This window comes from Pseudomonadota bacterium, assembly GCA_040752895.1.
In the GTDB taxonomy this organism is placed as follows: domain Bacteria; phylum Pseudomonadota; class Alphaproteobacteria.
This window is the reverse complement of record JBFMHN010000003.1, coordinates 1-57,284: the sequence shown is the minus strand read 5'-3', so window position 1 is coordinate 57,284 and position 57,284 is coordinate 1. Positions and strand designations below refer to the sequence as shown.

Here is a 57,284-nt window from a genome sequence, read left to right as displayed (position 1 = left end):
CTTCGAGAAGACGCATGTAACGAGGGGGGTTGAAAAAATGGGTGATCAGAAAATCGCGGCGGAAGCTTTCCGGCATGTCGCGGGTGAGAACGGAAAGCGGAATGGTCGAAGTGTTCGAAGAAACGATCGCGCCGAGTTTTCGAACCTTCTCGATCCGGCGGTAGAGGTCCTGCTTGATGTCCAGCTTCTCGATGACGGCCTCGATGATCCAATCGCATTCGGCCAAGCGGTCGAGATGGTCCTCCGTGTTGCCGGGCGTGATCCGCTTCGCGTTTTGTTTGTGCATGAAGGGCGCGGGGTCGGTCTTGAGCATCCGGGCGATCGCCCCCTCGGCGATGGCGTTCCGGTTGTCGGCCCCCTTCGGCACAATGTCGAGCAGCAAGACTTCTTTCCCGGCGTTCGCCACCTGGGCGGCGATGCCGGAACCCATGACGCCGGCACCGATGACGGCGACCCTTTCGATCGCCGTCATGGCATGGCCTCCAGAATGGTGGCGATGCCCTGGCCGCCGCCGATGCATTGGGTGGCAAGGGCGTAGCGGCCCCCTTCCCGCTTCAGAAGCTGGGCCGCCTTGCCGGTGATGCGCGCACCGGTGGCGCCCAGGGGATGACCGAGTGCGATGGCGCCGCCGTCGAGGTTGATCCGGGCCTCATCGAGGCCAAGATCCCGGATGCTGGCAAGCGCCTGGGAGGCGAAGGCTTCGTTCAGCTCGATGACGTCGAGGTCGCCGGCGGAAAGACCCGCGCGCTGGAGCGCCTTCTTCGTCGCGCCGACCGGGCCGATGCCCATGATCTCCGGCTTGCAGCCGGACGTGGCGATGCTCTTGATCCTGGCGGTCGGCGCGAGGCCCGCCTTGTTGGCATAGGCCTCGCTGCAGACGAGAACGGCAGAAGCCCCATCCGTTAGCGGGGACGCGGTGCCGGCGGTCACCGTGCCGGCCTGGTCGAAGGCGGGTTTCAGACCGGCGAGCGCTTCCAGTGTCGTCTCGGCCCGGATGCAGCCGTCCTTCACGACCGTGCCTTCCTTGCCTTGGATCGGCACGATCTCGTCGATAAACTTGCCGGCGGCCTGTGCGGCCGCGGCCTTCTTCTGGCTCGCAACCGAAAAGGCGTCCTGCTCCTGGCGGGAAAGCCGATAGAGGGCAGCGACCTTTTCGGCCGTTTCCCCCATCGAGATGTAGGCCTGGGGATAGGATTCGTAGAGGCCTGGATTAAGAAGCGGGTTGAAGCCCCCCATGGGAACACGGGTCATCGATTCGACCCCGGCGCAGATGAAGGCCTCGCCCGCGTTCATCTGGATAGCACCCGCCGCCATGTGAATGGCCTGCATCGAGGAGCCGCAGAAACGGTTCACCGTCACGCCGGAAACCGTGATCGGAAGACCCGCCAGGAAAACGGCGAGACGAGCGATGTTCAGCCCCTGCTCACCTTCCGGGAAGGCGCACCCAACGATCAGATCCTCAATGTCTTCCGGGCGAATTTTTGTCTTTTCGACCAGCCCCTTGATGACCTGGGCGAGAAGATCGTCCGGTCGGACTTTCCCGAGCGCGCCCTTGTTTGCAAGAGCGAAGGGAGACCGCACATACCCCGCGATGACAACGTTGATCATGACGTTTCCCTATCTGTTTTCCGGCCGGTTTCCCGATTTTCCGCCTTGGCGGCGTACTTCGCCATTTCGTCGGCCGCCAACTCCTTCTTGGAAAGCTTGCCGACCATAGTTTTCGGCAATTCATCCCGGAATTCGACGAACTTCGGCATTTCGATCGGCGAAAGCTTATCGGCAAGGAAATCGAGCAGTTCTTGCTCGGTCAGCCTTGCTCCTTCCCGCAACTTGACGAACGCCTTCGGGTTTTGCCCGCGGTAATCGTCCGGAACGCCGACCACCGTTACTTCGTCGATGGCAGGATGGAGGTGGATGGCCTCTTCGATCACCCGCGGGTAGACGTTGTAGCCGCTGCAAAGGATGACATCCTTCAGCCGGTCAATCAGGAAGATGTAGCCGTCCTCGTCGAAATAGCCAACGTCGCCGGTGTGTAGGACACCGCCACGGAAGACATCGGCCGTTTCCTCCGGGCGCCGCCAATAGCCGAGCATGACCTGGGGACCGCGCACGCAAATCTCGCCGGACTCACCCACCGGGACTTCCTTCTCCGGTGATTCCAACGAGCGGATTTCAACCGCCGTGTCGACCAGAGGAAGGCCGATGGAGCCTGCCTTGATGAGGCCGTCAATCGGGTTGCAGGTCACCACCGGGGAAGCTTCGGTCAGGCCATACCCTTCAACCAGGTTGCAGCCCGTGAGCGTCTCGAAATCCTTCTTGATCTGAACGGGCAAGGGCGCGCCGCCGGAGATGCAGACCTTGAGACTCGAAAGGTCGTATTTCGACGTCTTCGCATGGTGGTTGATCGCCGTATAGACGGTGGGAACGCCCGGGAAGGCGGTTGGCCGTTTGGCGGCGATCGTTTTCAAGACCTGCTTTATGTCAAAGCGCGGCAGAAGGACAATTTCGGAGCCGGAGGCGATGCCGTGGTTCATGACGACCGTCATGGCGAAAACATGGAAAAACGGCAGCAGTGCCAGAATTTTTTCCGGCCCGTCATGGATTCCCTCGACCACCTTCCCAACCTGCCGGGTGTTCGCCATGAGGTTGCGATGAGTCAGCATGGCGCCCTTGGGCAACCCTGTGGTGCCGCCGGTGTATTGAAGGACGGCGACGTCTTTATCGGGCTCGATCGCAACCGGCTTGAAATTGCCGTCGTTCCGGATCAGCGCATCGAAGGAAATGTGCCTCAAGTCCGATGGAATCTTCGCAATAGCGCTTCGCTTGAAGAGTGAAAACAAAAAACCCTTCAAGGGAGGAAGTATGTCCTGCATGCGACAAAAAACGATCTTTGCAAGGCAGGAATCTTCCAGCGCTTTAGCCGCCTTGGCGTAGAGCAGGTGAAGATCGGGAACCACCAGGATCTCCGTCTGCGAATCCTCGATCTGCTGGATGATCTCCCGCTCGACGTAGAGCGGGTTGAAATTGACCACCGTCCCGCCCGCTTTCAGGATTGCGAAGTAGCAGATGACGAAATAGGGCGTGTTCGGCAAGAAGAGGCCGACCTTGACGCCGCGTTTCACACCGAGACGCTGGAATCCTTTCGCGGCGCGGTCAACAAGCGCGCCAACCTCACGGTAGGAATAGGACTTGCCGAGAAAGTCGAGACAAGGGCAATCGGGAAACCCGGCAACGGCCTCGTCCATCAGGGAAAAAAGCGGAGCACTGTCGGCCTCCCTGCCGGCAACTTTGCCGCGCCGATTGTCTCGAGTATGTGTTTCCGATCCCATGGGCTGTTATTCCATCCGGACAGTTTGAGTCTATTTTAAGATGGCCGGCGTTAATGAAAGGATTATCACGTTCGTATGCGGCTTTGGTCGACCCTGCCAAGCGGGCCGGATGGAAAATGGAAAGCCATTGATTGCATTGGAAAATCTACTTCACCCGGCCGCCTGCCGAGCCCTGAGATCGGCCAGGATGCCGAGAACGATCTCCTGGGTGTTTGCGATGTTCTCATTGAGAATTCCGTGCCGGGTGGAAGGCACTCTCCGCGCCGTTTTTTCTTTCGTCGCCAACTTCTTATACATCAATTCGAGGCTTTTCGGGTTGACGATGCGATCCTCGTCCCCCTGGATGAGAGTAACGGGGCAGGCGATCTTAGGTAGCCGGCGTTCCATTTCGTCAACCATGCGGCGCAATTCGAATAACCCGCGAATTGCCATGTGCCGATAATTGATATGCGGGTGTTCGGAATCGTTTTCCCGGAAAGGCATGATGCCTTCCATCGTCGACATCCACCGAGTAACCCGGTTGGCGCCATGAACAAACGGCACGAAAATCATGTTCCTGTTCATGAACTTCAGAGGCGCCGAGACGGCAACGACGCCGGCCAGCTTGGCTGGCGCCTCGGAGGCTAGAATAAGCGACAAAACGCCACCGCTGGAAAACCCCACCAGACAAACCCGGTCGGCGAAAGCGGAGAGGATTCGATAGCCCTTACGAACCGGCTCCATCCAATTTTGCCAGGCCCGCCCCCGAAGGTCCCAGGGAGAAGTCCCATGCCCGTTCAGGCGCACGCCGATCACCGGATGCCCGGCCTGGAAAAGGCGCTGGCCGAACGCCCGCAGTTCGGCCGGCGACGCCAGAAACCCATGAACCAGTACGATGCCTAGGCCGTTGCTGTTTTCAGGCAAGAGGAGATAGGGCTCGGCGTTTTCTGTCGCGGTTTCCTGCTTGTTGATCTGGTCGTAGCGCGGGTCCGTAAACTGCTTTTTCCCCCAGGCAAAGCTCAAGAGCATGTCATCAAAGCTTGCCTCGGCCCATTCGCGCTCGGACAAGCGATCCGCCCTTTCCATCGCCCCCTCAAGGGCCTGCTTCACCTGGGGGATAGGCGCCACCTCGTTCGCATAAACGGCGATCGGGTTCTCGATGCGAATCTTATCGAAATCGTGCTCCTCACGGAGTTTCGGAAGAAAAGAATACTGTTCGCCGTCCACCGCCAGCAGGCCGGCCATGGTTGCCGAAGATATGAATTGCTCCAATCCTTCGCACCAGTCCTCCAGGATGCCTTCATAGGCATCCGGATTCCTCAAGCTGTCGTGGAGATGGACGTTGGCGTGTTTTTGCATCGCTTTAACGGCGAGGTAGAGAATCCGGTCAAACCGCTTGCGCTCGATTTCCGTTTTCCCGGCACCAATCAGGGACAGGATGAGCTGCGAAGCAAGATGGGATAAATTAACGGTGACGTTCGTATACATCTCGCGCATATAGGCGTCGCGAACGGAGAAAACGTGCCGCCCGACGCAAATATGCAGGAGACGGTCCTCCAGCGTGCTAGCAACGATCTCTTTCCGAAAAAACTCCTCTAGCGATTCCGTTTTCCGCAACAAGTGGCTAAGTATTTTTCTTTCCCACCAGCTCCAGGATTGGTGCGCCCGAGCGGGTATTCCGAGTCGAATATCCATGTCGGTATTCTTGAGCAAGATATTGCCTTCGATCAGGAATTCCTCGGAAAGGTTCCTCAGTTTTCCCTTCCCCTTGCTGAAAAATTCGGCAAGTTTCCCGAACAAGTTGTCGCTGACCCGGATGGGATAGAAGGTGATGTTCGAGGGTATGACGAGGGTGGGCCGACGCGCTTCCGCCAAAAGCGCGTCGACACCGTCGAGTCCGAAATTGGCCGCCCATCGCGACAAATGGTCTACCGCGTTTGCCTTTTCAAGTTCCAACAGGCCAGTCTTGAAAGCGTCCAGGGTCAAGGCCAGAACGGCCGCACCGGTATGATGCTTCCGCCGTTCCTTCGCCGCCCTTGAATAAATATTGAATTCCCCCTTGTCGTCGATTGCCCTTCTATCCTTCACCATTCCACCTTCCGGGAAGACGATGACTTTCCGTCCCCGGAAGATTTCGGCCCCTAGAAACGGGAGAAGATTTGGATAATTGTTGGGGACCGCACCGAGGCCAAGCAGGTAATTGGAGAAGACGTTGCCTTCCGAAAAAAATTCGCGGGCCGCGACCGAACGGCAATAGGCGCCCGTTCTTTGATGAATCAGATATTGGGGAATAAAGGTTTCAAAACGGGCAAAATGGTTGAATAGAAATATTTGACCGCTTTCCAGCCGCTGTTCGAGATCGTGCAGGCGAATGTTCACGCGCACGCGCGCCTGCAGCGCGGTCATGGCACGCATGGTCCACGCGCAGGCCGATTTATTGATGGCAAAGCTTTTTTCGATATCTGGCTTTACGCTGGCGTCCATCGGCGTTGGCGAACTCGCTCTCATGCCTGGTTCCAAGGGCTTAAAGCTAGGGCCCTTGAATTAAAAGCCAATTAAAGAGCAAGCGCGTAAAGAACGGATGCGTCAAGGCCCACGACCGCGTGGCTGTCGCGGTATTATAGTAAGCTGCCACGCCTTCCAATTAATCGAACGTGTAAAAATTCCGCCGGCCTGTGGAGCGGTGACGATAGAGGTAGGGGTAGATACCGATTGCGGTTTGCCGTTGGGCTCGGTTGCAGACTTCGCGGCCGTTACGGTTAGCGTCCGTGAGCCTCGGACAAACGCGGTGGCTTTTTGTTCTTGGCGGACGCTTTCTCGGCGGCTTCTTTATCGGTCGCCTCTTTAGCCAGGCGAAGGGCGCGCTGTTTCGCCACGCGTTCCGTTAGTTCCTGCTGCGCTTTTTCCTTCTCCTTCAGGGCCAGCTTGTCCTTCTTCTGAGTTGCGGCGAACTGTTCCTCCGCCTTCGATTTTACTGACTTCAACATTTCGGTAATCCTTTGCTTCCGTTTCGGGTGTCACGGTCGGAAATTTTCGCCACGAAACACGAGCGACTCCACCCGCAGCCCGGTGCGTAAGATCGGCGGCGCCATGGCGCATCGCGCCGTTTAATTTATCGGTCGTATTTATTGTTGTCGAAGAGGTGGCCGCGGAGCGGTCCGCCCACCTCCTTCAGTCCGCCAGGCGACCGTAAGGTTGTCGCCGACGGCAAGCGGCGACCGCCCCCAACGGAAGTTGGAGGCGGTGCCTTGCGTAGTTAGTCGATGATAGACAGGTTCTCGGCGGAAGACTTGCCGTTCTGCCCAGGCTGAAGCTCATAGGAGACCTTCTGCCCTTCGCTGAGCGAACTCAATCCCGCGCGCTCGACGGCCGAAATGTGGACGAACGCGTCTTTGGAGCCGTCTTCCGGCGCGATGAACCCGAAACCCTTGGCCGGGTTGAACCATTTTACAGTACCAGTAGCCATAGTTATTTCCTCTAACAGGAGTCTTGATTCCGCGTCTCACACCATATGAGCGCGCGGCCGGTTTAACGTTCACATTGTCAGGGGATAACTAAGCTAATCGGCGTACCGGTTATTTAGATAACACGCAACAAATGCAATACGTATATGGAAATATGTGGGGAATATCCCGAAAAAGTCAATCCCCCGTGAGACCAAGCGGGGATACCGGAAACCCGCCTACCCACGCTATTCGGCCAAATTCTGGGCTTCCGGGCTTCATCCCGAGGTCCGTTTTGACCCCTTTCAAGGCCTTACCCGCACGCCCCGCGTCCGATCGGGCGGAACGATCAGCCGATGAAGTCGCGGACGATGTCGTTGAACTTCTGGCACCCCTCGATGAACATAAAATGGCTGCCGCCATCGGCCTCCTCGAAGACCTCGAGGCGCGAGCCGGCGATCTGCTGGTTGATCCAGACTTGCGATTGCCATGGCACGAAGCTGACCCGGCCGCCGACCACCAGAGACGGCGTATCCAGACGCGGGATCGTGTCACGCCAATCGGCCGTGCCGTGGTCGTAGAGCAAGGTCGCCGCATGCCGGCGTGGCATCCTGAGGTTGCGGTCAATGATCCAGCTCTTGACATCGTCCGAGGCGGTCTTGGTGATCATGCCGCCGATCAAACCGCGGGTTACCGCGACACCGTTTGGCCCGGCCAGGTCGTTGACCGTGGCGTAGAGCGTCTCCGGCGTGAAGACACTGCCGGCGTCGATGATCTCTTGCTCCGACCACGCCGGATTGCTGGTGACCATCGGCATCTGGTCGATCAGAAGCATCTTGGACAGACGATCCGCCCCCCACAGATCCCAATAGTTCCAGATCACTGAACAACCCATCGAATGGCCGAGAATGTTGACGCCCTTCAAATCAAGCGCATGGATGACGTCGCGAACGTCCTTGGCGAGACGGTCAATTTTATAGCCATGGTTTGGCTTGTCGGATTCGCCATGACCGCGCATGTCGAGCGCGATCACCCGGTACCGGTCGCTCAGCCCCTCGATTTGATGCTTGAACTGCTCGGCCGTTTGCGACCAGCCGGGAATCATCAGCAGCGGCTGGCCCGAGCCGGCTTCCAGATAATGAAGGTTCACGCCATCGCTGACCGTTACGCGACCGACATTACCCGGAACCACCGCACGCACCGTCGCATCTCTGCGGTTGATGCTCAGCGGAGCGTTTGCTCGTTCGCGTGTTGACGAATGGCCTTTCATCGAGTTTGTCACTTGGCTTCCTCCCGGTGTGGCAACCATGGGTTTTTCCGGTGGGTCGCTGCGCAAAAAAAGATGCCGAGACGGGAGCACGTTATCAAACGACATACCCAGGCCGGCGGCAAAGTAAATAAAGATAAAGCGCAGAATCTAGGCGCGATCTCGCGGCTTGCCCCAAAGCACCGATATGGAAAGCAATCAAGGGCCAGGGGCGCGAGTCTTGGGCGTCGCTTCGCGGGCGGCGCAGGCCGATGCCGTTCAAGACGGCGATTTTCGGCTATTCTGCGAAAGGTTGGTTGCGTGCCGGGAAAACAACCACAAAAAACTACTAATTATTTCAGCTAATTAAATGGTGGGCGCACCAGGATTCGAACCTGGGACCCGCTGATTAAGAGTCAGCTGCTCTACCAACTGAGCTATGCGCCCGGGAAGGGTGGCCCCTATAGCAAAGGCATCCCGGTCTGTCGAGTGTCTTGAAAGGTCGCGCCCGTCCATCTTCAGAGGTTTTCGATGCTTCCGCGGCGGCTCATTCGCAGGTCGCGGTGGATATGGACGCTCATGATGAGGCCGAAAGCAAAAAGCAAGGTAAGCATCGCCGTACCGCCATAAGAAATGAACGGCAGCGGCACACCGACGACGGGAATTAGCCCGGTCACCATTGCGATATTGATAAAGAAATAGAGCGCAAAAGTCACGGTGATCCCCATGCCGAGCAGGCGGCCAAACTGGTTGCGGCTGCGCAGGCTGATCGTAACGCCACAGAAGGCGAGAAGCAGGTAAAGCGTGAGGAGTATAAGGCTGCCTGCAAGGCCGAATTCCTCCGCCAGCATCGTGAAAATAAAATCGGTTTGTTTCTCCGGCAAAAAATTGAGATGCGCCTGGGTTCCCTGAAGGAACCCTTTGCCAAAGAGCCCGCCAGAACCAAGCGCGATCTGGGATTGCAGGATGTGATACCCGGCCCCCAAGGGGTCGCTCTCGGGGTCGAGGAAAATAAGGACGCGGCGGCGTTGATACCCATGCAGCCCCATCCAGAGAAGCGGCATCGCAACAAGCCCAATACCGATCAGAGACACAAATTTCCAAACCCGCACCCCAGCCAGAAAAAAGATCGAAAGCCCTCCGGTGGCCAACGTGACCGCCGTTCCCAAATCCGGCTGGCGCAAGACAAGGAGACCAGGCAGCGCCAACAGGAGAAAGGGGGCAGCCAAAAAAGCCGGGCGGGAAACATCTTCAAGACTGGCCCCATGAAAATAGCGGGCCAGCGCGAGGATAATGGCGATTTTCATGACCTCGGACGGCTGGAATTGAACATAGCCGAGATCTAGCCACCGCTGCGCCCCCATGCCGATGGCGCCGGCAAACTCGACGGCGATGAGAAAGACAAGAGACGCCCCATAAAGCGTATAGGCGTGACGGAGCCAGAAGCGGATATCCGTAAGCCCAACCACAAAGAGAACCATCATTCCAACAGCAAAACGCACCGCTTGCCGGCCAGCCCAAGGCGTAAAGCTGGCGCCACCGGCAGAATAGAGCATGGCAATCGCGATACTGGCGATAAGGCAGAGGAGCAAGATCATGCCCCAGTGCACCTGCCGAATCTTGTCCGACAGACTAAGTTCCTGCCCAGAAAAATCGCCCATTTCGATCATGATTCGACAGGCTGTCCGTCTTGCGGCGCTGAATTTCGTTGCTGGATTGCGAGCAGAATGTCCCGCGCGATCGGAGCCGCGACGGCCGAACCGCTGCCGCCGTGCTCAACCAGGACAGCGACGGCGTATCTTGGAGCAGCAATCGGTGCAAAGCCGACGAAAAGCGCATGGTCGCGTTCATGCCAGGGCCGATCTGCGTTCTTTGGGATGCCTTCGTCGCGTTCTCTTTTCGTGATCCGCATCACCTGGGAAGTGCCCGTTTTGCCACCCATCGCCATCGCTTTGTTGGAAATCCGGGAGCCATAGGCCGTCCCCCCCGGTTCGTTCGTCACGGCAACCATGCCCTCCCGAACGAGGGAAAGGGTGTTTTGCCCGATGCCCAAGGAAGAGAGGGCGGTTGCGAGCCGGGCAGCCGAGCCCCTCGCAGACGCAATGGCCTTCGTGACATGCGGAAAGACTTCATACCCACCGTTCACGAGGCGGGCCATCATGACGGCAAGTTGCAAGGGTGTGGCCAACACATAGCCTTGGCCGATCCCGGTGATGAGGGTCTCACCGCCCTGCCACGGCGTACCGAAAGCCGCCCGCTTCCATTCGGGATCCGGAACAAGACCTGCCCGTTCCCCGGGCAGATCTTTGATCAAGACTTTGCCAAAGCCGAACCGGCGGGCCATCTCGGAAATCCGGTCAATCCCGCAGCGGCGGGCAAGTTCGTAAAAGTAGACGTCACAAGACTGCTGGATTGCCTCGACCAGACCCACATGGCCATGCCCCTTGGGCTTCCAGCAATGAAACCGGTATCGGCCAAGATCGATATGGCCCTGACAGAAAACCCGTTGTTCCGGCATGACAAGGCCGGCTTCAAGCGCGGCGATCGCCACTATCATCTTATAGGTCGAGCCGGGCGCGTACTGGCCTGCAATGCATTTGTTCGTCAAGGGCGCTTGCCGATCGCCAAGCAGGCGATTCCAACTTTCCTCGCTAAGGCCTACGACGAACTCGTTCGGATCGAACCCCGGCGTAGAAGACATCAGCAGAACTTCTCCGCTATGGATGTCCATGGCGACGGCGGCGCCACTTTGGTGGTCGAATTGTTTATTGGTGAAATCCTGCAAGTAAGAATCCAACGTCAACGTCACCTGGTGACCGGACTTTCCCTCCTCCAGCGAAAGCTCGCGAACGACGCGGCCAAACGCGTTGACCTCGACCCGGCTGTTGCCGGCCTTTCCACGCAGATCCAGATCGTAAATTTTTTCGATCCCGCTTTTGCCGATACGGAAGTCGGGGAGTTGAAGCAAGGGATCTTCCGTGCGCTCGCCTTCCGCCACGGCGGCGACATACCCGATCACGTGGGCCGCCGAAGCCCCCAAGGGATAATAACGGCTTTGGCCGACGGTGATCAGCACGCCCGGCAAGTCCGGCATATTCACCTCGACGCGTGAGACTTCGTCCCAGTTGAGATTCTCCCGGACAACGACCGGAATGAAGCCGCGTTGGCGCCTCATCTCGTGGAACACCCGTCGGCGTTCGGCCGTCCCGATCGGCAGGATGCGATCGAGCCGGCCAAGGGTCGCCTCGATGTCCACCGTTTGCTCTGGGATCACCACAACGCGGTAATTCTTCCGGTTTTCCGCCAGCGGATTTCCGAAGCGGTCAACGATCGAGCCCCGCGGCGGTTGAATCAGACGAAGGCTGATCCGGTTTTCATCGGCCAGCGTTTTATACCGGCTCGATTCCAAAACCTGCAGGTAATACATCCGCCCAACGAGAATCGTAGCGAGGACCAATTTGCCTCCCGCCAGAAGCACCGTCCGGCGGCTGAACACCCGGTAGCGGTCCCCTTCCCGATACATCAGGCCTGACGCAGAACGATTTGCTGGGTTTGGGCATAAACCCAGGCAAGGCAAGGATAAAGCACGAGGGTGAGGAGGTATTGGAAAACGCCCGGGCTGGGGTCGTGAACCGTCCAGTCCAGAAGCGAAAACGCGGCCCATTGAAGGATGGAGGCCGCGGCCGCCACCATCATAAAACTAACCCATGTGATGGAAAAGGATTCGTGGAGAAAATAGCGCCGCTGGGTAACAACAATCCCATAAACAAGGAGAAAGATGCCAGTGTTGAGCCCGATCGGCACGCCGGAAAGCAGGTCCTGAAGTAGGCCGATGAAGAACACAGCCGTCGCCGGCATCAGGTCGGGCCGATAGAGTCCCCAGTAATAAATGGCCGTCAGGGTAAGCATGGGGGCAATGACGGCATAGCCCGGCAAGCGAAACGGAACAAGGCTTAGGAACAGGAGGAGGAGCGCGGTGACAAACGGCGCCAAGTTTCGCATATGGTGCTCCAGGTTCTGCCACAGGGAAGGCGTCACTTGGGAAGCTCTCCTTGAACGGTTGACGGGTGAAGCGGCGACGGCGGCAACGCCCCTTCCAAGCTGTAATCAACGATGCGGACAAGCTCGAGACGGCTCCACGTGACGAAGGGTTGTATGCGCGCCCCCTCTTCGCTGATGGAACCCACCGTGCCAATGGGCAGGCCTGGGGGAAAGACACCGCCATCGCCCGAGGTAACGATCCGGTCGCCGAGAGCTATCACCGCTTCCTTCGACAGATAAAGCAGGCGCGGATTGCTCGAATTGTCTCCGGCCATAATCGCCTTTTCTCGAGACGATTCGACAACAACGGGAATTCGCGAATTCCAATCCGTAATCAGAAGCACGCGGGAAACATGTTCACCGACGAGCACGACGCGACCCACCACGCCTTCCCCATTTATGACCGGATCTCCTTTCTTTAGTCCGTCCCCCGCTCCAGCATTGACGAGAACGCTTCGGACGAAGGCGCTGCCGGAATCCGCGAGCGTGCGCGCCGTCACAAAGTGAACCGCCGCGTCGGGAACCGAATTCAAGAGCGCCTTCAAACGCGCGTTCTCCATCGCCAATTGCTCCATCGCCAGTTTCGAATGGCGAAGCACGGCAAGTTCGGCGCGGAGCGCATTATTCTCTTCACGGAAGGTGGTGAGAGTCGATATTTCACCAAGCAGTTTTCTCGCGGCCGTTATCGGTTGCGAGATAAGGCCGACGATCGGTGTGGCAATATCTGCGATATTTGCACGCAACCGTTCCGTAAAGGCGCTCTCCATCCGGCCAACAACGATGAGCGTGAACGCAACAACGATGAGAAAAAGGAACGGAAAGCGATGGGCAAGGGACCGCACCGGCGTCGTAAAACGCAAGAACGAACTGGCGCGGAGTCTTGCCATACCCCTTCTCCTTGACCCCCCGGCTATGCCCCGGAAATTTGCATCGTGAGCCTGATCAATAACTGCTCAGCAAGACGTTCTTGAGAGTTTTCATCTCCTCCAAAGCACGGCCCGTGCCAAGGACGACGCAAGACAGGGGGTCGTCGGCGATGGAAACCGGAAGCCCGGTCGCCTCGCGGAAAACCCGGTCAAGATTGCCAAGCAAAGCGCCGCCACCGGTAAGGACAATCCCCTTGTCCACAATGTCGGCGGCCAGTTCCGGCGCCGTATGCTCAAGCGCCACCTTTACGGCTTCCACAATGGCGCCGACCGGTTCGGAAAGGCTTTCGGCGATTTGCCGCTCGGAAATCACCAATTCCTTCGGCACGCCGTTCATCAGGTCGCGCCCCTTGATCTGCATCACCCGGCCGTCGCCATCGTCCGGCGGACAGGCGGAACCGATCTCTTTCTTGATGCGCTCGGCGCTGCTCTCGCCAACCAAAAGATTATGGTGACGCCGGATATAGGCGATAATCGCCTCGTCCATCTTGTCGCCACCGACACGGACGGACCGCGAATAAACGATGCCGCCCAAAGAAAGCACTGCCACCTCCGTCGTGCCGCCGCCGATATCTACGACCATGGAACCGGTGGGTTCGGTGACGGGAAGCCCGGCCCCTATGGCCGCCGCCATTGGTTCTTCGATCAAAAAGACGCGGCGGGCACCGGCGCTTTCAGCGGCTTCCTGGATGGCTCGGCGCTCGACCGCCGTCGAGCCGGAAGGCACACAAACGATGATTTGCGGCGAGGCAAAGGTGCGGCGGTTATGCACTTTTCGGATGAAGTGCTTGATCATCTCTTCGGCGACTTCGAAATCGGCGATGACACCGTCGCGCAAGGGCCGGGTCGCCTCGATATTGCCGGGGGTACGTCCCAGCATCATCTTCGCCTCATCACCAACCGCCAGAACATGCCTGCGCCCCTTCACGTTGGCAATCGCCACAACAGAAGGTTCGTTCAAAACGATGCCTCGGCCTCGCACATAAACCAGCGTATTCGCTGTCCCGAGATCGATCCCCATGTCGGCAGATAAAAAACCAAGAATTTTGGATAACATATTGCCCCACCATGATCTTCGTTATGCGGCGAGCGACGGTTCACCCGCCGCTCGCCGCCGCGGTTTCTTGCTTACGCAGAGAGCGCCGCCGGAGCGGTTTTCTCCCGTTTGACGAGGAGCTTGTTCAGCGCGTTGAGATAGGCACGCGCGGAAGCCACCAACGTATCGGTGTTCGCCCCCTGGCCATTCACGGTCTTGCCATTTTCTTCAAGCCGTACCGTCACCTCGGCCTGGGCATCCGTTCCTTCCGTTACCGCGTGCACCTGGTAAAGCTGCAAGCGGGCATCGTGGGGAAACAGTTCACGGATAGCGTTAAACGTTGCGTCGACCGGCCCATCGCCGGACGCCTTGGTTTTGCGCACCTCGCCATCAATCTTGAGTGCGAGCTCCGCCGTCTGCGGACCGGTGGATCCGCACACCACAAGCAGCGAGACGAACTGTATGCGGCTGTCCACCTGCATAAGCGCATCGTCCACGAGAGCGACAATATCTTCGTCATAGATATCCTTCTTCTTGTCGGCCAAGTCCTTGAATCGGCGGAAGGCGTCTTCGACGGCGTTGTCGCCCAGCTCGTACCCAAGATCTTTCAATTTCACCCGGAACGCATGCCGGCCGGAATGTTTGCCCATCACGAGCTTCGACTGGGCGAGGCCGACGGATTCCGGCGTCATGATCTCGTAAGTGCCGGCGTGCTTCAGCATGCCGTCCTGATGGATGCCGGATTCATGGGCAAACGCGTTCGCACCGACGATGGCTTTGTTCGGCTGGATTGTGAAGCCGGTGATCGTGGAGACAAGCCGCGAGACCTTCGTGATGTTTTCCGTCACGATGCCCGTCGTATAGCCAAGCACGTCCGGCCGCGTCCGAAGCGCCATGACGATTTCCTCCATCGCGGCATTTCCGGCCCGCTCCCCAAGCCCGTTCACCGTACATTCGACCTGGCGGGCACCTTGTCGGATCGCCGCCAGCGAATTCGCAACGGCAAGGCCCAGGTCGTTATGGCAATGCACCGAAAGAACCGCGCTGTCGATGTTGGGCACCCGGTTCATGATCGAAGCGATCAGGTCCGCGAATTCATCGGGTACGCTGTAGCCGACCGTGTCCGGCACATTAATCGTCGTGGCGCCGGCCTTAATGGCGCTTTCGATGCAGCGATAGAGGAAATCGCGCTCGCTGCGCGACCCGTCCTCGCAGGACCACTCAACATCGTCCGTCAGATTCCGGGCATAGGTTACGCTTTCGATCACCGCCTGATGAACCGCGGCGGGCTCCATCTGGAGCTTGTGCTTCATATGGAGCGGGCTGGTCGAAATGAACGTATGGATGCGCTTTCGTTTGGCCGGTTTCAACGCTTCCGCCGCCCGGTCAATATCGTCGCGAGCCGAACGCGCCAGCGCACAAATTACCGGCCCGGTAACTTTTTTTGCGATTTCCTGTACGGCTTCGAAATCGCCTTTCGAGGCGATCGGGAAGCCCGCTTCAATGACATCAACGCCAAGTTCGGCGAGAGCATTGGCGATGCGAAGCTTCTCTTCCAGATTCATCGACGCGCCCGGCGATTGTTCGCCGTCGCGCAAGGTTGTATCGAAAATAAAGATTCGATTCTTGTCTGCGTCTGCGTCTGCGCTTTTACTCATCGGGATACCCCTTCCGATTCTTCGTCGTCACTTAGGTTCTCTAAACGGAGATTCCCTGAACACCCGCCTTGACATGGCAGCGGTGCCCAGGGTGCCTAAGTCGAAGAATCGCCGCACAACCTTCCGCGGCGGTGGAAGTCGGCGAAAAGGTCAAGGGAATGGTAAACGCAACGATCCCTTGCGGATGTTTCGCCCCGCAGGTTATCGTCAGATACGTTGTCGCCGATTGCCCGTGCATGGTTACCATTTCCCGGGCGGCAAGCTATTGAATCGGGCCGCCCAAATCGCCTTCCATCCCTTACGGTTAAGGCCTTTCACCGAAGGGGATTCTGAACAAAAGTGGTTAACGCTTTCTTTGTTTACCCTGGAAATGTGCGCCTCTTAAGCCATTTTTGCAATCTTCCTAGGATAATTTTCAAATTTTCCGGACCGAACAGTTGTTGCGCGAGATTATTTTGTACCGAAAAGTATGAAACCAAGGATCATCAGCGCCTTATATTTTGATAACATGAATATTTCAATATTAACAAATGGTTGTTTTGTACTAATTGGTTCAAAATATATTTACCCACCGTCAAGGGCGGTCAGCGCGACACGTACGAAATCGTTCAAAACGCCGCGATCCGGATTAGCCTTACCCATGACGCGAAGGCCGGTAAGAATGCCGACGAGATAGCGAGCCAACACCCGGGCACTTCGGTCGGCCCGGATATCGCCGGCCGACTGGCCGCGGGCGACCCCCTGCTGAATGGTATCCTCCAGCCGGACAAAAATCGCCTGCACCCGGGCGGCAATTTCGAGATCGTTTGCCGCCAATTCGGCCGCCGTGTTTACCGCGAGACACCCGAATCGGCCGCCCTGCGTGAAGAGACCATCAATGGCGTCGCCAAAAATATCCTCGATCGCCTGACGCGGCGAGACCTTGGCTTCGAGAGCGGTGGCGGTTGCCCGCACCAACCTCTCGCCATAAAGGCCGAGGGTGATGAGGAAGAGTTCGCGCTTGCCGTGAAAGGTGTCGTAGAAACTGCTTTTGCTGATGCCCATCGCCGCGACGAGATCCTGAAGCGACGTCGCGGCATAACCCTTCGACCAGAAGACGTGCATCGCCCGTTCGAGCACGTCTTCCTCACTGAATTCCCGCGGCCGCGCCATTAGCTATTCCTTATTTTTAAAGCCGGGCGAGCCTAAGGTTTTTGGACTTATTGGTCCATTAAAATTGCAGCCCCAAGGCCGCCCCAAGCGACGCGGGCGCACAGTAGATTAGTTCTTCGATTTGTCGACCAGGCGACGTTCGGCGATCCACGGCATCATGGCCCGAAGCTGTTCGCCGACGGCCTCGATCGGATGCTCGGCGGCGCGGCGGCGCATGGCTTTGAAATTGGCTTGGCCCGCGGCGTTTTCCAGCACCCAATCCCTGGCGAAGCGGCCGGATTGGATATCGTCGAGCACGCGCTTCATCTCGGCCTTCACCGCGTCATTGATGAGGCGGGGCCCGCTTTGATAGTCGCCATATTCGGCCGTGTTCGAAATCGAATACCGCATGTTTGCGATACCACCTTCGTACATGAGGTCAACGATCAGCTTCACCTCGTGTAAGCATTCGAAATAAGCCATCTCGGGCGCATAGCCGGCCTCGATCAGGGTCTCATAGCCAGCCCGAATGAGAGAGGTAAGGCCGCCGCAAAGCACGGCCTGCTCGCCGAAAAGATCCGTTTCGCATTCCTCGCGAAAAGTCGTCTCGATGATGCCGGCGCGGCCGCCCCCGATCGCCGAACCGTAGGAAAGGGCCACGTCGAAGGCGTTGCCGGAAGCGTCCTGAGCGACCGCAACCAAGCAAGGAACGCCGCCGCCGCGCACGTATTCCGAGCGCACGGTGTGGCCGGGCCCTTTCGGCGCGATCATGAAAACATCGAGATCCAGTCGCGGCACGATCAACTGGAAGTGAATGTTGAAGCCATGGGCAAAGGCAAGAGAAGCGCCTTTTTTCAGATTGCCGACGATTTCGTCCTGATAAAGTTTTGCCTGAACTTCATCCGGCGTCAGGATCATGAACACATCGGCCCATTTCGCCGCCTCGGCCGGGGTGGAAACCTCAAAGCCGGCGTCCCTCGCCTTCTTAACGCCCGCCGAATCCGGCCGGAGCGCAATACGGACTTCCTTGACGCCGCTATCCCTCAGGTTCTGGGCGTGGGCATGGCCTTGGCTGCCGTACCCCGCGATGGCCACCTTCTTCGGCTTGACCAAATTCACGTCCGCATCACGATCGTAATAGACACGCATAACTTATTCCTTCTGCTGTCAAATGCAGGTTAATCCGAGAAGCTAGAACGGCTTCGATCCTCTGGAAATCGCGACGACGCCGGTACGCGAAACGTCAACCAGCCCCAACGGAGCCATCAGATTGATAAAGGCATTCAGCTTGTCCGTCGAGCCAGTCATCTCGAAGACGAAGGAGTGGCTTGTGCTGTCGACGACGCGCGCCCGAAAAATGTCCGCAATCCGCAAAGATTCGACTCGTTTCTCGCCGGTACCTTCCACCTTGATAAGGGCAAGCTCGCGCTCGACCGACGGCCCGTTCGTCGTCAGATCGCTGACCTTGTGCACGGGCACGAGCCGGCTGAGCTGCGCCTTGATCTGCTCGATCACCATTGGCGTACCCGATGTCACGGCCGTAACCCGGGAAAGCCCTTTTTCGGCGTCCACCTCGGCAACCGTCAGACTTTCGATGTTATAACCGCGGCCGGAAAAAAGTCCGATGACGCGCGCCAGCACGCCCGCCTCGTTATCCACGAGCACCGCGATCGTATGCTTTGCGATCGTATCCGCGCTTTTCATCCTACTACCGGCAACCGCCGGCCTCTCAAATGAGGCCCATGCTTTCTTCTGACATTTCGCCCAAATTATCTTCCGGGCCGAACAGCATCTCGTTGTGCGCCTTGCCGGAAGGAATCATCGGGAAGCAATTCTCCGCCGGATCCACGCGAACGTCCACGATGACCGGCCCGTCCACGGCCAACATTTCCTGAATGACCCGGTCAACCTCTTCCGGCTTCGTCACGCGCAAGCCTGTCGCGCCAAAGGATTCCGCCAGTTTCACAAAATCCGGCAGTGCGGCCGAATAGCTTTCGGAATAACGCCCGCCGTGCAGCAATTCCTGCCATTGACGAACCATTCCCATATATTCGTTGTTGATGATGAAGACCTTCACCGGCAACCGATGCTGAGCGACCGTCGACATCTCCTGAATATTCATCAGGATGGACGCCTCGCCGGCAATATCGATGACGAGCGCATCCGGATGGGCCACCTGGACCCCGACGGCGGCCGGCAAGCCATAGCCCATCGTTCCGAGCCCGCCGGACGTCATCCAGTGGTACGGTTTTTCAAACTTGTAGAACTGGGCCGCCCACATCTGGTGCTGGCCGACTTCCGTCGTGATATAGGCGCCTCGGTCCTTCGTCAGCTCGTATAGCCGCTGAATGGCGTATTGCGGCTTGATCAGCGGGCCGGACTGCTGATAACGAAAGGAATCCCTCGCCCGCCACGCGTCAATCTGCGCCCACCATTTCTTCAGGGCTTTCTTGTCCGGCCTGTCTTGCGCCGCCTTCCAGAGCTTGATCATGTCCTCCAAAACATGCGCAACGTCCCCAACGATGGCGATATCGACCGGAACGTTCTTGTTGATGGAAGACGGATCGATGTCGACATGGATCTTCTTCGAGCCCGGCGAAAACGCATCCAGGCGGCCCGTTACACGGTCGTCGAAGCGGGCCCCGATATTGACCATGACGTCGCAGCCATGCATCGCCCAGTTCGATTCGCAGGTGCCATGCATGCCGACCATGCCAAGAAACTGCGGGTGCGAAGCCGCGAGGCCACCGAGCCCCATGAGCGTGCTCGTGCATGGAAAACCCGTCATCTCGACGAACTGCGTCAAAAGCTGACACGCCGCCAGGCCGGAATTGACGACACCGCCACCGTAATAGATGAGGGGGCATTTCGCCGAACCCATCAGCTCCACCGCTGCGCGGATCGCAGCCGTGTCGCCCTTTATCCGCGGCTTGTACGTTTTGTGTTCGACGTTCCGCGCGCCGTAATAGGTGCCATGCGCCATCAGAATATCTTTGGGCAAGTCGACCACAACCGGCCCTGGACGCCCGCTTCTTGCGATGTAAAAGGCTTCATGGATGGTACGCGCAAGCCGATCCACATCGCGCACGAGGTAATTGTGTTTCGTGCACTGCCGGGTGATGCCCGTCGTATCCGCTTCCTGAAAGGCGTCGCTGCCGATGAGATGGGTCGGCACCTGGCCGGTCAAGCAAACGACGGGCACGCTGTCCATCAGGGCGTCCGTCAGCCCGGTGACCGCGTTCGTGGCGCCGGGGCCGGACGTCACCAGGACGACACCGACCTTGCCGGTCGAACGCGCATAGCCCTCCGCCGCGTGCACCGCGGCCTGTTCATGGCGGACAAGGATGTGCTTGAGCTCCTTCTGTTGAAAGAGCGCGTCATAAATCGGCAGCACGGCCCCGCCCGGGTAGCCGAATATGACCTCAACCCCCTGATTTACCAGGGCTTTAAGGACAATCTCCGATCCCAGCATCCGATCTTGATTCATCCCGCGTCCTCTCGGGCGCAAACGAAGCGTGGTTTGCGGTTTGGAAGGGGCCGGAATCCCCCGAATTCTCCGAATAAGGGGCACAACCTAGTCGGTCAGCCTACCGTGGTCAATCGAAAGTGACGAATAAACGAAAAGATTTCGTTATCTAAACTTTCCGAATATTGCTCATGAAGCCAGTGCCCTTCCGCCATCCGATGGCGGAACCAAGTAAGTTGGCGCTTCGCATAGCGCCGGGTGGCCTGCTGGGCTTGAGCGGTGACCTCCTCGAGGGTCGCCTCCCCCCGGAGGTGGCGGAGCAGTTCCCGAACACCGACCGCCTTCATCAGGGGAAGTCCCGGATCGAACCCGGCGAGCGCTGCGGCCTCGGCCAGCGCGCCGGCCTTGAGCATGTCAAGAAAGCGCCCGTCACAGGCCGCATAGAGGGCTGCCCTGGGCGGGGCCAGGAGAATGGGGAGAAGCTTGACCGTCGCCCCCCCGCCCCCTTCGGCTTGCCAGTCAGCTAGCGAACGGCCGGTCGCCTCAAGCACTTCCCAAGCCCGAAGAAGCCGCTGGCGATCGCCAGGCTTGAGACGCGCCGCCATGACCGGATCGCGCGTCTGAAGCTCCCCATGAAGCCCGGCGTTTCCAAGCCGACGCAGGCGGTCGGCAGCTTCCATCCGCACTTCCGGCGGGATCGCCGGGATCGGCGCCAGGCCGGAAGCAAGCGCCTGCAAGTAAAGGCCGGTACCGCCAACCAAGATGGGAAGCTTGCCCGCCTTTCTTGCCTCTCCCAATTCCTCGAGCGCCATTTTTCGCCACAAGGCGGCGGAGGCCGGTGTGGCGGCCGGCAGAACGCCATAAAGACGATGGGGGGCGCGAGTAAGCACCGCCGCATCGGGCCTGGCCGTCAAAATGCGAAGCTCGCGGTATAGCTGCATGCTGTCCGCGTTGATGACGACGCCATCAAAGACTTCGGCAAGCTTCAGGGCGAGCGCCGATTTGCCGCTTGCGGTCGGCCCGCAGATGGCTAGAACACGTTCCGTCATACCGTTCGACCCGTCGTTTGGGCGAAGGACACGTTCCGGAATCACGATAGCATATGCGAGACCAGACCGTCGGCGAGCTTCGGTTCGAACCACGTGGATTTTGGAGGCATGACCTGCCCGGCGTCGGCCACGGCCATCATGTCGTCGAGGCGAGTTGGGCAGAGCGAAAAGGCAACCTTCATCGAACCCGAATCGACACGCTCGGCAAGCGCCTGCAGCCCCCGAATGCCGCCTACGAAATCGATCCGCTTGTCCCGACGGGGATCCTGAACGCCGAGTATCGGCGCGATCAAGTGGTCGGCCAACAGGCTGACGTCGAGCCTGGCGACGGGGTCGGTCTCCGGCACGAGGGCTGGACGAATGGCAAGCCGGTACCATTTTCCTTCGAGGTACATGCCGAACGCGTGGGGGTGGGCGGGCCTCACGGGGCCGTTGTTTTCCGAAACGGTGAACGCCTTGCCCACGCGCGCGAGAAAGGTTTCCGCCGTCAGTCCGTTCAAATCCTGCACGACCCGGTTGTAATCGAGCACCTGCATCGCGTCAGACGGGAAGGCGACCGCCAGGAAATACTCATACGGTTCCTCGCTGGTCGGACTTGGATTCGCAACGCGCCGTGTCGCCGCTACCCGCGAAGCGGCGGCCGACCGGTGATGGCCATCGGCGATGTAAAGCGCCGGCATCGCCTCAAAGGCTTCCGAGATGCCCGCGATATACGCCGGATCGCGCACTACCCAAAAGGCGTGGCCGATTCCATCATCGGCCACCAGATCATATTCCGGTGCCGTTTGCGTCACGCCGGAAACCATGGCCGTCAACGCCGGTGACGGCCGGTGGGTCAGCAAAACCGGTCCGGTCTGGGCGTCCAACGCCTCGATCTGCCGAACGCGGTCATCCTCTTTCTCGGGGCGCGTGAATTCATGACGACGGATACGCCCTGCGTCATAGGCCGCAACGGAAGCGGCAAGCGCAATGCCCGTCTGCACGTGGGTGCCCATGCGCAGGCGGTACACGTAGTAATAGGGCGCCGGGTCGCCGCGCAGAATACCGCCCCCCACCATCGCTTTCAGATTTGCCTTTGCCTTCGCATACACCTCGGGGGCATAGGCGTTCGTTTCCGGCGGCAAGTCGATTTCCGCTTTCGAGACGTGAAGGAAGCTCCACGGGCGATTTTTCGCTCGGCGCCTTGCCTCTTCGCTTGAAAGCACGTCGTAAGGGGGCGCCAGCACATCGGCGGCGTGCGCAGGCAAGGGCCGAAGACCGGCAAAAGGCGTTACCAGCGACATGCCAAACCGTCCCCCCCATCCCTTTCCAAGCAAGAAATTCCCGGCCGCGAGCAAGAAACGCGGCCGGGGAAAAAACAAAACGGGAATTATTCTTCCTCTATCCGAAGCGTAATAAACAGCGGTTGATCGCCGCCCCGCACGATCTGCAAAAGAAGGAACTTCTGGCCAGCCTTCCGGGCCTTCTTCACCTTTTCCAGCACGTCCTTCGGGGAGCCGACTGCTTCATGGTCCTGTCCGACAAGAACGATGACATCACCAGGTCGCACCCCTTTTTCCGCCGCGGCGCTGGCCTCATTCACGTCCACGATGACGACGCCTTTCGCGTTAGCCGGAAGGTTGAACCGGCGACGGGTTTCGGCGTTGACGGAGGCAAGCGAAAGCCCGAGCACTTTCTCGCTGGCTATTACCTCGCCAGGCTCTTCCAAAGAAGGTTCGCCCGACATCTCGACGACATCGGTCTCTTCCATAAGACCGATCTCGACTTTCTCCGTCTGTTTCTTGCCTTTCCGCCAAATCTCGACGTTGATCTTCTCGCCGACGGGCGTTTCCGCAACGACACGAGAAAGCCGTTGAACCTTGTCGATTTCCGCCTCACCGAAACGAAGGATGACATCGCCCGGCTGTAGTTTTGCCTTTTCGGCCGGGCTGCCTTCGACAACGCTGGCAACCATCGCACCGCGCGGGCGGCCCATGCCGAGGCTTTCCGCAATTTCCGGCGTAACCTCCTGAATACGGACGCCGAGCCACCCGCGACGCGTGTGGCCGAATTTCCCCAGCTGATCAAGGACGGGTTTGGCCAAAGCCGCGGGGATGGCGAAACCGATGCCGATGTTGCCGCCGGTTGGAGAAAAAATCGCCGCATTAATGCCAATGACCTGTCCCAACATGTTGAACATCGGGCCACCGGAATTGCCGCGATTGATAGGCGCATCGGTTTGAATGAAATCGTCATAGGGACCAGCCTGGATCACCCGCGCGCGGGCCGAGATGATGCCCGCCGTCACCGAACTGCCCAAACCGAAAGGGTTGCCGATGGCGATGATCCAGTCGCCGACCTTGGCCGTGTCCGAATCGCCCCAACGCGTAGCCGGGAGCGGCTTCTTCGTATCGACCTTGAGAAGCGCTAAATCCGTTTTTGGATCGCGACCAACAATTTTTGCTTTCAGGTTCGTATCGTCGTGCAGGATGACGGTGATCTCGTCCGCATCGGCAATAACGTGGTTGTTCGTCACAATGTAGCCATCCGGGCTTATGATAAAGCCCGAGCCCAAGGAAGTTGCCTTACGGGGCGCGCGGTTTTGTGGCGTGAATTCGCGAAAAAATTCCTCAAACGGCGAACCTGGAGGAAACTGCGGCATTTCCTCTGCTTGGCGTTTGATGATCTGAGTCGTCGAGATATTGACAACCGTCGGCACCAGATCCTTCGCCAACTCGGAAAACCCATCCGGCCCTTGCTTGGCCTGGGCCGAGGCAACGCTCAAAAAGCCTGCCACAACTAAAAACAATAAAAGGAATGGCCGCCGACAGCTCATAAAAAACGCATTTTCGAAACTTGGGTTACGCGGCTTAATCGCCGGGGATTTGCGAAGCCTCATTAGGGTCTCCTCTTACCTTTCCTTTAGCCTTTGATTCGTGCTGCAAGGGTAAGCCCCTGAAGCAGCCCTCCGGAAATGTCGGATTCGCCGACACGCACATCGGCGCCCTAAGAGCCTTGTGTTTAAGACCGTTCCGCATGCCTTCGGATGGAACCCTCGATAGATTTAGCGCCCGCCGCAGAAAGTCAAGCACCCGTCCGCCAGCGTCCGATCACAAGATCGGGAGCGGGGCAAGGCAACCGGTCGCCGCTTCTACTTTACCTCGATTTTTTTCCACTCAACTCTTTGAAAAAACGGAAAAAAGAACTGTCCGGCGAAAGCACCAGCGTCGTGTTGTCGCCCTGCAAAGCCAGACGATAAGCTTGCAAGGATCGATAGAAAATAAAGAAATCCGGGGCCTTGCCGAAGGCGTCGGCGTAAAGCTGAACGGATTGAGCATCGCCTGCCCCGCGCAGGATTTGCGCCTGTTTCCGCGATTCGGCCAAGAGCACGATGCGATCGCGGTCGGCACGGGAGCGGATTCGCTGGCCGATTTCCGCACCTTGGGCACGGAATTCCTTCGCTTCGCGTTCGCGTTCGCTTTTCATCCGGGCGTAGATGGCTTGGTTGTTCTCGGCGGGCAGATCGGCGCGGCGAATGCGCACGTCCATCACACGGATGCCGAAACGCTGCGCTTCGGCGTCCACCTGATCGCGGATTTCCTGCCGGATGGTCATGCGCTGTTCGGTGAGGACGGCGCTCAACGGCACACTGCCAATCACCCGCCTTAGGCTTGCGCTCATCTGCGAATTCAGCCGGGCGCGGGCACCTATTTCGTTTGCCACCGTCTGGTAGAACTGCAACGGGTCCACGATTCGCCAGCGCGCGAAGCTATCCACCACCATGCGCTTCTGATCGGCGGCAATAACCTCTTCCGCGGCGTGCGGAAAATCCAGCAACCGATTGTCGTAGTAGGTGACGTCCTGAATGAAGGGGATTTTGAACTTCAAGCCCGGGCTTGTAATCACCCGCTTCGGCTCGCCGAACTGAAGCACGATCGCCTGCTGGGTCTGGTGCACCGTGAAGAACGCGTTCAACGCCACGACGGCGGCGGCGAGAATGCCACCGGCAATCCAAAGGGGGGCATTCCGCCTCATGGCTTTTTCTCCTCCTCGGCTTGTTTTTTGGCCTGTTTCTTCACTTCCGGCAACGGCAGGTAGGGAACAACCCCCGAACCGCCCCCGATGTTCGAATCCACGATAATCTTTTCGACGTTTTGGAGAATTCCTTCCATCGTTTCCAAATACAGCCGTTGCTCCGTGACCTGTTCCGCCTTTCGGTACTCGTTATAGACGGCGAGAAACCGGCTCGCATCCCCTTCGGCGCGGGCGACGACTTCTTGCTTATAGGCTTCAGCCTCTTGAATGTTCCGTTCCGCTTCGCCACGCGCTCTCGGAAGAATGTCGTTCCGGTATGCCTCGGCTTCGTTTCGTTGCCGTTCGAGATCGGCGCGGGCACGCTGAACGTCCCGGAAGCCATCAATGACTTCCGCGGGGGGATCCACTTTTTGGAGCTGAACCTGCGTAATCTCGATGCCGGAATCGTAGGAATCCAGAATCGTCTGCAGAAGCGCGTGCGTTTCCCGTTCGATCTTTTGACGCCCTTCCGCGAAAGCCTGGGCGATGGGGGTCTGTCCGATGATTTCGCGCATGGCGCTCTCGGAAGCGGCTTTTATCGTCTCGGCTGGGCTTCGAACGTTGAAAAGAAACTTTCCAGCATCGTTGATAAGCCAAAAAGTTGTGAAGTTGACGCTGACGATGTTCTCGTCGCCTGTCAGCATCAGGCTTTCTTCCGGTACGTCTCGCAAGGCGCCGCCGCTGCCGAGATCGGAAACCGAGTGGAAACCAATCTCGACCCGGTTCACCCGCGTTATCTTCGGCGTCTCAACCCGCTCGATCGGATAGGGAAGATGGTAGTGCAGCCCAGGCGGGCGCGTCGGCTGGACCCATGCGCCGAACCGGAGAACGATACCCTGCTCGTCCGGCAGCACCCTGTAAAACCCGCTGGCCAGCCAAATCGCGAACAAAACGAGGAGGGCAAGCAGAAATCCCCGCGCGCCGCCTCCCGGAAAGAGGCTTCGGAAACGGTCTTTTCCCTGACGCAGCAGATCCTCGATATTCGGCGGCTGCGGGCCATCCGGCCCGCGGCCCCAAGGACCGCCGCGACCTCCATTCTTCCCCTGACTGGTCCAAGGCATATGACGTTTCTCCGCGGTCTTTGGCAGGTTCCGCCTTTCCAAGGCGTTCTCTTGGTCTTATATGACGGCCTGGGCTGCCGCGCAACATGGGCCCCTAAATAACCTTACAGCGGATAATGCCGTTTCTTGTGAGAAACTCCTCCGCAAGCGAAACGGAAAGCCAGACGACATGGCAGCGACGAATCAGCAGGCAATCCTAGATACCCTTCGGACAATCGCCGATCCGGCCAGCGGGAAGGATATTGTGACGAGCGGGCTTGTGACGAACGTCGTCAACAAGGATGGCAACGTCGCCATCGTCATCGAAATTCCCGCGAATCGCGCTAAGGAAATGGAGGCGACCCGAAAAGCCGCCGAGGAAGCCGTGCAAAGCATGGCTGGCGTCGTCTCGACGACCGTCGTCCTGACCGCCGAGGCGGCCGGCCAAGAAAGCGCGCACCCGCCGGCAACCCCGAAACCAAGCGGCCCGCAGCCGGTGCCAGGCGTGCGAACCTTGCTTGCGGTTGCCTCCGGCAAGGGCGGCGTCGGCAAATCGACGACCGCCGTCAATCTGGCGCTGGCGTTCGCGGCGAACGGTCTTCGCGTCGGCATCCTGGACACGGACGTGTTCGGGCCTTCGGTCCCGCGCATGATGGGGATCACCGGCAAGCCGGATTCCGCGGATGGCACCTCGATCACGCCGCTAAAGAATCACGGGGTTGTGTGCATGTCCGTCGGTTTCCTGGTTGACCCGGATTCGCCCGTTATCTGGCGCGGACCGATCGTCATGCGGGCGGTCGAGCAGATGCTGCGCCAGGTGCGGTGGGGAGAGCTCGATGTGCTTGTGCTGGATTTGCCGCCGGGGACGGGGGATGTCCAGCTTACCCTTTCGCAAAGCGCACCGCTTACCGGCGCCATCATCGTCTCGACACCGCAGGATCTTGCCTTGCTGGACACCCGGCGGGGCCTCAACATGTTCCGCGAGGTGCACGTGCCGGTCCTCGGCATCCTGGAGAACATGAGTTACTTCATTTGCCCCCACTGCGGCGACCGCGCTTCAATTTTCGGCCATGGCGGCGCACGCGAGGAAGCGAAGCGGCTGGGAGTCGATTTCCTGGGTGAAATTCCCCTTGCGGTTGCGATCCGCACGCGGGCGGACGAAGGCCTTCCCATCACGGTGGCGGAGCCCGACGGCGAACACGCCAAGGCCTATCGGACGATTGCGGAACGGTTGTGGAAAAAACTTGCGGCGCAAGCGGCCGACCGGCCGGCGCTTCGCTTGAACTAGGCTAACCCCTCTGCGTTCCAGCGTTGTCTTCCAGGAGCGCCATCAGTTCGCGCCATTCGCGAGCGCTCAGGCTGGTTTCTTCCTGGAAGAGCTTTTCCCCCGCCACCATGCGGCGAACGACGCGAAGCGCCTCGGCCGATAACTGAGCGCCACCCATCCGGTATTCCAGAAAGGCCGCGTGCGCCATCGGGACCCAACGCTTAAGCGTGTCGAGCAGAGCGTCGGCATAGGCCCGGATTTCGTACTGGGCATGCGGATCCGCGCGCAGGGATACGAAGTGCATCAAATTATGCAGGTCGATCTTCCAGTACCACTGCGTGTAGAGGTTCAGGGGAAGGTTCATGCGGGCCAGCTCGCGGGCAAGCCCGGCACGATTCGGGTCAAGAGCGTTTCCCTCTTCATCCGCGTTTAGCATCTCCCGGTAGTGCGTATATGCTTGCTCCGAATCCTCGCGCAGCAGCCTGAGAACGTGGGCCGCCTCCTCGCCTTTCAGGACGTCTCCCCGCCCCTGGCGATTGCCCGAGGACTGCGCACCGAGCTGCTCCGGCGCCGGTATGTAGAATTCCCGATCCAGAATGGAGTACCGGGCGGAGTATTCGTTCACGTTTGCCGTCCGGTGCCGGATCCATTGTCGGGCAACAAAAATTGGCAATTTCACATGGTATTTGATTTCGCACATCTCAAACGGCGTCGTGTGCCGGTGACGCATCAGGTAGCTGATCAACCCATGGTCTTCCCGAAGCTTCCGGGTGCCTTTGCCGTATGACACGCGGGCCGCCTGAACGATGGCGCCGTCGTCCCCCATGTAGTCGACGACGCGAACGAAGCCGTGATCCAGGACGGGGATCGGCTGATAAAGGATTTCTTCGAGGGCGGGTACAGTTGCTCGGCAAGTGGTCCGCTGATCCGCACGAAGGTCTTCGATTTCCTGAAGCTGTTCAGGAGTAAGGCGCATTCGATGCTCCATGCGATCGATCGGGCGGGCACTTTAGCGCGCGCCCCCGCCCAGCGCCAGCCTGCTCCTAAATGCGGAATCCGCTTCTCGGCCGGCCTTTTCATATCCCTCCGAAGCACCTATATTAGCAGTGTCGGATTTCCGACTATGGCGATAAACGTTAAGTGGAATAAACGTAGCGGACCCGGGGGCAGTGCCCGGCGCCTCCACCAAGTTACCCGATGCCTTTTGTGGGGGGCGAACCAGGATCGACGCGCGTGGTAAAGGCTTAACTTTTGCCCGGTATGATACCGCCGTTATCGGGTCGATTTACAAGTGCCAATGACAACAATCGTTATGCACTCGCTGCTTAAGACCTAAGCAAGCGCGGTCCGGGGGGCACCGGGCAACAGAAGCCCCCCACATTTTTAGGGTGCCAGGATCCAAGGTCACGCCATGATGAGCCCGCTGGATTACGATCAATTGTTCGAGGAAGCGCTTTATGGCGTAATCCGAACGGTCTTGCAGCGTATTGCCGAAGAGGGCCTGCCTGGAGAACACCATTTTTACATCTCGTTCCGAACCGGCGCGTCCGGCGTTGTTGTCCCGGACCACCTGCGCACCCGATACCCCGACGAGATGACGATCGTCCTCCAGCATCAGTTCTGGGGGCTAAAAGTCGGGGAAGATTCTTTCGAGGTCACCTTGAGTTTCAACGACGCCCAGGAGCAAGTGCGTGTGCCCTTTGCGGCCATCACGAGCTTTGTGGACCCATCCCTACGCTTCGGTCTGCAATTTCGAGGCGGAAAGGATCGGTCCGCGCCGATGGCGCCCGCGCGGCAGAAAAAGAAATCCAACTCGTCTTCGCAACCTGCCGTCGCCCCTGACAAAAATCGCGGCGCGGAAACCGCCCCGCAAGCGGAGGGAGATAGAACGGCGGACGTGATCCCGCTGGATACTTTCCGCAGAAAATAGGAATGCAAAGTGACGGGCCACTTCGTCGAGCACGTCCTTGACTTGCTAAATCCTCTGGGGCCGCTTGGTCGGCGGCGAATGTTTGGAGGCCATTGTCTTTACCTGGATGGAATCCCCTTTGCGATTGTTTTTGACGACACGCTTTACCTCAAGGTCGACGATTCAAATCTGACGGATTTTCAGGCCCATGGAGTTCACGATTCGATCCGCGCCTTCGAGAAGAACCGAAGCCTGACTATTTCTTACTATGAAGTTCCCCCTGATATCCTGGAGGATCGGGAAGAACTCCACAGTTGGGCGCGCAAGGCCTTCGAGGTCGCGTTGCGCGCGCAGACAAAAAAGAGGACAAGAATAGGGACGCCTACGAAACGATGAAACCAACGGAGGTTCCTATGCCGGATCGGATTCGCAAGCGATCCGTGATCGTATCGGGCCATCGCACCAGCGTTTCGCTTGAGGGAATATTCTGGGGGGCCATGGCCGAGATCGCCACAGAGCGCGGCCTCTCAATCAACCAGCTTGTCACCGAAATCGACCGCGAGAATCCGAACAACTTGTCGAGCGCGATCCGCGTTTACGTCCTGCAAACGTTTCGGGAGCGCCTATCCCGCTCGGTCTTGCGGGAACCTTCCTAAAGCCCAAGGCCTTTGAAAATATCCTGAATGACCTTTTCCGGTTTCGGCGGAGGCGGAGATTCTTTACCACCTTCCGTTCCGGCCGGCGGTTGGTCAGCTGGTGCTTCCTGTCGCTTCAACGGCAACACCTTCTTCAACAGACTGCCAATTCCCTTTTGAACGAGGTAGCTCTGGAACTGTTTCGTGTCGAAACGGCGACGGGGGTTGTCCGGCGGGCCATCGAGCAGCATGGCAAAAACCGGCGCATCCGGGTGAGCGGCGAGACGGAAATCGGCTTTCATATCCATGTTCCAGGCCGGCAAATCGACCTTTCCGGTGAGGAGCGCGGCGCCGGATTGCGCCTGCATCCGGACGTCCTCCATCTTCGCTATCCCGTTCGCAATACGGACCTTGCCGCGCAAGTCCTGAAAACGCGTTTCGCCCCCTGAAAGGGCCGTATCGAGAAGGCCCAGAAAGGCATCCACATTATTCAAATTGTTGAGCCGCGCGCTGACGGCATCGAGATCAAAGCCTCTTACAACACCGTTTTGAACGACGACGTTCGCCACGCCGTTCAGGCCGGAAACGAACTCATACGTGCTTTTCCCGGCCGTCTTGAGATCAAGGTCAAAATTGAGATTGCCTTCGCCCAGGTCAAGGCCGGAAGAAGCAAAGAGGGCTTTCCGTATATTCGCGTTTCGCACCGCGAGGGTGCCCCCGGCCGACGCCGGGTTTCCATCCGCAACCCGCGCCACCAGATTGAACGCGCCGTCGAACAAGTTGCCCGACAGTTTGTGAAGTTCGAGAACGCCGTCTTTCAGAACGATCCGCAACTCGGGCCGGTCGATACGAAGATTGTCGTAAAGAAGTGCTGTCGCCGTGAGCCCGATTTCGGCATCCGCAAGCCGCAGGGCGGAAAGGTCAAGCGGTTCCTTTGACCAACGCTCGCCCCCGGCCGGGGAGGCCGCCTTGCCTTGCCCCTTGCCCGGCCCTTTGGCGGCGGCAGGCTGGGAGGCAGCTTCGGCCGGCAAGAAGCGGTGCACCGGGATTTCGCTGGCTTCGAATTTCGCTGTGATGGCGGGACGTGACCCATCAAGTTTCGCGCCCGCATTGCCGTTCAATGTCACCGGCCCGACCCGGCCGGCAAGATTCACAAGGTCAAACGCAGCGGACGTCCCCTTTAGTTGGGTCTGCAGGCTTAGTTCACCCAATTTCGACTTCGGCTTGTAACCGCCAAGTGTTTCCAGAAGCGCGGCGAGGTCAGGATGCTCGGCGACGATTCGCAGGTTGAAAGCCGGCGAATCAGGCAGGCCACCGATCTCGCCCTTCGCCCGAACGGACCCCTTGGCGGCGTCCAGCTTGGCGTCCAGGTCAAAACGATCGAGGCCGCCATGCAGTTGCGCCTTTACGGTTGTCTCTCCCAGCTTGCCCAGTTGGGCCAGCGGCTCATCGCCAGTAAGAAGAAAGAGCCGCCCGATGTCGTTTGAACGCAGGTCGAATTGCGCGTCAAATTTTGGGGTCTTCGTCAATGCGCTTGCCGTGCCGGAAGCTTGCAGGCGAGTGCCGACGAGATCCTGAACGCTGGCCTCCCGCACCGTAAGGGCACCGCTCGCAAGTGTGCCAACCAGCCGGACACCGGAGATGGGTTGTTTCCGAAAAACGAGGCGGTCGAGCGTCAAGCTTAGGTCAACGTCGAAACTATCCAAGGCATCCAGAGCCGCAGCATCGTTTTTTACTGCCTTGCCGGCGGGGGCGGATGGTTTCGAGGCCGCAGGCTTGGAAGAAGGCGGGGCTGGCGGCAAAAGATAGGAATCAAGATTGAGCCCGGTCACGGCCACTTCCGCCCGCAGGGACGGGCGCGCGGCAAAGTCCGCCGCAACCGTCCCGGTCAAGCGGGATTCATCGAGCTTGAAATCCACCGACTTTGCCGTTGCCTTTTCCGGCGAGGCAACAAGCTTTGCCGCCAGCGACGTTTTCCGCGCGCGATTCGTCGGCACGTTTGCGATATCAACCCGAAGCCAGCTCAGCAGGCTTCGCAGGTTATCTGAACGGAAATCGAGATCGCCTTCGAAACGCGGCTTTCCTTCCACAGCGGATAGAAACCCGAAAAGGGAAAAGTTCGTCTCGCCCGGCAGCTGGGCCGTGGCCTGGTTGAGCATAAGCTCGCCGTCTGCAAGCGAGGCGTTAACACGGCTTTGCCGTATTTCCCCTCCCTGAAAGACGATCGAATCGGCGGCAAGGTTAAGGGTGACGTTGAGGTCTTGCGGCAGCGCGAAATTCGCTTGCACCTCGGCCGGCCCGCCGCTTGCCGCGGCCGGGCCTTTCGTTCCGCCTTTTTCTTTTTCTTGTTTCGTATTTTCCGACAGCATCGCCAACCAATCGTCGAAATCGATCTTCGGAATCTGAAGATTCGCCTCGACGTCGGCGATCTCGCCAAGATTCACCTTCGCGCTGCCGGTGGCGGTGGTTTTACCGAAGCCAAGCGCGATTTCCCGAAGCTCAACTCCCGTGGATGAACCGATGATCGACGATTCATAGGACAGTTCCTGGGTCAGAAACCGGGGCGGTGGCGCTTTTTCTTCGCCGTCGCCAAACCCCCCGATCAGGGTGGCGACGTTCTTGCTTTTTATCGCCAATGTCCCGGTCAGAACCCCGGTCGGATTGGGGGCGGAGAGGGTTCCGGAAAATTTAAGGGCGGACGCCGCCTCCGTGAGGGTAACCTCCAGATTGATAGGCGTGCCGGGCCCCTCGACGAAGCGACCCGTGCCGAAAGTAAAAGCAACCGGCATGCCCCGCGCAAGGAGATTCCCCTTCACCCGGAACGGACCGACCAAGGATTCGGCGCGGATATCGGCATTGATTCGCTCGAGGCGCTCGCGCGTTCCCGCCTTTGCATCCCGATAGACAAGCGTTCCGTTCTCAATGGCAAAGCGATCAATCTGAACGGCCGGTCCGGCGCCGCCCGGTTTTGCGTTCGTTTTTTCTTCCGATGCGGCGGCTTCCTTCTCCACCGCGGGGGTGAATTCCCAGTTTCCCTTGCCATCTGGAAGCCGCTCAAGCTCGATGACCGGGTCCACCAGCGAGAGGCTGTCAACCTCGACGCGGCCCATGAAAAGAGGAAGAAGCGCAACCCGCACGCGAAGCGCGGAAAGCTGCACCATGTCGGGAGAGGATGCCCCCTCGGCGTTGGCAAATTTTATTTTGGAAACGGATAAAGCCGGCGCCGGAAGGATCGTAAGACGGATGTCGCCCTCGATCGTAAGGGCGCGGCCCGTTGCCGAACGCGCCTGCTCTTCGATCACGCCTTTGTATTTGTTCGCATCAACGAAGCTTGGAACAATCAGGGCAAAAAGAATGAGGAGAGCCAGAAATCCGGCAACGACATAACCCACCGTTTTATGGTTTTTCTTTCTCATTCCGCGCGAAATCTCACTTGCATGGAAAGACGACCCGATTTTTGGCCCAACCCTCGAACCCGGAGAACCGACGGAAGGCGTTTGCCCCCCACTCCGCCGATCACCGGTCCGGCCGGCTGGGGGCGGCTAGCGTTTCTTCAACGATACGGCAGATTTCCTGAAGCGTAAAAGGCTTTGAAACGACCTGGTGAATGAGGGCATCGAGGTTATGGGCGCGCTGCCTCTCCGCCGCGTAGCCGGTCATCAGCACGACCTTCACTTCGGGATTCTCCTTTGCGACCTTAAGGGCAAGGGCAATACCGTCCATCCCCGGCATCAGAATATCCGTAAGCAGCAAATCAAAAGGTTCCGCCATCAAGCGATCAAGGGCAAGCAGGCCATTCTCGACGGCGGTGACTTCGTGACCGCCATGCGTCAAGGCGCGAGCAACGAACTGCCGAACGGATTCTTCATCTTCGGCTATGAGAACGCGAGCCATTTTTCCAATTACCGCGATAAGCTCAGGAAAGAGAAGAACGAAACCACGAAGGATTTTCTCAATCGTGTTCCGCGAAACGAATAGCCACGGTCTCTGCCGACGCGGGGGGGCTTTCAACGCGCGTTTCAAAGAGCATGGCTTCGCCCGGAAGGAGACGCGCTTCCGTTGCGGTAAACTCCCATTCGTAAACGGCCTCTTCGCCGGAACCGTGAAGCGCACCGGAAAGAACCGGCACCGACAGCACGTCTTTGGATACGTTCATTACTTCGCCTTTTATGACGAGCCGCCGGCTGTTCCCCTCGAACACGTGTTCCGAGGTTACGTTGCGAATCTCCAGCCCGGCACCGACGGCCTCCGGCGCGAGGCCGACAAGCATGTAAAGCCGTTCGATCGGCGGCCAAGCCGCGATGACTTGCTGACGGGCGAGAAGGCCAATGGCGACGGTGCCCAGAACGAAGAGCGCCAGCGTCGCCCAGCCCAGGAAATTCCGCCCGCCGGCCTGGACTTTTCGAACGCTTGGCAGATTCGAGCCCTTGGGAATCGGCCACGGTTCGGCGAGAATCGGGTCCACCCGCTGCGGCGCCATTGCGGGCGGCTCCTGGTACCAGCTATGGCCGCACTTGGCACAACGCACGCGCCGGCCATCCAGGCCAAGCTGTGTGTGGTCAATCAAATAACGCGTGGAACAGGCGCTGCAGCTGAGAATCATCCACCGATCGCCCAAGGAGGAACCGACTGATTTTATAGGCAGAGGCGCCTTTGAAAGGCAAGGCGGGAGCGCAAGGCTGGACGCGGTTAAGCGCTCTATGCGATCCTTCCTCACTGGAATTCCCTCGCCTTTTTGGAGAGCGAACGAGCGTGGACATCACCCACACAGCGCGATTTCAGAATGTCGGCATGCGCTATGGCACGGGAGAGGAGATCCTGCGTGACATCTCGTTCGAACTGGCCGCCGGCTCCTTTCACTTCCTGACCGGCCCCAGCGGCGCCGGAAAATCGACTCTTTTGAAGCTGATGTATCTGGCGGAACGGCCTACGCGCGGTTGGATACGCTTGTTCGGCCAGGACGTTACGACGCTCCCTCGCCGGGCGCTGCCGGCCCTTAGGCGGCGGGTCGGGATCGTTTTTCAGGACTTTCGCCTGCTCGACCACCTTTCCACGCTCGAAAACGTGGCCTTACCTTTGCGCCTTGCTGGCGCAAAGAAGAAACAAATCGCGGCGCACGTTACGGAATTGCTCGAATGGGTCGGGCTTGCCGACCACATCGATGCCTGCCCTCCCACCCTCTCGGGAGGGCAGAAGCAGCGCGTGGCCATTGCCCGCGCCGTCATTTCACGGCCGAGTCTCTTGCTGGCGGACGAACCCACCGGCAACGTTGACGAGCAAAGCGCCATGCGAATTCTGCATCTGTTCGAGGAGTTGAACAAGATAGGCACGACAGTCGTTATCGCCACCCACAACGAGGGGCTGGTGGGACGCTTCCAGTATCCACAACTGCGCCTTTCGAACGGCGAGCTTTTTCATCGCCCCCGGAACGCGGCACCGCAAGCAGCCGGCACGGTAAGGGAAATCGCTTGAATGTTTTCTAGGCCCGTTGAGCTTCAGCTTCGCCGCGATCCATCGGCGCGGACACTCCCCTGGATCATCGCTTTAATGGTTTTCCTGGCGGGGCTTGCCCTTGGCGGCATGTTCTCGCTCGGCTCGGCGCTCGAACGGTGGAGCCAAGGACTTTCCGGAACCCTTACCGTCCAGTTGTTGCCCCCCGATTCAGGCGAGACGATGCCCGGTACGTTCGGCGATCGCCTCGCCCGGACCCTTGAAATCCTGCGCAACACGCCCGGCGTGCAGCGCGCCGTGGCCCTGACGGATGCGGAGGTTGCCGCCCTTCTCGCACCCTGGCTTGGCGAAGGCGAGATTTTCCCGGAACTGCCTTTGCCAAAGCTGGTCGACGTCACCCTGGACACGAAGAAGCGGGTAAACATGGCGGAATTGGAGGCGCGACTCGCCGCAGAAGTGCCGAACGCGTTGCTGGACGACCATCGGCAATGGATTGACCGGCTGGTTTTTCTCACGCGGGCCGGCGAAATCGCCGCCGCCGGAATTGTTCTTTTAATCGGACTTGCCGCCATCGCTATGATTGCCTTCACGACCCGTACTGGACTTGCCATTCACTTCAATACAATTGAGCTGCTGCATATTTTCGGTGCCCGCGATGGCTACATCGCCAACCAGTTTCAAACCAACGCCATGGGCCTCGGGTTTCGCGGCGGGCTTGCGGGCACTGCGCTTGCCGCCCTCTTGCTTGCGGCGGCCGGCCTGCTGGTCGAACGGCTCGATCTTGCCGTCTTAAGCGGATTTTTCTTAACGCCCCGACACTGGATAGCGATCTCTTTGCTGCCCTTCGCGACGGCCATCATTGCAATGGGAACCGCTCGGGTTACGGTGCTCCGAAAACTTGCCCGGATGGTCTGAGCCATGCGGCTCGTTCTTCTCGATCGTGACGGCGTCCTGGTCGAGGACCGGCCGGACTATGTCAAGCATCCGGGTGAACTGGTCCTGTTGCCGGGGGTGGGAGAAGCTTTGGCTCGCCTCAATCGGGCGGGGGTTCCGGTTGCGCTTGTGACAAATCAGTCCGTGGTCGGCCGTGGCATCATCAATGAATCGATGCTGCACCGCATCCATGACCATTTGCGAAGCCAACTTCACCGGGAGGGCGCTTTCCTCGACGCCATCTACTACGCAACGGATTCGCCCGACGCGGCGGGACCGCGGCGGAAACCGAACCCCGGCATGCTCAAAGAAGCGCTCGCGCGGTTCGCGGCCGAGCCGCGGACGACGCCAATGGTCGGAGACACGCTCGGGGACCTGGAGGCGGCGGCGGCGGCGGGTTGCCAGCGCATCCTCGTCCGCACCGGCAAGGGTGCGACGACCCAGGCGGCGGGCCTCCCGGAACGCGTGCTTCCCGTTGCGATCTATGAGAACCTTGCGGAAGCCGTGGATGCCTTGCTCAAGGAACGGGGATGAGACGGGCGCCTATTTTCCGCACACGCCGCACGCGAAACCACCGGTTCGTCGTCTGGCCCCTGCTCGCCTTGGGCTCGCTTGCATGGGGCTATGGGCTCGCACAATTCAGTGGCCAAATCCCGGGGGAGATTACGGATACGGAGACGCCCACGGACGCCATCGTCGTACTGACCGGCGGCAGCGAACGCCTGGAGGCTGGCATCACCCTCTACCGTTCTGCGATGGGTACAAAACTTTTTATTTCAGGAGTGAACGAACGGGTCCAGGTGCAGGACATCCTGCCAGCGGAGGCGACCGGCACCGATAACGCCGGCGGCGGCATTGAGCTTGGCTACCACGCGAATGATACGATCGGAAACGCCCGCGAAACGGCACAATGGATGGCGGAGAAGGGTTTTCGGTCCCTGCGGCTCGTGACGGCGAGTTACCACATGCCGCGAAGCCTGCTCGAGTTCCATTACGCGATCCCGGAGGTGAAGATTATTCCCCACTCCGTTTTTCCGAAAACTTTCCATCGCAACCACTGGTGGCGCTGGCCCGGGTCGGCGAGACTTGTACTGGTCGAGTACCACAAGTTTCTGCTGGTGCACCTGCGTATCTTCGTGATGACAGCCGCCGGCCGTTTCGCAGCATGACGCTCTTTCTGCGTTCCGCTCTTTTCAACCTCCTGTTTTTCGGTTGGACGGCGATCCTTGCGATCGTTTGCCTGCCGATTCTCCTGCTCCCACGGAAATACCTGGGCTTCCTGCAACGGTTCTGGTCGCGCAGCATGCTCTGGCTGCTGAAGCATGTCGTCGGAATCACAACCGAAATTCACGGCCGCGAGCATCTGCCGGACGGCGCCTGCCTGATCGCCTCGAAACATCAGTCCGCATGGGAAACGGTGGCCTACGTCACCATCCTTCGCGAACCAAGTTTTGTCCTGAAACGTGAAATTCTCTTCATCCCAATTTTTGGTCTTTACGTGTGGAAGGCCCGCCTCGTGCCGATTAACCGCCAGGCCGGCGCGAAGGCCCTTCGGCGGATGTTGCGAAGCGCAAGCGAGGCGGCCAGGGAGGCACGGCCGATCGTGATTTTCCCGGAAGGAACGCGCGTGGCACCGGGGTGCCGCCGCTCCTATCAGGCCGGCATTGCAGCGCTTTATCAGCACTTGAATTTGCCGGTCGTGCCGGTGGCATTAAATTCCGGTCTTTTCTGGAGCCGCCGCAGTTTCGTCAAGCGGCCGGGCCGGATCGCGCTTGAATTCCTGCCGCCGATCTCGCCGGGGCTGAACAAAAGAAACTTCCTTGCCGCCCTCGAGAAACAGATCGAGACGGCAAGCGCCCGCCTTCTTGCGGCGAAGGAAAACCCGACAACGGGCGGCGTGGATGAAACTGTGGATAAGAAGGAAATCTTACCGTGAAAGATCGGGATAATTAAAAAAAATGGCTTTGAAACATACGGTTGATGGATACCTCTCGTGTGGAAACAGAACAAGAACATTCCCTTGACGCGCTGCTGCCGGCGACCTAGGATAACGCTTCAAAATTTAAAAATAATATTATATTAGAATAAGTTACAGGCTATTCTCGGCCGCCCGGCGGAGTCTTCACCCATAGAGAAAAAACGTCACCATGGTGCCCATTTCGCCTATCTCCCAGCAGATCTGGGACATGAAATACCGCCTAAAAACCGCCACCGGCGAGCCTGTGGACAAGACGATCGAGGACAGCTGGCGGCGGGTCGCCGACGCCCTGGCACAGCCAGAAAAAGACCCCGCCCATTGGGCAGACCGTTTCTACGAGATCCTGGCGGATTTCCGCTTCCTGCCGGCCGGCCGCGTCCTGGCGGGCGCCGGCACCAAGCGGGACGTAACGCTTTTCAATTGCTTCGTCATGGGGACCATCCCCGACGCCATGGGCGGCATCTTCGAACATTTGAAGGAAGCCGCTCTCACGATGCAGCAGGGCGGCGGTATCGGGTACGATTTTTCCACGCTGCGCCCGAAAGGGGCGCCGGTTCACGGGGTGGGCGCCGACGCCTCCGGGCCGCTTTCCTTCATGGACGTGTGGGATGCGATGTGCCGGACGATCATGAGCGCCGGCTCCCGACGCGGCGCCATGATGGCGACGATGCGTTGCGACCACCCCGACATCGAGGCTTTCGTCGAAGCGAAACGAGAAGCCGGACGGCTGCGCATGTTCAACCTCTCCGTCCTGGCAACGGACGCCTTCATGCAGGCAGTGAAAGAGGACGGCGCCTGGGAACTTGTCTTCAACGGCGTTTGCTACAAGAGCCTGCCGGCGCGCGAGCTGTGGAACAAAATCATGCAGGCGACTTACGCCTATGCAGAGCCGGGCGTCATCTTCATAGACCGCATCAACCAGCGGAATAACCTCCATTACTGCGAGGAAATCTACGCAACGAACCCTTGCGGCGAACAGCCGCTGCCGCCTTATGGCGCCTGCCTGCTAGGGTCCATCAATCTGGCGCGCTTGGTGCAGGATTCCTTTTCCGATCAGGCGCGGATCAATGTGGAGGAACTTTCCCGCATCGTCGCCGTGGCTGTTCGCCTGCTCGATAATGTGATCGACGTTTCGAAGTTCCCGCTGCCCCAACAAAGACAGGAGGCGCAGGCGAAACGCCGAATCGGCCTTGGCGTCACCGGACTTGCGGACGCGCTTATCCTCTGCAAGGCCCGCTACGGCGGCAAACGGGCGATTGCGCTTACCCGGGAATGGATGCACGCCATCCAACGGAGCGCCTATCTCGCCTCGACGGAACTGGCGGAAGAAAAGGGCTGTTTCCCGCTCTACGATTCGGAAGCCTACCTCGCCGGACAAACCGTCCTGGAATTCGATGCCGACGTAAGGGAAGCGATCCGCAAGAAGGGGATTCGGAACGCCCTCCTCACTTCGGTCGCGCCGACAGGAACGATCTCGCTCTTCGCCGACAACGTCTCCTCCGGGCTCGAGCCGGTCTTCAGCTACACCTATAAGCGGCGCATCCTGATGGCGGACGGCAGACGGCGGGAGGAAGAGGTCAGCGATTACGCCTACCGTCTCTATCGCAAGATGAAGGGAGAGAAGGCGCCCCTGCCGGATTACTTCGTCGATACCCAACACCTTCTTCCCCACGAACATCTCGAGATGCAGGCCACCGTCCAGGCCTACGTGGACAGCTCGATCTCAAAGACAATCAACTGCCCGGAAAACCTGCCCTTCGAGGACTTCAAGAACATCTACCTCGATGCCCACGCGATGGGGTGCAAAGGCTGCACGACCTACCGCCCGAACGCGATCACCGGCGCGGTTCTGGTCGCCGAAAAAAGCGAAGCGGCGGAAACGACCCAGGCCGAACTGCCGCTCGATCCGCACCGAGCCGGGCCGCGGCCGGAGGACGCGCTTGAGGCGGGCGGGGTGGTCTACATGACACGCCCCCTCGACCGCCCCGGCGAGCTTCCCGGACAGACCTACAAGTTGAAGTGGCCGGACAGCGACCACGCCCTTTACATCACGCTCAACGATGTTATCCAGGACGGCAGGCGCCGGCCTTTCGAAATTTTCGTCAACTCGAAAAACATGGAGCATTACGCCTGGACGGTCGCGTTGACACGAATGATCAGCGCCGTTTTCCGCCGCGGCGGAGATGTTTCCTTCGTCGTCGAAGAGCTGAAGGCCGTCTTCGACCCGCGCGGCGGCCAATGGATGGGCGGACGTTACATTCCTTCGCTTCTGGCGGCCATCGGCGAAGTCATCGAACGGCATATGATCGCGATCGGCTTCCTCGCGAAGCCGGCAACCGAAGAAAGGCCGAAGGCGAAGGCGGAAAAACAGGTCGTCGGACTGCCCAGGTCGCGCCTGTCCCAGTGCCCGAAATGCGGCCAGGCAAGCGTCATCCACCAGGAAGGCTGCGACCGTTGCACGGCGTGCGATTATTCGCGCTGTGCCTGAGACGCGTGGGTTTCGAGGCGGGCCCGTATCCGGCGAAGACCATCGTCGGAAATGCCGAGTGTCTCTAGATGGGCAAGGGTGGCCTCAAAATATTCGCGATTCGTTCCGGCCGACCCTGCGCATTCGGCAATAAGACGGGCCGCCGCTTCCGGCGTCACCCTGCCCGCGTACTGGTCGTGGGTTGGGTCCGCCACATAGGCGTGGGCCGGGGCACGCCCTTCCGGCACGCGGACCATAAGCCGTCTTCGCCGGTAGACGCCCGTCACCCTTTCGCGGCCATCGAGATAGGCGAGGACTTCCGCCTCGCGGGCGCGCAGGACGCGGAAAGCCCGCCCCCGACAAGCGCCGCCCCGATCAAGGCCTAAGACGAGGCCCGGCTTTTTCTCGGAGCCCCGGTACACATGGGAGAAGATGCAGAACGCCCGATGGTAACCGCGGAGAAGGGCCGGACGTTCCTCAAGGTACGCGAAGCCGGGGTTCCACATCAGGGAACCGTAGGCAAAAATCCAAGCGCTTGCGTCGGTATCGTTCAAGCCTGCTTCGCGTCGATGATCCGGCGGCGAATGGCGCGCGTTCGCGTAAACAGATCCTCAAGTGTCTTGCTGTCGCCCCAGCGGATGGCGCGCTGTAGCGCGGTCAAATCCTCCGTGAAACGGCCGAGCATCTCAAGAACCGCTTCCTGATTATTCAGGAAAATATCGCGCCACATGATCGGGTCGGAGGCGGCGATGCGCGTGAAGTCACGAAAGCCGGAGGCCGAAAACTTGATGACTTCGGTGCGTTCCAATTCCTCCAAATCGGTCGCCGTTCCGACGATCGTGTAGGCAATCAGGTGCGGCAGATGGGAGGTGATCGCCATCACCTTGTCGTGATGAGCGGCGTCCATGATTTCGACTTGGCTGCCAGCCCGCCGCCAGAACTCGGCAACGCGCGCGACGACCTCCTTTGGCGTGCCCGCGGGTGGCGTCAGCACGCACCAGCGCCCATCAAAAAGGGTATCAAAGCCCGCCTCCGGCCCGGAATGCTCGGTGCCGGCGACCGGGTGGGCCGGCACGAAATGAACGCCTTCCGGGACAAGAGGCCCCAACACCTTGAGGACGGCCCCCTTAACCGAACCCACGTCGCTTAAGATCGCCCCCTTCTTCAGATGCGGCGCTACCGCTTCGCCCAAGACCTTGTAGGTGCCGAGGGGGGTGCAGAGGATGACGAGGTCCGCCCCTTCCGCCGCTTCTCCCGCCTCCGCCGTAACACGGTCAAGGAAGCCAAGCTCCATCGCCTTCTTGCGCGTTTCCTCGGAGCGCGCACAGCCGACGATCTCATCGGCCAAACCGTCACGCTTCATGACGCGGGCGATCGACGACCCGATCAGCCCAAGGCCGATCAGCGCAACCCTTTCGAACAAAGACGATGACGCCATGGCTTAACTCATAAATTCGGCAAGGGCTTTTGCAACCGCGCGCATTTCATCCTCCTTGCCAACCGTGATCCGAAGGCAATCCGGCAGGCCGTAATTCGCCACCGCCCTTGGGATGATCAACCGTTCGTTCAGAAAGCGGTTGGCCGCTTCGGCATTGTGCAGTGAATCGTCCGGAAAACGCACGAGAAGAAAATTCGTCGCACTCGGGTAAACCTGGAGGCCGGTCTTGGCCAACGCCTCGGCAAGCCATGTCCGCCATAGCGTATTGTGTGTCCGGGCACGGTCGAAGAACGCGACGTCTTCCAGAGCCGCGACGCCGGCCACCTGGGCCGGCCGCACGACGTTGAAGGGGGCCCGCAGCCGGTTGAGCACGTCGGCGATCGCCGGCGGACAGTAGGCCCAGCCTAGCCGCAGCCCGCCAAGCGCGAAGATTTTCGAAAACGTCCGCGTCATGACGACGTTTTCGTTTTCGTCCACCACATCCGCGCCCGGCGAGTAATCGCCTTCCGTCACGAATTCCGCATAGGCCGAATCGAGAACCAGAAGCACGTTCGCCGGCAGCCCCGCCCGCAAGCGGCGGACGGCCGCCGCGTTCAGGCAGCTTCCCGTCGGGTTGTTCGGGTTGGCGAGAAAAACGATCCGGGTACGCGAGGTCACCCGCGCAAGGAACCCTTCCACGTCGGCCGTGAGGTTGCGTTCGGGCACGGCGATCGGTCGCGCGCCGACGCCGCGGGTCAGGATCGGGAACAGGAGAAAGCCGTGCGCGCTGTAGAGAACCTCGTCTTCCGGCCCGGCATAGGCTCGGGCAAGCAAGGTCAACAGATCGTCCGATCCGTTGCCGCATACGATCCGCTTGGGATCGAGGCCGAAACGCGCGCCGATGGCTTCTCTCAGCGCCTCCGAGGCCCCGTCCGGGTAGCGGTGCAACGCATCCGCCGCTTCCAGATAGGCCGCGATCGCCTTCGGGCTTGGCCCGAGAGCGCCCTCGTTCGACGACAGCTTGATCGCATCCCGCATGCCCGGAAGATGCGACCGGCCGCCGACATAAGGTTCGATCTCGAGAATGCCTGGCCTAACTTTTAGATTGTCCACGGGGGGATTTCCTGTTTCGCTTGCCTTTCGCTCCATGCAGCGGCACGGCATAGCTTCCGACCACGGCAATCCGCCGGACCGAACGACCGAGTCGCGTCCGCACCCGGTTAAGGATCGGCGCGTCTTCGCCGAAGAAACCCTCTACCTCGATGAGCGAAAAGCTTCGGCTCGACCGCGCCGAGCTTCGCCATGCAAGAACCGAACGGCCCCGGATTTTTTCCTGGGCAAGCGCCGTGGCAAGCCGCACCGCACTGATTCCGCCGTTCGATTCGATCGCGAGAAAGCTGCGATCCTTGCCGGTGTGTTCCGCCGGCATGGGCGCCACGATCAAGGCTTCGACTTCCCCTTTCTCGCTTTCGAAATTGGCGAACGGCAGGCCAGCGACGATTCGCAAGTCCGCGAAACGGCCGACGAGATGCCGCCACCAAGCCTCGTCTTTCTTTTTCGGCAGGGGGAGAACGCCGGCCGAAGCGGACCGTTCCGAAACTTTTCGAAGAACCGCCGCCACGGACGATTCCGCCACCATCGGCACGAGAGGTCCATATTGCTCACGGGCCAACTCCCAGCAAGCGTTCTTTAACTTCGGGCGGTAGACGGCAAGCGAAAAATGTTCCTGATGCGCCAGGTGCGACGCCACAATCGCCCGCCACACCTGGACCAGGCCTAATTTCGGAAACCGGCCGCGATGACGGCGAACGAGCCGTCTTAAGATTTCGGCTTCGCGACCAGGCCGAAAGAATCCGCCGCGCCGAAAGACGCGTTGCGTGAGTTTGTACGCTCGAACTTTCTCGACAATGGCCGAACGCTGCCACAGAAGCTCTTGGATGGCGTCGTCGATCCGATCGATATCGTGGCGCAACTCTTCAAGGGATTTTCCGTCCGTCATCCCGATCCGAACCAAATTTCGCAAGGCGTTAGTAGGCGTTAGTAGTAGTCGGAGATGTTTGGAAAATCAAAGAAAACATTGACAGTCCGCCGCCCGGAACCTAGCTATGCAAGCTTTCCAAGCTCACCTTTCGAAGAACGGGGTCGGCCCGTAAACGCAGCCATGGCAGAGGTCGGTAAAATCGTCGGCGAGGGGGGGGAAGTCGAGCTGGGGAAAGAAAAGCCGCTCCGGCTGGACTGCGGGGTCGACCTTGGCTCCTTCACCGTCGCCTACCAAACCTACGGAAGGCTGAACGCCGATCGTTCGAACGCGATCCTGGTCTGTCACGCGCTCACGGGCGACCAGTACGTCGCGGGCCCGCATCCGGCGCAGGCGAAGCCCGGCTGGTGGGATCGCGTGGTGGGACCAGGGCGGCCATTGGATACGGAACGGTTCTATATCATCTGCTCGAACGTGCTGGGCGGCTGCATGGGCACAAGCGGGCCGAAGGAAACGAACCCCGCCACCGGCAAACCCTATAGCCTTGATTTCCCGGTGATCACGATCGCCGACATGGTCCGCGCGCAGGCGTTGCTGCTCGATCATCTAAACGTCGAGCAGCTGTTCTGCGTCATCGGCGGTTCCATGGGCGGCATGCAGGTTCTGCAATGGGCGGTGAGTTTTCCGGAACGCGTCTTTGCCGCCGTTCCCATCGCGGCGGCGGCGCGACATTCCGCCCAGAACATCGCCTTTCACGAGGTCGGGCGCCAGGCCATCATCGCGGACCCCGATTGGTGCGGCGGAGACTATCTGGCCCACAATAAGCGACCGACCCGCGGACTCGCGGTGGCGCGGATGGCCGCCCATATCACCTATTTATCGGAAGTGGCGTTGACACGAAAATTCGGACGCGCCTTACAGGATAGGAAAGTCGTGACCTACGGTTTCGACGCGGACTTCCAAGTCGAGAGCTATCTCCGCCACCAAGGAAGCACGTTCGTCGACCGCTTCGACGCAAATTCCTATCTCTATATCACGCGGGCTATGGACTATTTTGATCTTGCGGGAGAACATGGCGGTACGTTGGTGAACGCGTTCCATGGCACGAAGACTCGTTTCTGCATCATCTCCTTCACCAGCGACTGGCTTTTTCCGACAAGCGAAAGCCGTCAAATCGTCCACGCCCTAAACGGGGCGGCCGCCAATGTCAGCTTTGTGGAGATCGATACCGACATGGGCCATGACGCCTTTCTTCTGGACGAGCCCAAATTCACCGAGACCCTTCAAGGCTTCCTGAACGGCGCGGCCGAACATCGGGGGTTGCCACTGCGATGAACGAAGCACCCCCGCATCGAGACTTGTCGGCCACCCGCGTAGACCTGCAACACATCGCCAAGATGGTCGCCCCCGGAAGCCGTGTCCTCGACGTCGGCTGCGGAGACGGCAGCCTGCTTGACTACCTCGTGCACGAAAAGCGCGTGGACGGCCGCGGAATCGAGATTAAGCAAGAACGCGTCCATCTTTGCGTAAGCCGCGGGCTTTCCGTCATCCAGGGAGATGCGGAGACGGACCTCAAGGATTACCCGGAGAAATCTTTCGACTACGTTATCCTAAGCCAGACGCTGCAGGCGATGCGGGCACCAAAAAGCGTGCTTCTGGATATGCTCCGCATCGGGCATCGGGCGATCGTTTCGTTTCACAATTTCGGCTACTGGCGCGTGCGTTGGCATCTGCTTTCGCGCGGCAGAATGCCGACCGGCGGCGCCTTCAACCGCCCATGGTACGAAACCCCGAACATTCACAATTGCACCATTCGCGACTTTATCGATCTGTGTGATGAATTCGGCATCGTTATCGAAAAACGAGCCTGGCTCGGTCCTGTCGGCCTGGCCAGCCGATTCAGCCTTGCCAATTTCTTCCCGAATTTGTGGGGAGAACAGGCCGTCTTCCTGATGCGCCGGGTTACTTTCTGACTAGGTCCGCTGAGAAACGCCGCCGGAAACGGCGACATAGACGCGCCGCTGTTTCGGCGTCGCGGCGGCCACGGTATAAATCTGCTTGCTGGCCTCCATCACGATGACGCCCGCAAAGGTCGGAAACCAGCGAAGCCCTGCCCGCTCCCAAGCCGTTGCCGAACTCAACAGAATCTTTGAAGAGGTGGGCGGCACAAAAAGCGCGCCGCTTGTTTCGATCGGCGTAAACAGATTCTCGCGAAGCAGCCGTGACAGTTGAGAGGCCGTATAAGGGCTGCCGTGACCGAAGGGCGTTCGTTCGAATCGCGCCCAGATGCCGCGCCGGTTCGGCACGACGATAAGCAGGCGCCCCCTATCCGCTAGAACGCGCCAGGTTTCACGCAGCATCGAACGCAAATGATCGCAAAACTCCAGCCCATGGACAAGCAGGATGCGATCCATGGAGAGATCCGGAAACGGCAATTCGGATTCGTTCGCAAGCGTCGTTAGCCCCGCCCCCCCCGAAAGCCAGGGAAGCGCACCCTGCGAGGCCGGCATGACCGAAAGCGTGCGATACGCCTCCTGTCGAAAGGATTCGAGATAGGGTATCGCATAGCCAATTCCCAAGACGGATTCATTCGCCACGCTTGGCCATAACTGACGCAGACGCGTCCCAATCATCCGGCGGGCAACTTGGCCGAGCCCGGTTGCATAGAAATCCCTTAAGTCGACAACGTCCCGCCACATGATTCAACGAATTTACCATAGAAGGCGAAGTTAGCTTTGAGGATTTGGACGCCAAGCCAGGGGCATAGTCTCTGCCCAGGGATGGTGTTAGATTTCACGGAACGATTGAGGTTTTTGGAAATTCGATGAGTCAGCTGGTTATTCACCAGATTCCGTTGCTGCAGGACAATTACGGCTATCTAATCCGTGACCCGAAGGGAAACGCTACGGCCATCGTCGATCCGGCTGTCGCGGAACCGATTCTGCGGGCGCTTGCGAAACGGCATTGGGGCCTAGATTATATCCTGAATACTCACCACCATTATGACCATACGGGCGGTAACCTCGATCTCAAACAGGCGACCGACTGCAAGGTCATCGGCGCCCGGTACGACAGCGAGCGCATTCCCGGCATTGACTTAGGCGTTGCGGATGGGGACACGGTGCGAATCGGGGAAGCCGAAGGCGAGGTCATCGCGGTGAATGGCCATACGCACGGCCACATCGCCTATTGGTTCCGCGAAAGCCGCGCTCTTTTCTGCGGGGACACTCTGTTTTCCCTGGGCTGCGGACGGTTGTTCGAGGGCAAGCCGGAGGAAATGTGGGGGTCGCTGGAGCGTCTGCGCGCGCTACCGGATGAAACGCTTGTCCTTTGCGGCCACGAGTACACGCTGGCAAACGCCCGTTTTGCGTTGAGCGTCGACCCCGACAACCCGGATCTATTGGCGCGCGCCGAAGAGGTCAAAAGAAAACGCGCAAACGGTGAATCAACTGTTCCCTCGACGATGGAGATGGAGCGGCGCACCAACCCGTTCCTGCGGGCCGACACCCGAACGATCGCCCGCACCATCGGCATGGAAGGAGAGCCTCCCGCCCAGATTTTTGCGGAGCTCCGTCGCCGTAAGGATGTCTTTTGAGGGCACCGCCCGTCTCGAAGGGCCATGCTGGCGGCAATACCGGCAACCACGTACCAGCACCCCGACTAACCGTCAGTACATGTGCTGGCCGCCGTTGATCGATATCGTCGAGCCGGTGACGAAGCCGCCCTCATCGGACGCCAGGAAAAGGACCCCACGCGCAATTTCTTTCGCCTGGCCGAGCCGGCCAACCGGGATTTTCGAAACGATCTTTTCCAAGACCTTCTCGGGCACCGAGCGGACCATCTCCGTGTCGACATAACCGGGTGCGATGGTGTTCACGGTAATACCCTTTGCAGCCGATTCCATGGCGAGCGCCTTCGTGAAGCCGTGAATCCCGGACTTCGAGGCTGCGTAATTCACCTGCCCATACTGACCCGCCTGGCCGTTGATGGACCCGATGTTGATGATGCGGCCGAACCCTCGCTCACGCATCGATTCGATCACGCACCGGCACATGTTGAAGCAAGAGGTAAGGTTCGTTCGAAGGACAGCATTCCACTCCTCGACCGTCATCCTGTGAAGGACGGCGTCGCGCGTGACGCCGGCGTTGTTGACCAGAATTTCAACCGGGCCCAGATCAACTGTCATCTCGGCGAGGCCTGCCTGGCAAGCGGCAAAATCGCCGACGTCCCATTTGTAGGCGGGAATACCGGTCTCCGTTTTGAACTTGGCCGCCGTCGCCTCGTCCCGGTGATAATTGACGGCAACCTTGTGGCCGGCCTGTTGCAACGCCTTCGCGATGGCCGCCCCGATTCCCCGGATGCCCCCCGTCACCAATGCTACGCGCTTCATGAGCCCCCCTATTTTTATAATAAAATTATATTAAATATATGTTTTAAGCATCTATATAATATATTTATTATATGAATAGAAATATTATTTCTTATTTTTGCTCCATGCAAGCCTCCGGCACCGCCTGACTAAAGACTAGCCGTAAATCCATAAAGGCGAAAGCAGTCAACCGGGTGACGATGACGCCCCCCCCCCGGCGTTTCCTCCAAAATTAGGTCCTCTAGAGTCTTTTCAATCAGCCGGCGTAAACGCTGCGCAACCATTCGGCGAGGGGATGCCAAAGCACATGCGGCGCCCGGGCACCAATGGCCATGCCGATATGGCCGGTGGCGAGGGTCCGGCTTTCAACCTTGGGGAGGGCTGCCGCAAGGGCGTGCGCGGATTCCGGCGGCACGATGTAGTCTTGGCCAGGCACGAGGACCAGCGCCGGACGATCGAACATCTCCGGCCGCACGTCCTGGCCGGCGATTTTCCATTCCCCCCGGGCGGGCGCATTGGCGCCGTACCAATCCAGCAAACACTCGCGGGCGACCCCCGCCACCAACGGCGTCCCATCGTTCAGCCAGTCCTCGAGCGCCACAAAATCCTGCGCCCGGGCGGAGCTCGGATCGAGATTGGCAAAATTACGGAATTTTCGCGAAGCCTGGAACGGGCTCAGGAAGAAAAAGAAACTCTGCACGAGGTCAATCGGCATTTCGCCCAATACTTCGATGAGGGGTGCTAGAGATTCGAACGCCAACCTAGCGATCCGGCCCTGATTCTTCCCGTTCTCGCCGGCGTGAAAATCCCAAGGCGTCGCCAACAGGGCCAAACCGGGCACGTGCGCGCGTTGGCGGATGGCCAAGGCAAGGGCGAGCAGGCCGCCCATACAGTAGCCGACAATGGCGACGCGCGCGCCGGCCAGACTTTGCGTCGCCCGGTAAGCCCCTTCCAAAACAGTCGCGACGTAGTCCGTAAGCGTGAAGTTGCGTTCAGCGGCGCCAGGCTCTCCCCAATCCACAAGGAACGGCCAAACGCCCAGGTTCGCCAAGTGACGAAGCATACTGGTACGCTCCGAAAGATCCAGTACGTAGGAACGGTTGATCAGCGATGGCACGAAAAGAACCGGAACGCCCTTCGCCTTTGCCGTCGCTTCCGTCCCATAATCAAGCAGCCGCGCCGCGCCGGAACGCCAAACGACCGGCGGCGAGGGCAGCGTACGGTGATAAGGATGGCGACGGTAAGCGACGACACCCGCCATCGTTTCCGAGAACTGGCGGCGGGCGACTCTATCAACAGCACTTCGAAAAACCGCCGGATCAACCTCGGCGAGTTTTTTTTGCAGGGCTTCGGCGGCGGGTAGAAGGTCCCGATTCCAGCGCAGCCAATCGTTTTTCAACGGCGGCAAGACGCCTTGCGAGCTTAGCCAAGCGAGCATCGGCGCCGCCAGATGAAGCGGCAACGGTCTCGGGCCGAGCAGCCGACCCAGCGGCTCCGTCTTTTCGGTTGTTTTGGAATTCGTTGGAATAGGCCGCTCCTAGCACGGTGGGGAGAGTGATTTCCGCAAAGTGACGGTAGAGGCGGGTGATGATCTCGACATTGGCCGAATCCTGTGCCATCGCCGCCAGCTGGTCTTGCCAGAGCTCAAGAAAACGAGCGGCCAAGACCTCAAGGTCAGGGGATTCCGACATGGGCGGATCATAATGCAGCGCGCCATCCAATGCCAACGCCGTGATGGCGCGGGGGAAGCTTTTCCAACCCTATGCCTACCCTGGAAAGTTCTGTTATGCTGTGTTGCAGTAAGATTGTCCGCGGCCATGCAGGATCTAAATCCCGATGAGTAGAAAAAAAGCCGCCGGCGCCGACGCTACGCCCATTACCATTAAAAAATACGCCAACCGGCGGCTCTATAACACGGCAACCAGCAGCTATGTGACGCTGGAGGACTTATGCCAAATGGTAAAAGAGGGAACGGATTTCGTTGTCTACGATGCCAAAACCGGCGAAGACCTGACCCGATCCGTGCTTACCCAAATCATCGTTGAAGAAGAATCAAAAGGCCAAAACCTCCTTCCCATCAAATTTCTTCGCCAGTTAATCGGCTTCTACGGAGGAAGCCTTCAGGACATCTTGCCGCGCTACCTCGAAAGCTCGATGCACACCTTCACGCAAAACCAAGAACGGCTGCGTAAGTATCTGATGACCGCGTTCGGCACACCCAAGCCGTTCAGCCCGTTTGAAGAAATCGGCAAGCAGAACCTTGCCATCTTCGAGCACATGATGGAGCTTTTCGTGCCTTTCGCGGATACCAAATCGGAAAAGGAATCTGAGGAAGAAGGCGGTGCCGCAAAAGAGGCCAAACCAAGCGAACAGGCGCTTCGCGACCTCCGGCAGCAGGTGGAAGTCATGCAGCGGCGGCTTGAGGAAATTGCCAAGAAGTCGCGAGAGTAAACGCCGCCGCACACCCGTCGTCAGGCGCGATTTTTTGCTTCTCTCCAAATCGGTATCGGTACGACCTTGCTTCTCTTAAGCCAGGGCCGCTCGATCTCGGGCCTGCCGAAATAGTACCCTTGCATATGATGGACGCCCTGCTGGAGAAGCATTTCGACGTCTTCTTTCGTCTCGACGCATTCCGCGACCGTGTTCATATGAAATCCATTTGCAAGATCGACCAGCGTTCTCACCAGCAATCGATTCTCACGGTTTTGCGCCACACCGGAGACAAAAGAGCCGTCAATTTTCAAAATATCGACCGGCAGCGCCTTCAGGTGGTGGAAGGATGTAAAGCCGGCGCCGAAATCGTCCAGCGCCACGCGGCAGCCCAAGCCCCGCAAGGTGGACACGAAACGGGCGGATTCGGCGATGTCCTGAAGGGCGGCGGTTTCGGTGATCTCGACGACGAGGCGCTTGGCGAGGCTGGATTGATTCTTGAGCGCCATGACGAACTTGCTGAGCCAGGTGGGATCCGTCGCGGTCAGGCTGGAAACGTTGAGGGCAAAGGAGATATCCGAGTTCTCCTTGAGTTCCTCCAGCACGAGGCCGAGTGCGTAGTGATCGATCAGCCGCGCATAGCCAAGCTGTTCAAGCGCCGGCACGAACGCCGCTGCCGCCACGACCGTGTTCGCGTCACGTTTCAGGCGTAGCAGACATTCGTAATAGGGAATCTCGTTCGTCGCGCAGTCCATAATAGGCTGGAAGGCAAAAACCAGCCGTTTTTCCTGAATCGCTTCCTGAATTTCGTGGAGAATAGCCAGATTCCGTCGTTGGCTGCGGCGCCGCATCTTTGCCTGATGAAAGGGAATATAGCAGTTGTATCCCATGCGCCGCGCCTTTCCCAGCGCCATATCGGCCTTGGCGATGGCATCGTGGGCGGTCTGCGCGACGTCCGGGAAGACCGCGCCGCCGATCGAAACCGTGATTGAAATCGAACCGCGCGCCGTTTCAACGGTTGCGCCGCGAACGGACTGAAGCAAGGTTTCGGCGACGATCGGGACATCCTCTTCCGGGCAGTGTGTCAGCACGACGCCAAAGCGGTCGCGGCTGACGCGACGAATTGCATCCGTAGACCGCAAACAGCCTTCCAAGCGCTGGCCAACAGTAAAGATGATCGCATCAATGGTCGGTTCGCTCCATTCCTCACCGGCATCCATCAGCTGATCGATGCCGACGGCAAGATAGCCTCCCGAGCCCTCGTCCCGGCGGCAGCGATTGATCGCTTCGCTCAGCGAATCCACAAGCTTGGCGCGTCCGTACTGGCCGGCGCTTTCATTGTAGTCTGTGTCGGCTGGCGCTCTCACAGTTGGCTTTGGCGGCACGACCGGACGGAGAACGCCGCGGACTTTCACCGGCTCGTTGGCTTTGTTGAACTCGACGGCCGAGCGTTCCCGAATCCAGCGCATTTGCCCATCGGCCGAGTGCGTCCGGTATTCACATTCGAAGGGTTCGCTGGAGGTGTAACGAGTGGCGAGAGTTTCCTGGAGGCGGGTCAAGTCATCCGTGTTGATCAGCGCATTATAGGCGCTGCGCGTGGCAACCAAGCGCAGTTCGGGTAGGTTGAGAATCGCCGGCGCGAGATTCGACCAATGAATCACGTCCGTCGCGAGATCCCACTCGAAGACAACCTCACCCAAGGCAGCTACGGCCGTTTGTAACCAGCCTAATTCGTCGCGTTCCTTGGTTTCCTTGCCTTTTTCTGCATCCTGCAATTGCATGCCTTCTACCTAAAGGCCCCCTCGTTCTATTGAAGCGCCTACGGTAAGAAAAGGCCCTTTACAAAAGCTTAAGCTGGGGGATTTTGCATACAATGGCGAGGCGCGAATCGCCGCTCCGCCCGCCCCTTTGCTGGCGCTTGGTTAACGTGCAAACGCTTTAGTATGGTTAACGAATAGAATATTTTTGAGTATGCAACCTAAATGAAATATATTTTCCTTTGCAGACAGTGGGGCGAGTGACGCGAGCAAGAAATCCGTCGCGGCACTGTGTAGTTAAAGAACATAAAAATACAAACGGCTGTTGTGGAACGGCCACGCGGGAAGATGGAAACGTCCAAAATAGAAAGAAGACCGATTCAATCGGTCGCGGCTTCATACCTTTCACACCGGCCGCCGGAAAAAGAAGATACTTCTGTCCGGTCGGCGGAAAGGCAAAGCTGGGCTGAACGGGTCACGGGTGAGCCGGAAGGCACACCCCTCGCACCAGCGGCGGGCAGAAACGCCTCGCGAGCGCTCTCGGTCTTTATCTACCGGGAGGCCTATACGCCACACACCTCGCTTCCCTTTGCCGCACAAAAACTTGCGCAGGAACTGCCCTTCACCCGCCTCGCCAGGGGAGCGCACGACTACCGCCACGCGACCACGGCCTACCAAAAGGTCGAGGAAGCGGAACCTGGATTCTTCGATGCGGACGCTTTCCGAAGCGTCCGCGCTTGATCCAGCCGAAACCCGTATTGCCGGGAAAGAACTGCTTTGGTTGACGGAAGTTTTCCCGCCGCCTAGGTTCCTCGTCACTGCCCGAAAAAATCCGAGAAATCGAGCGCCGTGGAAACGGGTCGAACCACCTCTTATCGTGAAGCCGCCGCAGCGCGTAAAGCCTGGCCGTTCCAGGAAGCAAGCCGCCTTGTCGCGCGCATTAAGGGCAACACACCCAAGAAAGGGTATGTTCTCTTCGAGACCGGCTATGGCCCATCCGGGCTTCCCCACATCGGAACTTTTGGGGAAGTGGTTCGCACCACCATGGTCCGCCACGCCTTCTCGACCCTGACCGACATACCGACCCGGCTTTTCGCTTTTTCTGACGACATGGACGGGCTGCGCAAGGTGCCGGATAACGTCCCCAATCGGGAGATGCTGACGAAGCATCTCGGCAAGCCTCTGACGGCGATCCCGGATCCTTTCGGAACTCACGAAAGCTTCGGCCACCACAACAATGCGAGGCTGCACGCTTTCCTTGATTCCTTCGGCTTTGACTACGAATTTCGAAGCGCAACGGAATGCTACAAGGCTGGCCAGTTCGACACCGTGCTGCGCAAGATCCTTGAGAACTATGCCGCAATCTGCGCGATCGTGTTACCGATCTTGGGTAAGGAACGCCGGGCGACCTATAGCCCTTTCCTGCCTATCTCGCCGAAGACGGGGCGCGTTCTGCAAACCCCGGTGCTGGCATGGGACGCCGCGGCCGGCACAATCACCTTCGAGGACGAAGACGGTACACATACGGAGCTTCCCGTAACGGGTGGCAATTGCAAGCTGCAATGGCGGGTTGATTGGGCCATGCGCTGGACGGCGTTCGACGTCGATTATGAAATGTCGGGGAAGGATCTGATCGACTCGGTCCACCTCGGCAACCAGATCTGCCGCCTCCTGGGCGGCAAGCCGCCGGAGGGATTTACATACGAACTTTTTCTCGACGAGAACGGAGAAAAAATCTCGAAGTCGAAGGGAAACGGCCTAAGCGTCGAGGAATGGCTGCGCTACGCGCCGCCGGAAAGTCTTAAGCTTTTCATGTACCAGGCGCCGAAGAAGGCAAAGCGTCTTAGCTTTGACGTGATTCCTCGAACCGTCGATGAATATCTGAATTTCCTCAACAAGTATGAAGAACAGGATGCAAACGACCGCCCGGAAAATGCGGTCTGGCACATCCATGAAGGAAACCCGCCGCAGGAGGAATTCCACCTCACCTATACGATCCTTCTCAACCTGGCAAATGTCTGCCACGCAGAGGACAGTTCCGTCCTTTGGGGATATCTTTCGCGTTACGCGCCAAAGGCAAACCCGAAGACGGCACCCTTTCTGGACAAGCTTGCCCAATGCGCCGTCCACTATTACCAGGACTTCGTGAAACCCTTACAGCGCTACCGGGCGCCGAGCGAGATGGAGCGAGCGGCGCTCGAAGACTTGGCTAACGCGCTGGACGCGTGCCCGCCAAAAGCGAACATGGAGACCATTCAGACGGAGGTGTACGAGGTCGGCAAGCGTCATCCCTTCCCGGACCTTCGGACATGGTTCAAGGCCCTTTACGAGACCCTTCTCGGCCAACCGCAGGGGCCGCGGATGGGGTCCTTCTTCGCCCTCTATGGGCTCCCGGAATCGGTCCGATTGATCCGGCGGGCGCTGGCCGGCGAACTTGTCCAAGAAACGGCCGGAAAATAGGAAAAAAGGCCTTTTTTGAGGAATAGGAACGACAGCCTAGGCCGGAAACGCCGCGGCCGAACCCGCCCTACTGGCTCACCCAGACGATGCGCGCCATCCATTCAACATCTTCGATAGCGAGCGTGCGATCCTGATAGGCGCGGTTCAAGGAGAGAAGTTCGATCCGCTTGCTGCTCTGGCGTTTTAGTTCCTTCGCCATCACTTCGCCGCCTTTCGTTTTTACGACAACGCGATCGCTCCGACGAACGCTCGCTTCCGGCGAAACAAGAACGAGATCGCCGTCCCGATAAATCGGCTGCATGCTGTCACCGCTGATTTCGAGCGCGTAGGCGTGCGGATCCCCGACGTGCGGAAAAATCGTTTCATCCCAACCACTTCCTGTTGGAAAACCGGCGTCGTCGAAGAAGCCGTGATCGCCAGCCTGGGCGAAACCAATCACCGGAACGCGCTGGGCCAGGCCCTGCGCGGCTTCGCCCCCCAAATGCACGATGAAGTCGCCAAACGTGCTGCCTGTCGCCTCGATAATTTTTGCGAGGCTTTCGGTGCTTGGCCAACGCGGCTTTCCCTCACGCGTAATCCGCTTGCTCTTGTTGAAGGTTGTCGGATCGAGGCCCGAGCGGCGTGCGAGCCCCGACGGTGAAAGGCCGCGGGCCCTCGCGAAGCTGTCGATGGCGCTCCAGATGTCGGCGTGTCGAAGCATAAGAAGATTTTCTTATACTTAATCCCCTGTTCACATCAGGAAAATGTTCCTAATATTATTGACAAGGGAATATTTTCCTGCTTTTTTAGCCGTCTTCCGGGTCGCTTTCCGAACCGGATTTTTGCCCAGGGAGATCCAACCCAACATGCCTCGTGAACGTTATGCGCCAAAGCCGTTCCTTACCTTGGCGGCCGAGCCCTTTGAGTCGGTCGAAGAGGCCTGGTTCTGGTCCGTGCAATGTTTACAGGCACGGCGCGAAGGGGCGCGGGTCGGCGCCGGGCGCGGCGAAACACTTAGGCCGTGTGACCCCGATGATGTGGTTGCCGCCATCTATCGTCTCTACCGGCAACGCCGTCTCAACCAACTGCATCTCGGCGTATTAGCGGAATACGGCAAGCGATTGCTGCCACCCGACGAAAGGCGCGCGCACGAGGGGAAGGCAGCCACGTTATGGCACGAGGCGATCGAACGCCTGACTGGCACTCTGCGGGCGAAAGGCATCGTCCGATGAGGGGGCGTGTTTTTCCTAAGCATAGCAAGGGAAAAGGGCGCGCGCTTCCGGCTCTCGTCGTTTTTTCAGACCAAGCGGATCTTCCTTGGTTGCGTTTCCTGCGGCGCGGGTATCGCCATTGCTTTCTTGCCTTTCTTCAGGAGTCCAACTGGGTCATCTATGACTCCCTCGTCCACCGGACTGAAATTTCGACCTTGGACCTACCAAGCGATTTCGATCTTGCCGGCTGGTATCGGACACACGGGTTTGGTGTGCTCGCAACCGAGATCCGGCCGCCGTCAGCCTTGCGAGGGAAAAAGGCAGGTTGGATATATTTTCCGCTTCGTCCATTCACATGCGTCGAAGCGGTGAAGCGCGTTCTCGGCATCGAGGCGGCTCATGTCTTCACGCCGTGGCAGCTTTATCGGCACCTGCGCCGGCAAGGTCGCACCCCGGCGGCGCGTCTTTTTTCTCTTGACGGCGGTCTGAACTAGGAATATAATCCTTTTTATCATCGCAACCCATCTGCCCGGCGCCTCCCGTCCCCCTCGGGAGGCGCCTTTTTTTCAGGAGGACGTTTCCATAATGGCTGGTTTGTTCAGCAGCCCAAAGCCCGCGCCGTTTTTCTTGCCGGCGTCGGCGCCGG

General features: G+C 59.1%; 54 protein-coding genes and 1 tRNA gene (1 of these 55 running past the window's edge). 18 read left to right on the top strand and 37 right to left on the bottom strand.

Annotation, left to right across the window (positions count from 1 at the left end):
- The 23 genes from AB1781_06595 to hflK form a co-directional block, all read right to left on the bottom strand.
- On the bottom strand, positions 1-472 hold the 5' end (the start) of the coding sequence (locus AB1781_06595; protein MEW5704241.1) for a 3-hydroxyacyl-CoA dehydrogenase NAD-binding domain-containing protein. Its footprint begins 1,856 nt before the window's first position; the window shows 472 of its 2,328 coding nt (coding positions 1-472); the start codon lies at positions 470-472; its stop codon lies off the left edge, out of view.
- Positions 469-1,608, bottom strand: a complete 1,140-nt coding sequence (locus AB1781_06590; GenBank protein ID MEW5704240.1) for a thiolase family protein — start codon at positions 1,606-1,608, stop codon at positions 469-471. The genes AB1781_06595 and AB1781_06590 overlap by 4 nt, the downstream gene beginning before the upstream one ends.
- Complete coding sequence (locus AB1781_06585; GenBank protein MEW5704239.1) at positions 1,605-3,329, bottom strand: long-chain fatty acid--CoA ligase; 1,725 nt, start codon at positions 3,327-3,329, stop codon at positions 1,605-1,607. Before AB1781_06585 ends, AB1781_06590 begins: the two co-directional genes overlap by 4 nt.
- Positions 3,330-3,479: 150 nt before the next feature.
- Complete coding sequence (locus AB1781_06580) at positions 3,480-5,816, bottom strand: alpha/beta fold hydrolase (protein MEW5704238.1); 2,337 nt, start codon at positions 5,814-5,816, stop codon at positions 3,480-3,482.
- Positions 5,817-6,067: 251 nt separating this feature from the next.
- Complete coding sequence (locus AB1781_06575) at positions 6,068-6,295, bottom strand: hypothetical protein (GenBank protein ID MEW5704237.1); 228 nt, start codon at positions 6,293-6,295, stop codon at positions 6,068-6,070.
- Between the two features lie 269 nt (positions 6,296-6,564).
- Positions 6,565-6,774 carry a cold-shock protein gene (locus tag AB1781_06570; GenBank protein ID MEW5704236.1) on the bottom strand — a complete coding sequence of 70 codons (210 nt, stop codon included), beginning with the start codon at positions 6,772-6,774 and terminating at the stop codon, positions 6,565-6,567.
- Between the two features lie 326 nt (positions 6,775-7,100).
- Complete coding sequence (locus AB1781_06565; protein ID MEW5704235.1) at positions 7,101-8,033, bottom strand: alpha/beta hydrolase; 933 nt, start codon at positions 8,031-8,033, stop codon at positions 7,101-7,103.
- A gap of 335 nt (positions 8,034-8,368) precedes the next feature.
- Positions 8,369-8,444, bottom strand: a tRNA-Lys gene (locus AB1781_06560).
- A 71-nt stretch (positions 8,445-8,515) separates the two neighbouring features.
- The gene (gene rodA, locus AB1781_06555; protein MEW5704234.1) at positions 8,516-9,667 is read right to left on the bottom strand and encodes a rod shape-determining protein RodA; all 1,152 of its coding nucleotides are present in this window, start codon (positions 9,665-9,667) and stop codon (positions 8,516-8,518) included.
- Positions 9,664-11,520, bottom strand: a complete 1,857-nt coding sequence (gene mrdA, locus AB1781_06550) for a penicillin-binding protein 2 (GenBank protein MEW5704233.1) — start codon at positions 11,518-11,520, stop codon at positions 9,664-9,666. Before mrdA ends, rodA begins: the two co-directional genes overlap by 4 nt.
- Positions 11,520-12,035, bottom strand: a complete 516-nt coding sequence (gene mreD / locus AB1781_06545) for a rod shape-determining protein MreD (GenBank protein MEW5704232.1) — start codon at positions 12,033-12,035, stop codon at positions 11,520-11,522. Before mreD ends, mrdA begins: the two co-directional genes overlap by 1 nt.
- Positions 12,032-12,925: a rod shape-determining protein MreC gene (mreC, locus tag AB1781_06540; protein MEW5704231.1), complete on the bottom strand. Its 894-nt coding sequence runs from the start codon at positions 12,923-12,925 to the stop codon at positions 12,032-12,034. Before mreC ends, mreD begins: the two co-directional genes overlap by 4 nt.
- A 55-nt stretch (positions 12,926-12,980) precedes the next feature.
- Positions 12,981-14,021 carry a rod shape-determining protein gene (locus AB1781_06535; protein ID MEW5704230.1) on the bottom strand — a complete coding sequence of 347 codons (1,041 nt, stop codon included), beginning with the start codon at positions 14,019-14,021 and terminating at the stop codon, positions 12,981-12,983.
- Positions 14,022-14,092: 71 nt separating this feature from the next.
- Positions 14,093-15,658, bottom strand: a complete 1,566-nt coding sequence (locus tag AB1781_06530) for a 2-isopropylmalate synthase (protein ID MEW5704229.1) — start codon at positions 15,656-15,658, stop codon at positions 14,093-14,095.
- A 564-nt stretch (positions 15,659-16,222) separates the two neighbouring features.
- A complete protein-coding gene (locus AB1781_06525; GenBank protein ID MEW5704228.1) occupies positions 16,223-16,810 on the bottom strand; it encodes a TetR/AcrR family transcriptional regulator in 588 nt (195 codons plus the stop codon).
- Positions 16,811-16,918: 108 nt separating this feature from the next.
- Positions 16,919-17,938, bottom strand: coding sequence for a ketol-acid reductoisomerase (gene ilvC, locus AB1781_06520; protein MEW5704227.1), 1,020 nt, complete (start codon positions 17,936-17,938; stop codon positions 16,919-16,921).
- Positions 17,939-17,980: 42 nt separating this feature from the next.
- On the bottom strand, positions 17,981-18,493 hold the full coding sequence (ilvN, locus tag AB1781_06515; protein ID MEW5704226.1) for an acetolactate synthase small subunit: 513 nt from the start codon (positions 18,491-18,493) through the stop codon (positions 17,981-17,983).
- Positions 18,494-18,518: 25 nt separating this feature from the next.
- A complete protein-coding gene (locus AB1781_06510; GenBank protein MEW5704225.1) occupies positions 18,519-20,276 on the bottom strand; it encodes an acetolactate synthase 3 large subunit in 1,758 nt (585 codons plus the stop codon).
- A gap of 95 nt (positions 20,277-20,371) precedes the next feature.
- Positions 20,372-21,304 (bottom strand): tRNA (adenosine(37)-N6)-dimethylallyltransferase MiaA, encoded by a 933-nt coding sequence (miaA, locus tag AB1781_06505; protein ID MEW5704224.1) that lies wholly within the window; start codon positions 21,302-21,304, stop codon positions 20,372-20,374.
- Between the two features lie 41 nt (positions 21,305-21,345).
- Positions 21,346-22,587 carry a DUF1015 family protein gene (locus AB1781_06500; GenBank protein MEW5704223.1) on the bottom strand — a complete coding sequence of 414 codons (1,242 nt, stop codon included), beginning with the start codon at positions 22,585-22,587 and terminating at the stop codon, positions 21,346-21,348.
- 86 nt (positions 22,588-22,673) lie between these two features.
- Complete coding sequence (locus tag AB1781_06495) at positions 22,674-24,068, bottom strand: DegQ family serine endoprotease (GenBank protein MEW5704222.1); 1,395 nt, start codon at positions 24,066-24,068, stop codon at positions 22,674-22,676.
- Positions 24,069-24,439: 371 nt separating this feature from the next.
- The gene (locus tag AB1781_06490; GenBank protein ID MEW5704221.1) at positions 24,440-25,318 is read right to left on the bottom strand and encodes a protease modulator HflC; all 879 of its coding nucleotides are present in this window, start codon (positions 25,316-25,318) and stop codon (positions 24,440-24,442) included.
- Positions 25,315-26,418, bottom strand: coding sequence for an FtsH protease activity modulator HflK (gene hflK / locus AB1781_06485; protein MEW5704220.1), 1,104 nt, complete (start codon positions 26,416-26,418; stop codon positions 25,315-25,317). Before hflK ends, AB1781_06490 begins: the two co-directional genes overlap by 4 nt.
- 169 nt (positions 26,419-26,587) lie before the next feature.
- Between hflK and AB1781_06480 the strand changes: the two genes are divergently transcribed.
- Entirely contained in the window at positions 26,588-27,685 is a 1,098-nt protein-coding gene (locus AB1781_06480; GenBank protein ID MEW5704219.1) for an Mrp/NBP35 family ATP-binding protein, read from the top strand.
- 1 nt (position 27,686) lies between these two features.
- Here AB1781_06480 and thyX read toward each other — a convergent pair whose 3' ends face one another.
- Positions 27,687-28,640, bottom strand: a complete 954-nt coding sequence (thyX, locus tag AB1781_06475) for an FAD-dependent thymidylate synthase (protein ID MEW5704218.1) — start codon at positions 28,638-28,640, stop codon at positions 27,687-27,689.
- A gap of 435 nt (positions 28,641-29,075) precedes the next feature.
- Between thyX and AB1781_06470 the strand changes: the two genes are divergently transcribed.
- The 3 genes from AB1781_06470 to AB1781_06460 are packed head-to-tail and all read left to right on the top strand — an operon-like array spanning position 29,076 to position 30,229.
- Positions 29,076-29,594 (top strand): ClpXP protease specificity-enhancing factor SspB, encoded by a 519-nt coding sequence (locus AB1781_06470; GenBank protein ID MEW5704217.1) that lies wholly within the window; start codon positions 29,076-29,078, stop codon positions 29,592-29,594.
- A 9-nt stretch (positions 29,595-29,603) separates the two neighbouring features.
- Positions 29,604-29,969, top strand: coding sequence for a TfoX/Sxy family protein (locus AB1781_06465; protein MEW5704216.1), 366 nt, complete (start codon positions 29,604-29,606; stop codon positions 29,967-29,969).
- A gap of 17 nt (positions 29,970-29,986) precedes the next feature.
- Positions 29,987-30,229, top strand: a complete 243-nt coding sequence (locus AB1781_06460; protein MEW5704215.1) for a ribbon-helix-helix domain-containing protein — start codon at positions 29,987-29,989, stop codon at positions 30,227-30,229.
- Here AB1781_06460 and AB1781_06455 read toward each other — a convergent pair.
- From AB1781_06455 to AB1781_06445, 3 genes are all read right to left on the bottom strand, one after another.
- Positions 30,226-33,624 (bottom strand): AsmA family protein, encoded by a 3,399-nt coding sequence (locus AB1781_06455; GenBank protein ID MEW5704214.1) that lies wholly within the window; start codon positions 33,622-33,624, stop codon positions 30,226-30,228. The genes AB1781_06460 and AB1781_06455 overlap by 4 nt on opposite strands.
- Before the next feature lie 100 nt (positions 33,625-33,724).
- Positions 33,725-34,102 carry a response regulator gene (locus AB1781_06450; protein ID MEW5704213.1) on the bottom strand — a complete coding sequence of 126 codons (378 nt, stop codon included), beginning with the start codon at positions 34,100-34,102 and terminating at the stop codon, positions 33,725-33,727.
- A 58-nt stretch (positions 34,103-34,160) separates the two neighbouring features.
- Positions 34,161-34,811 carry an MJ0042-type zinc finger domain-containing protein gene (locus AB1781_06445; GenBank protein MEW5704212.1) on the bottom strand — a complete coding sequence of 217 codons (651 nt, stop codon included), beginning with the start codon at positions 34,809-34,811 and terminating at the stop codon, positions 34,161-34,163.
- 188 nt (positions 34,812-34,999) lie between these two features.
- On the opposite strand from AB1781_06445, the gene ftsE reads away from it, so the two are divergent.
- From ftsE to AB1781_06415, 6 genes are all read left to right on the top strand, one after another.
- Entirely contained in the window at positions 35,000-35,680 is a 681-nt protein-coding gene (ftsE, locus tag AB1781_06440; protein ID MEW5704211.1) for a cell division ATP-binding protein FtsE, read from the top strand.
- Positions 35,681-36,574, top strand: a complete 894-nt coding sequence (locus AB1781_06435) for a cell division protein (GenBank protein MEW5704210.1) — start codon at positions 35,681-35,683, stop codon at positions 36,572-36,574.
- Positions 36,575-36,577: 3 nt separating this feature from the next.
- The gene (locus AB1781_06430) at positions 36,578-37,126 is read left to right on the top strand and encodes an HAD-IIIA family hydrolase (GenBank protein ID MEW5704209.1); all 549 of its coding nucleotides are present in this window, start codon (positions 36,578-36,580) and stop codon (positions 37,124-37,126) included.
- Entirely contained in the window at positions 37,123-37,761 is a 639-nt protein-coding gene (locus AB1781_06425; GenBank protein MEW5704208.1) for a YdcF family protein, read from the top strand. Before AB1781_06430 ends, AB1781_06425 begins: the two co-directional genes overlap by 4 nt.
- Positions 37,758-38,528 carry a lysophospholipid acyltransferase family protein gene (locus AB1781_06420; protein MEW5704207.1) on the top strand — a complete coding sequence of 257 codons (771 nt, stop codon included), beginning with the start codon at positions 37,758-37,760 and terminating at the stop codon, positions 38,526-38,528. Before AB1781_06425 ends, AB1781_06420 begins: the two co-directional genes overlap by 4 nt.
- 211 nt (positions 38,529-38,739) lie before the next feature.
- On the top strand, positions 38,740-41,058 hold the full coding sequence (locus AB1781_06415) for an adenosylcobalamin-dependent ribonucleoside-diphosphate reductase (protein MEW5704206.1): 2,319 nt from the start codon (positions 38,740-38,742) through the stop codon (positions 41,056-41,058).
- On the opposite strand, the gene AB1781_06410 is transcribed toward AB1781_06415, so the two are convergent.
- The 4 genes from AB1781_06410 to AB1781_06395 are packed head-to-tail and all read right to left on the bottom strand — an operon-like array spanning position 41,040 to position 44,453.
- On the bottom strand, positions 41,040-41,591 hold the full coding sequence (locus tag AB1781_06410; protein MEW5704205.1) for a gamma-glutamylcyclotransferase: 552 nt from the start codon (positions 41,589-41,591) through the stop codon (positions 41,040-41,042). The genes AB1781_06415 and AB1781_06410 overlap by 19 nt on opposite strands.
- On the bottom strand, positions 41,588-42,475 hold the full coding sequence (locus tag AB1781_06405) for a prephenate/arogenate dehydrogenase family protein (GenBank protein MEW5704204.1): 888 nt from the start codon (positions 42,473-42,475) through the stop codon (positions 41,588-41,590). The genes AB1781_06410 and AB1781_06405 overlap by 4 nt, the downstream gene beginning before the upstream one ends.
- 3 nt (positions 42,476-42,478) lie before the next feature.
- Positions 42,479-43,567 (bottom strand): histidinol-phosphate transaminase, encoded by a 1,089-nt coding sequence (gene hisC, locus AB1781_06400; GenBank protein ID MEW5704203.1) that lies wholly within the window; start codon positions 43,565-43,567, stop codon positions 42,479-42,481.
- A complete protein-coding gene (locus AB1781_06395; protein MEW5704202.1) occupies positions 43,548-44,453 on the bottom strand; it encodes a chorismate mutase in 906 nt (301 codons plus the stop codon). Before AB1781_06395 ends, hisC begins: the two co-directional genes overlap by 20 nt.
- 162 nt (positions 44,454-44,615) lie before the next feature.
- Between AB1781_06395 and AB1781_06390 the strand changes: the two genes are divergently transcribed.
- Positions 44,616-45,767: a homoserine O-acetyltransferase gene (locus AB1781_06390; GenBank protein MEW5704201.1), complete on the top strand. Its 1,152-nt coding sequence runs from the start codon at positions 44,616-44,618 to the stop codon at positions 45,765-45,767.
- Positions 45,764-46,405, top strand: a complete 642-nt coding sequence (metW, locus tag AB1781_06385) for a methionine biosynthesis protein MetW (GenBank protein MEW5704200.1) — start codon at positions 45,764-45,766, stop codon at positions 46,403-46,405. The genes AB1781_06390 and metW overlap by 4 nt, the downstream gene beginning before the upstream one ends.
- On the opposite strand, the gene AB1781_06380 is transcribed toward metW, so the two are convergent.
- Positions 46,406-47,131, bottom strand: a complete 726-nt coding sequence (locus tag AB1781_06380) for a methyltransferase domain-containing protein (protein MEW5704199.1) — start codon at positions 47,129-47,131, stop codon at positions 46,406-46,408.
- 125 nt (positions 47,132-47,256) lie between these two features.
- On the opposite strand from AB1781_06380, the gene gloB reads away from it, so the two are divergent.
- Entirely contained in the window at positions 47,257-48,027 is a 771-nt protein-coding gene (gloB, locus tag AB1781_06375) for a hydroxyacylglutathione hydrolase (protein MEW5704198.1), read from the top strand.
- 72 nt (positions 48,028-48,099) lie between these two features.
- On the opposite strand, the gene phbB is transcribed toward gloB, so the two are convergent.
- The 3 genes from phbB to AB1781_06360 all read right to left on the bottom strand — a co-directional run bounded on the left by phbB (position 48,100) and on the right by AB1781_06360 (position 50,492).
- Complete coding sequence (gene phbB / locus AB1781_06370) at positions 48,100-48,822, bottom strand: acetoacetyl-CoA reductase (protein ID MEW5704197.1); 723 nt, start codon at positions 48,820-48,822, stop codon at positions 48,100-48,102.
- A 235-nt stretch (positions 48,823-49,057) separates the two neighbouring features.
- The gene (locus AB1781_06365; GenBank protein ID MEW5704196.1) at positions 49,058-50,200 is read right to left on the bottom strand and encodes an alpha/beta fold hydrolase; all 1,143 of its coding nucleotides are present in this window, start codon (positions 50,198-50,200) and stop codon (positions 49,058-49,060) included.
- Positions 50,121-50,492, bottom strand: a complete 372-nt coding sequence (locus tag AB1781_06360; GenBank protein MEW5704195.1) for a hypothetical protein — start codon at positions 50,490-50,492, stop codon at positions 50,121-50,123. The genes AB1781_06365 and AB1781_06360 overlap by 80 nt, the downstream gene beginning before the upstream one ends.
- 145 nt (positions 50,493-50,637) lie before the next feature.
- On the opposite strand from AB1781_06360, the gene phaR reads away from it, so the two are divergent.
- Entirely contained in the window at positions 50,638-51,252 is a 615-nt protein-coding gene (gene phaR, locus AB1781_06355) for a polyhydroxyalkanoate synthesis repressor PhaR (GenBank protein ID MEW5704194.1), read from the top strand.
- A gap of 20 nt (positions 51,253-51,272) precedes the next feature.
- On the opposite strand, the gene AB1781_06350 is transcribed toward phaR, so the two are convergent.
- A complete protein-coding gene (locus AB1781_06350) occupies positions 51,273-53,012 on the bottom strand; it encodes a GGDEF and EAL domain-containing protein (GenBank protein ID MEW5704193.1) in 1,740 nt (579 codons plus the stop codon).
- Positions 53,013-53,336: 324 nt separating this feature from the next.
- Here AB1781_06350 and AB1781_06345 point away from each other — a divergent pair, with 324 nt between their 5' ends.
- Together AB1781_06345 and AB1781_06340 are read left to right on the top strand one after the other, a co-directional pair.
- The gene (locus AB1781_06345; GenBank protein ID MEW5704192.1) at positions 53,337-53,729 is read left to right on the top strand and encodes a hypothetical protein; all 393 of its coding nucleotides are present in this window, start codon (positions 53,337-53,339) and stop codon (positions 53,727-53,729) included.
- A gap of 108 nt (positions 53,730-53,837) precedes the next feature.
- Complete coding sequence (locus AB1781_06340) at positions 53,838-55,448, top strand: lysine--tRNA ligase (protein MEW5704191.1); 1,611 nt, start codon at positions 53,838-53,840, stop codon at positions 55,446-55,448.
- 67 nt (positions 55,449-55,515) lie between these two features.
- On the opposite strand, the gene AB1781_06335 is transcribed toward AB1781_06340, so the two are convergent.
- Positions 55,516-56,148 (bottom strand): helix-turn-helix transcriptional regulator, encoded by a 633-nt coding sequence (locus tag AB1781_06335; protein ID MEW5704190.1) that lies wholly within the window; start codon positions 56,146-56,148, stop codon positions 55,516-55,518.
- Between the two features lie 145 nt (positions 56,149-56,293).
- Between AB1781_06335 and AB1781_06330 the strand changes: the two genes are divergently transcribed.
- Together AB1781_06330 and AB1781_06325 are read left to right on the top strand one after the other, a co-directional pair.
- A complete protein-coding gene (locus AB1781_06330) occupies positions 56,294-56,659 on the top strand; it encodes a hypothetical protein (protein ID MEW5704189.1) in 366 nt (121 codons plus the stop codon).
- Positions 56,660-56,853: 194 nt separating this feature from the next.
- Positions 56,854-57,132, top strand: coding sequence for a hypothetical protein (locus AB1781_06325; GenBank protein ID MEW5704188.1), 279 nt, complete (start codon positions 56,854-56,856; stop codon positions 57,130-57,132).
- Positions 57,133-57,284: the final 152 nt, after the last annotated feature.

What these genes read in the sequence shown, in the direction of transcription:
- AB1781_06590 (MEW5704240.1), bottom strand. Translation starts at nt 1,608, where the DNA reads ATGATCAACGTTGTCATCGCGGGGTATGTGCGGTCTCCCTTCGCTCTT.
- AB1781_06585 (MEW5704239.1), bottom strand. Translation starts at nt 3,329, where the DNA reads ATGGGATCGGAAACACATACTCGAGACAATCGGCGCGGCAAAGTTGCC.
- AB1781_06580 (MEW5704238.1), bottom strand. Translation starts at nt 5,816, where the DNA reads ATGAGAGCGAGTTCGCCAACGCCGATGGACGCCAGCGTAAAGCCAGAT.
- AB1781_06575 (MEW5704237.1), bottom strand. Translation starts at nt 6,295, where the DNA reads ATGTTGAAGTCAGTAAAATCGAAGGCGGAGGAACAGTTCGCCGCAACT.
- AB1781_06570 (MEW5704236.1), bottom strand. Translation starts at nt 6,774, where the DNA reads ATGGCTACTGGTACTGTAAAATGGTTCAACCCGGCCAAGGGTTTCGGG.
- rodA (MEW5704234.1), bottom strand. Translation starts at nt 9,667, where the DNA reads ATGATCGAAATGGGCGATTTTTCTGGGCAGGAACTTAGTCTGTCGGAC.
- mrdA (MEW5704233.1), bottom strand. Translation starts at nt 11,520, where the DNA reads ATGTATCGGGAAGGGGACCGCTACCGGGTGTTCAGCCGCCGGACGGTG.
- mreC (MEW5704231.1), bottom strand. Translation starts at nt 12,925, where the DNA reads ATGGCAAGACTCCGCGCCAGTTCGTTCTTGCGTTTTACGACGCCGGTG.
- AB1781_06535 (MEW5704230.1), bottom strand. Translation starts at nt 14,021, where the DNA reads ATGTTATCCAAAATTCTTGGTTTTTTATCTGCCGACATGGGGATCGAT.
- AB1781_06530 (MEW5704229.1), bottom strand. Translation starts at nt 15,658, where the DNA reads ATGAGTAAAAGCGCAGACGCAGACGCAGACAAGAATCGAATCTTTATT.
- AB1781_06525 (MEW5704228.1), bottom strand. Translation starts at nt 16,810, where the DNA reads ATGGCGCGGCCGCGGGAATTCAGTGAGGAAGACGTGCTCGAACGGGCG.
- ilvC (MEW5704227.1), bottom strand. Translation starts at nt 17,938, where the DNA reads ATGCGTGTCTATTACGATCGTGATGCGGACGTGAATTTGGTCAAGCCG.
- ilvN (MEW5704226.1), bottom strand. Translation starts at nt 18,493, where the DNA reads ATGAAAAGCGCGGATACGATCGCAAAGCATACGATCGCGGTGCTCGTG.
- AB1781_06510 (MEW5704225.1), bottom strand. Translation starts at nt 20,276, where the DNA reads ATGAATCAAGATCGGATGCTGGGATCGGAGATTGTCCTTAAAGCCCTG.
- miaA (MEW5704224.1), bottom strand. Translation starts at nt 21,304, where the DNA reads ATGACGGAACGTGTTCTAGCCATCTGCGGGCCGACCGCAAGCGGCAAA.
- AB1781_06500 (MEW5704223.1), bottom strand. Translation starts at nt 22,587, where the DNA reads ATGTCGCTGGTAACGCCTTTTGCCGGTCTTCGGCCCTTGCCTGCGCAC.
- AB1781_06490 (MEW5704221.1), bottom strand. Translation starts at nt 25,318, where the DNA reads ATGAGGCGGAATGCCCCCCTTTGGATTGCCGGTGGCATTCTCGCCGCC.
- hflK (MEW5704220.1), bottom strand. Translation starts at nt 26,418, where the DNA reads ATGCCTTGGACCAGTCAGGGGAAGAATGGAGGTCGCGGCGGTCCTTGG.
- AB1781_06480 (MEW5704219.1), top strand. Translation starts at nt 26,588, where the DNA reads ATGGCAGCGACGAATCAGCAGGCAATCCTAGATACCCTTCGGACAATC.
- thyX (MEW5704218.1), bottom strand. Translation starts at nt 28,640, where the DNA reads ATGCGCCTTACTCCTGAACAGCTTCAGGAAATCGAAGACCTTCGTGCG.
- AB1781_06470 (MEW5704217.1), top strand. Translation starts at nt 29,076, where the DNA reads ATGATGAGCCCGCTGGATTACGATCAATTGTTCGAGGAAGCGCTTTAT.
- AB1781_06460 (MEW5704215.1), top strand. Translation starts at nt 29,987, where the DNA reads ATGCCGGATCGGATTCGCAAGCGATCCGTGATCGTATCGGGCCATCGC.
- AB1781_06455 (MEW5704214.1), bottom strand. Translation starts at nt 33,624, where the DNA reads ATGAGAAAGAAAAACCATAAAACGGTGGGTTATGTCGTTGCCGGATTT.
- AB1781_06450 (MEW5704213.1), bottom strand. Translation starts at nt 34,102, where the DNA reads ATGGCTCGCGTTCTCATAGCCGAAGATGAAGAATCCGTTCGGCAGTTC.
- AB1781_06445 (MEW5704212.1), bottom strand. Translation starts at nt 34,811, where the DNA reads ATGATTCTCAGCTGCAGCGCCTGTTCCACGCGTTATTTGATTGACCAC.
- ftsE (MEW5704211.1), top strand. Translation starts at nt 35,000, where the DNA reads ATGCGCTATGGCACGGGAGAGGAGATCCTGCGTGACATCTCGTTCGAA.
- AB1781_06435 (MEW5704210.1), top strand. Translation starts at nt 35,681, where the DNA reads ATGTTTTCTAGGCCCGTTGAGCTTCAGCTTCGCCGCGATCCATCGGCG.
- AB1781_06430 (MEW5704209.1), top strand. Translation starts at nt 36,578, where the DNA reads ATGCGGCTCGTTCTTCTCGATCGTGACGGCGTCCTGGTCGAGGACCGG.
- AB1781_06425 (MEW5704208.1), top strand. Translation starts at nt 37,123, where the DNA reads ATGAGACGGGCGCCTATTTTCCGCACACGCCGCACGCGAAACCACCGG.
- AB1781_06420 (MEW5704207.1), top strand. Translation starts at nt 37,758, where the DNA reads ATGACGCTCTTTCTGCGTTCCGCTCTTTTCAACCTCCTGTTTTTCGGT.
- AB1781_06415 (MEW5704206.1), top strand. Translation starts at nt 38,740, where the DNA reads ATGGTGCCCATTTCGCCTATCTCCCAGCAGATCTGGGACATGAAATAC.
- AB1781_06405 (MEW5704204.1), bottom strand. Translation starts at nt 42,475, where the DNA reads ATGGCGTCATCGTCTTTGTTCGAAAGGGTTGCGCTGATCGGCCTTGGG.
- AB1781_06395 (MEW5704202.1), bottom strand. Translation starts at nt 44,453, where the DNA reads ATGACGGACGGAAAATCCCTTGAAGAGTTGCGCCACGATATCGATCGG.
- AB1781_06390 (MEW5704201.1), top strand. Translation starts at nt 44,616, where the DNA reads ATGGCAGAGGTCGGTAAAATCGTCGGCGAGGGGGGGGAAGTCGAGCTG.
- metW (MEW5704200.1), top strand. Translation starts at nt 45,764, where the DNA reads ATGAACGAAGCACCCCCGCATCGAGACTTGTCGGCCACCCGCGTAGAC.
- AB1781_06380 (MEW5704199.1), bottom strand. Translation starts at nt 47,131, where the DNA reads ATGTGGCGGGACGTTGTCGACTTAAGGGATTTCTATGCAACCGGGCTC.
- gloB (MEW5704198.1), top strand. Translation starts at nt 47,257, where the DNA reads ATGAGTCAGCTGGTTATTCACCAGATTCCGTTGCTGCAGGACAATTAC.
- phbB (MEW5704197.1), bottom strand. Translation starts at nt 48,822, where the DNA reads ATGAAGCGCGTAGCATTGGTGACGGGGGGCATCCGGGGAATCGGGGCG.
- AB1781_06360 (MEW5704195.1), bottom strand. Translation starts at nt 50,492, where the DNA reads ATGTCGGAATCCCCTGACCTTGAGGTCTTGGCCGCTCGTTTTCTTGAG.
- phaR (MEW5704194.1), top strand. Translation starts at nt 50,638, where the DNA reads ATGAGTAGAAAAAAAGCCGCCGGCGCCGACGCTACGCCCATTACCATT.
- AB1781_06350 (MEW5704193.1), bottom strand. Translation starts at nt 53,012, where the DNA reads ATGCAATTGCAGGATGCAGAAAAAGGCAAGGAAACCAAGGAACGCGAC.
- AB1781_06345 (MEW5704192.1), top strand. Translation starts at nt 53,337, where the DNA reads ATGGAAACGTCCAAAATAGAAAGAAGACCGATTCAATCGGTCGCGGCT.
- AB1781_06335 (MEW5704190.1), bottom strand. Translation starts at nt 56,148, where the DNA reads ATGCTTCGACACGCCGACATCTGGAGCGCCATCGACAGCTTCGCGAGG.
- AB1781_06330 (MEW5704189.1), top strand. Translation starts at nt 56,294, where the DNA reads ATGCCTCGTGAACGTTATGCGCCAAAGCCGTTCCTTACCTTGGCGGCC.